Below are 53,210 nucleotides of genomic sequence, written 5' to 3' on the forward strand. Positions count from 1 at the left end.
GTAGTAGAGCCCACTCAACCACTGCGTCTTGCTCGACAATCCAAAAATAATTGAGAGGCTAGGATTTTTGTCCCAGCCTCTTTTCTTGTTAATGTATAAATCTTTATTCTTCGTTTTTTCGCATGAAATAAAGGAGTGTTTGCAATTCACTAGTGAGATCGACATATTGGACAACAACGTCTTTAGGAACTGTCAGATGGACCGGAGAAAAGCTTAGAATTCCTTTGACACCGGCATCTACTAAAAGACTAGCAACTTCCTGCGCTTTAATACTTGGGACAGTTAAAATTGCTGTTTGAATGTCTTCTTGTTTGAGCTTTTCTTTGATCGTAGAAATCCCATAAATGGGGATCCCATCCTTACTTTTGGTATTAATCAGTTCATGATCATCTACATCAAAAGCCATGACAATTTTCATCTTATTGCGTTCATGGAAGCGATAATTGAGGAGCGCACTTCCCATATTTCCGATCCCCACAATAGCGACATTGGTAATGGCATTATCATTTAAAAGATCGGCAAAGAAGTTCATCAGTTTTTTTACGTCATAACCAAATCCCCGTCTTCCTAATTCACCAAAATAAGAAAAATCTCGGCGAACGGTAGCAGAGTCAATCCCAATTGCATCCGCAATTTGCTTGGAATTGGCGCGCTCTATTTTTTCAGAGTTAAAGCGTTTAAAAATGCGGTAGTAGAGCGATAAGCGTTTTGCTGTTGCGCGTGGAATTGGAGTATTTTTATCATGTTTCACAATATCACAACCTTTCCCTCTTATTGTATAGGAAGATTGTGAAAAAATCAACTATCTAGAGCGGTTTTTAAAAATATTTTTGTCTAAAGAAAAAGCTGATGGCGATGGAGAGTTCCATCAGCATCAGCTTAGTTTTCAGCTTGTTCTACCTTTTTCAAAAAAGCATAAAGTCCATCGACTCGTCCTGTATAGGGGAGCTTTTCCCCCTTGTATTCAATGGATACGATTGAGTAAGAGTCAGGCAAGGTTACACAGCCTGAAAAAGCTAGGATACAGGCTGCAAGGTCAGGATAAGTAGTCGTTCGTTCTACTTGGTAAGCATCGATATAAGTTAGGGTTACCATATTAGGCCTCTGTTTTGTTGAAAATTTCTCTTTCGACAAGACTATCCATTAAGAAATAGAATTTTTGTTGGATAATGTCATTTTCTGGATTTTTAAAGATATTAACCAGGCGAAGCCCAGACTTGTCTGTAATATTGATCTTAAAACCTGTCAAATCTTTATTGAAAATGATTTTAAGTAGGAAGCCTTCGCCGCTATTTGGAACGGCTTCGAGCAAACGATTTAACTCGTAATTTCCAACTTTTGTAACAGCAAATGTATTGTCACGTAAGGTATATTTTTTAACATTTGGGTGTAGACTATAGGTATATTTGCAGTCTTTCAATGAAACGCTTGTTTCAAAAGCCATATTGTTCTCCTATGATAAAATTTCTTTAAGTTTTGAGAGGAAGTCTTGAACCTCCTCTACGCTATTGAGTTCTGAAAAACTAATTCGAAGGGATTCTTTTAGGCGTGAGCTATCTTTTCCATAGAGCGCCTCAAGGACATGGCTGGGTTGAACTGTACCAGCGGTACAAGCAGAACCTGTAGAGACAGAAATGCCAGCAAGATCGAGTCGCATCAGTAAAACGTCATTTTGGACACCCGGAAAGCCAAGGTTCCAAACAAATGGAAGATGATCCTCATTCGCATTTACGTAGTAGTCGAAGGCTGCTAAACCATTGACTAGTTCTTGGCCGAGTTTTTGAACCTGGTTGAAATTTTCTTCTTGATATAGTGTAGCTTGCTGAAGCGCGGTTGCCATCCCGACAATAGAAATAAGATTTTCCGTGCTGGCTCTCATCTTATTTTCCTGATCCCCACCATGTAAGAGATTATCAAAATCTGGGGTGGCCGCATAAAGGAAGCCGACGCCCTTTGGTCCGTGGAATTTGTGGGCAGAAGCACTGAGAAAATCAATTCCCAACTCTTCGGGATAGACAGGGACCTTTCCAATTGCTTGTACAGCATCAACATGAAAGGCAGCTGGAAGATCTTTTAAGAGTTCTCCGATTTCTTTAATCGGTAGAAGATCGCCTGTCTCGTTATTGGCAAACATGGTAGAGACAAGAATGGTATCCGGTCTAAGTGCCGCCTTGATATCACGAGCCTGAATGCGTCCATCTCTTGGTTGGACGATCGTCACTTCAAATCCGAAACGTTCTACAAGATATTCGATGGGTTCTAGAACCGCATGGTGTTCCAAAGCGGTCGTAATGATGTGTTTGCCATCTGCTTGGTGTTTCAAGCAGTAGCCTTTTATAACGGTATTATTACTTTCTGATCCACCTGAAGTGAAGAAAATACGATTTGGAAGAGTATGGAGAGACTGAGCAATCTGCTCGCGAGATTCTCGGAGGAGTTTACTAGCCATCCGTCCATGAGCATGAAGGCTCGATGGATTTCCAAAAGTGGTCTTCATAGTTGCAGACATTTTATCAATGACTTCAGGTAGAAGGGGAGTTGTTGCGGCATTATCAAAATATATCACATTAAGACCTTATTTCTTGTGGTAGGCAAATAGAGGACTAACAGGTTTTCTTTCTTGAATGCGAACAATAGCTTCAGCGATCAGTTCGCTAGCTGTCAGATAGTTAATATTTTTTGGTGTTGGTCCATTTGGAGCAACAGAATCGGTTACCAAGATTTCTTTGATCGGAGCTTGGTCTAATAATTCAACAGCGCCTTTTACAAATAAACCATGGCTTGAAACAGCATAAATTTCAGTAGCACCTTCGCGTTCGACGATTTTCGCAGCTTCTGAGAATGTCTTACCGGTATTGAGGATATCGTCAATCAAGATTGCTTTCTTATCTTTGACATCCCCGATAATATAGCCATAATCACGGTTTGCATCATCTTGTTCGTAATCAATGATGGCAATCGGTGCATCAAGATATTCCGCTAAACTACGAGCCCGTTTGACACCTGAGTTTTTAGGACTGACGACTACAACATCAGGACCAGTTAGACCTTTATTAATGTAGTGTTCTGCAAAGAGTGGAATGGTAAAGAGGTTATCCACGGCAATATCGAAGAAACCTTGGACCTGAACAGCGTGGAGATCCAGTGTGACGACGCGATCCACCCCAGCTTTGACCAACATGTTTGCGACAAGCTTAGCAGTAATTGGTTCGCGAGGAGCAGCAGTCCGGTCTTGGCGAGCATAACCGAAGTAAGGCATGACCACATTGACAGTATTTGCGCTGGCCCGTTGGCAAGCATCCACCATAATTAAGAGTTCCATCAAGTGATTGTTGACAGGGAAACTGGTTGATTGAATGATATAAATATCATATCCACGAACACTTTCCTCAATATTGACTTGGATTTCACCATCTGAGAATTGACGGGATGAAATTTTCCCAAGTGGAACCCCAGCATGATCCGCGATTTTTTGCGCAATCTCTGGATTTGAATTGAGAGAGAAGAGCTTCATATTTTTTTTATCTGACATGTGATTCCAACCTCATTTAGATTTTTGATCTTAGCACTATTTTAGCAAAAATTTGCGATAATTTCAGCTATTTTACAATCTTTCAGCCAATCTGGCGATTTTATTTTTTGCTGCTTTGTAGACGATTCCATGGTCTGTTATGAACTGATGGAAATTTTCTTCCTGTTCAGCAGTTTCGACCTCGATTTCTAATTCATAATCTTCAGTGTCTAGATAGAGACTGTGGTCTAGTGCCACCAATCCTGCATCAGTTTCTTTTTCGAATCGTTCTGTTGTAAGGCTTCCCCAGACCGCGAGGTGTTCAACGGGGATTTCTTTAGAGATCAAGAGGTTTTTGATTTCTCCGTCAGGAAACTGTTGGTGTTGAAGAATCTCCTTGGTTTCTTCTGGGTTGAGGTCTTGATTGTACTCGAAATGGCCAACATCTTCAGGGACTTTGAGAGTCAATTCAGCCTGATCTGTGAAAGTACGCACCCGCAAGGCCATTTTTTCCTTACGGATGAGCTGGTCGGGTGTATCGATATAGTGATTGGTTTGGACAACCAATTCTGTATCAGCAAAAAGTGGAAGGATGGATTGGTATTCCTCCTTGTCTAGCATGGTTTTGTATTCAATTTCTAAATGGTTCATTTTGTGGTCCTTTGCTTTTTTTCAAAAGCGATTCATGATATAATAAGAGATGTGTTTATTGTATAAAAAAATGGTTCAGATTACAAGGTGGTAGGATGGCAATTGATTGGGAAAACTTCTTAGATCCGTATATCCAAGCAGTTGGGGAATTAAAAATCAAACTGCGTGGGATTCGTAAGCAATATCGTAAGCAACAAAAGCATTCTCCAATTGAGTTTGTTACAGGACGGGTCAAGCCGATTGAGAGCATTCGCGAAAAGATGATCCGAAGAAATATTTCTGAAGAAAATCTGGCTCAGGATATGCAAGATATTGCTGGTCTTCGCATCATGGTCCAGTTTGTGGATGACGTCGAAGAGATCCTAGAGGTTCTGAGACAACGGCAGGATATGCGCGTGGTCCAAGAGCGAGATTACATCCGCCACAAGAAATCAAGTGGCTACCGGAGTTACCACGTCGTGGTCGAGTATCCGGTCGATACCATTGATGGAAATGAAACGATCTTAGCAGAGATTCAAATTCGGACCTTGTCCATGAATTTTTGGGCAACCATTGAACACTCGCTTAATTATAAATATAAAGGAGACTTTCCAGACGAGATCAAAAAACGCTTAGAGACGACAGCAAACCTGGCCTATCTCTTGGATGAAGAGATGGGGGCAATTCGGGATGCGATTCAGGAGGCTCAAGCCCTGTTTGATCCACTTCATCGTAAGTTAAATGATGGCGTTGGAAATAGTGATGACACAGATGAAGACTACAGGTAAAAAAGTATCCATTATTCGCAATCGCAAGCGTCAAAGTGAAGAGGTTTTTCAGCAGTTGTGCTACAAGCTTCGGAAAAATAATTTTATTTTGACGGAGAAGCACCCGGATATTGTGATTTCAATTGGTGGCGATGGGATGTTGCTATCGGCCTTTCACAAGTATGAACACCAGTTGGATCGGGTGCGATTTGTTGGCGTCCATACCGGACACTTAGGATTTTATACAGATTACTTAGACAGTGAAATCGATAAGCTGGTTGAGAACTTAAAATATGATACTGGAGCTAAGGTTTCTTACCCTATTTTGAATGTCAAGATTACTTTCGAAAATGGGGAAACCCGTACCATGAGAGCTTTGAACGAAGCGACGATTAAGAGAAGCGACCGGACCATGGTTGCCGATCTTACGATTAATGGAGTGGATTTTGAGCGCTTCAGAGGAGACGGGATTACCGTTTCGACTCCAACAGGAAGTACGGCTTACAACAAATCCTTAGGAGGAGCAGTCCTTCACCCGACTATTGAGGCGCTACAGATCGCTGAGATCGCCAGTCTCAACAATCGTGTCTATCGTACCTTGGGTTCTTCTGTTATTGTCCCTAAAAAGGATAAGATCGAGATTACACCGACAAGACCTGGCTTCCACATTATCTCTGTCGACAATTCAACCTATTCTTACCGTAATATTGCAAAGGTAGAATATCAGATTGACAACCATAAGATTAATTTTGTGGCAAGTTCCAGTCACACCAGCTTCTGGAATCGGGTCAAGGATGCCTTTATCGGAGATGATAGAGAATGAGATTTGAATTCATTGTCGATGAGCATGTCAAGGTCAAGACCTTCCTGAAAAAGCATGAGGTTTCTAAGGGGCTCTTAGCAAAGATTAAGTTTCGTGGTGGCCAGATCCTTGTCAATGGACGTCCGGAGAATGCAATTTATTTGTTGGATATTGGGGATCGCTTGGTCATTGATATTCCAGCAGAAGAAGGATTCGAAACCCTAAAACCCATGGATCGGCCTTTGGATATTTTGTTTGAAGATGATCATTTTTTGGTCTTAAACAAACCCTTTGGCATTGCATCGATTCCAAGTGCGATTCATTCCAATACCTTAGCAAATTTTGTAAAGGGCTACTATGTGAAGCAGGGCTACGAGAACCAGCAGGTTCACATTGTTACTCGTTTGGACAAGGATACAAGTGGCGTTATGCTCTTTGCCAAACATGGCTATGCCCATGCTCGCTTGGATAAGCAATTGCAGTCTAAAACGATTCAGAAACGCTATTATGCCTTGGTCAAGGGATCTGGGAAGCTTGATCCTGTCGGAGAGATTATTGCTCCGATTGCGCGTGATGAAGATTCAATTATCACCCGAAAGGTAGCTAAAGGTGGCAAGTATGCTCATACAAGCTACCAGGTTGTTCAATCTTTTGGTGATATTCACCTAGTGGATATTCAGTTACACACAGGTCGAACCCACCAGATCCGCGTTCATTTTTCCCATATTGGTTTTCCGCTCTTGGGAGATGATCTCTATGGCGGAAGTTTAGAAGACGGCATTGAGCGCCAAGCCCTTCATTGTCATCGTCTATCCTATTATCATCCATTTCTAGAGGAAGAATTGGTCATAGAAAGTCCACTGCCTCCAGATTTCCAAGCTGTATTAACACAGCTTCAAACTAGTTATTAATTATTAAAAGGAGTAAAACTCATGGAAGTTTTCGAAAATCTCAAAGCCAACCTCGTTGGTAAGAATGCACGTATTGTATTACCAGAAGGTGAAGAACCTCGTATCCTCCAAGCGACAAAACGCATTGTGAACGAGACAGAAGTAACCCCTGTCTTGCTTGGTAATCCAGATAAAATTCGGATTTATCTTGAAATCGAAGGGGTTTTGGATGGATATGAAGTCATCGATCCTCATTCTTATCCAGGTTTTGAAGAAATGGTAGCTTCCTTAGTAGAACGTCGTAAGGGCAAAATGACAGAAGAAGAAGCGCGTCAAGTTTTGAAAGACGACGTTAACTATTTTGGTGTCATGTTGGTGCACATGGGAATTGTTGATGGGATGGTATCTGGTGCGATTCACTCAACAGCCGCAACTGTTCGTCCGGCTCTTCAAATTATCAAAACTCGTCCAAATGTAAAACGGACTTCAGGGGCTTTCCTTATGGTTCGTGGATCTGAACGCTACTTGTTTGGGGACTGTGCCATCAACATCAATCCAGATGCTGAAGGATTAGCAGAAATTGCCATCAATTCAGCTATCACTGCCAAGATGTTTGGTATTGATCCAAAAATTGCTATGTTGAGCTATTCAACAAAAGGATCTGGTTTCGGTGAAAGTGTTGATAAGGTTGTTGAAGCGACTAAGCTTGCTCATGAACTTCGTCCAGACCTTGAAATTGACGGGGAATTGCAATTTGACGCAGCTTTTGTCCCTGCAACTGCAGCCTTGAAGGCTCCAGGAAGCAAGGTGGCAGGTCAAGCTAATGTCTTTATCTTCCCTGGTATTGAAGCAGGTAACATTGGATACAAGATGGCTGAACGTCTTGGTGGCTTTGCAGCAGTAGGTCCTGTCTTGCAAGGATTGAATAAACCAGTCAACGACCTCTCTCGTGGATGTAATGCAGATGACGTTTACAAATTAACCTTGATTACAGCAGCTCAAGCTGTGGAACAATAAGAAATGCATTTAGAGAGTGGGACAGAAATTGGTAATTCGTTAAAATTCGATTTCGTCGTCCCACCTCCGCACAGTTGAGTAGGGCTGTAAAAGCTGATGAAATCAGCGTACTAGAGCCCACTCAACCACTGCGTCTTGCTCGACAATCCAAAAATAATTGAGATGCTAGGACTTTTGTCCCAGCCTCTTTTTCTTTATAAAATCAGAATTTCTAAACTCTAACTCATTCTATGGTATACTAGGAATATGTTAGATTTAAAAGATTACGGGATTACCATGTGGGAGGAGGAAAAAATCGCCTCCTTCCGAGAAAAGTTATTAGCCTGGTATGATGCCCATAAACGGGATCTCCCCTGGAGAAGGACCCAGGATCCTTATAAAATTTGGATCTCAGAGATTATGCTCCAGCAGACACGTGTCGATACGGTGATTCCTTATTATGAGCGTTTTTTAGACTGGTTTCCGACGGTCGCTGAATTGGCTCAAGCCCCTGAAGAAAAACTCTTAAAAGCTTGGGAAGGCTTGGGCTATTACTCACGTGTCCGTAACATGCAGAAAGCTGCCCAGCAGATAATGGAAAATCACGGAGGAGTGTTTCCATCAAGTTATGAGGAAATATCTAAATTGAAGGGGATTGGACCTTATACAGCTGGTGCCATTGCCAGTATTGCTTTTAGCTTGCCAGAGCCAGCAGTGGATGGCAATGTCATGCGTGTTTTAGCTCGTTTATTTGAGGTCGACTACGATATCGGAATCCCAACCAATCGTAAGATTTTTCAAGCTATGATGGAAGTCTTGATTGATCCAGACCGTCCTGGTGATTTTAATCAGGCTTTGATGGATTTGGGCTCAGATATTGAGTCCCCAGTCAATCCACGGCCAGAAGAAAGTCCTGTCAAGGAGTTTAGCGCGGCCTACCAACATGGAACCATGGATCGTTATCCCATCAAGGCTCCTAAGAAGAAACCGGTACCTGTCTATCTAACAGCCTTTATTATCAAGGATAGTCAAGGGCGCTACTTGCTGGAGAAAAATGAGCGAGAAGGGCTTTTGTCTGGTTTTTGGCATTTCCCTTTGATCGAAGTGGATAGCCTTTCTGATACCTTTGGGCAATTGTCTTTATTAGATGGTAATGGAGAAGCAGGGGATAACTCAGAAATTCTTTCCTTTGAACAGGACTATGACTTGGCCATTGATTGGCAGGACAAGTCTTACCCTATTGTTCAGCATGTCTTTTCGCATCGTAAGTGGCAGGTTCAGATTCGATTTGGTCTGGTGAAAGAAGGAGTGCAGCAATCAAGTGAATCAACTGTTTGGTTAAAACCTGACGAATTTTCTGATTATCCTTTTGCAAAACCCCAGCAAAAGATCTGGGAAGCATTTAATAAATGAACGTTCATTTCAGTACAGAGCTTAACTTTATGAAGAAAAAGAATAGGATTATGTAACTTATATGGAGTATAGACCAGATTATTCAGATAAAAATTTTATAGGAACTCGTAGTATATTTGCTAGTATTCTCTATTTTATATTAGCTTGTTTCAATTATTTTTTGGCTCTTGCATATTTTGCTTATATTCGCGTATTATATTCAAATCATACAAAAATCAGTTCTATCTTAATTTGTTGCTTTATTTGTTATAATTTATTTTTCTTGATTCGTGAGTTAAATTTTAAAATCCTTCACTGGTGTGGTTACCACGCCTTACCAAAATACTATAGATTTCGCAGAGGGAGACTTCCTTTATTCAATAAAATAACAAAATCATATAAAATGCATTACAGGAGAAGATCGAAGAAGTACCAATTTCTGTTCCTACTCAGTTATTTGTTTTATTTAAATTTATTACCCATCTGTACCTTTATATATTTTTATTTTATAATACATTTTGATATAACAGACTTCAATAATGAAAATAAAATCTATTCTTTTATTATTTTCATCTTGTTATTTGTGCTAATCTATATATTAGAATTACTTTTTAAAAGATATAGAAAATGGTTTACAAAACACTTTAATCTTGATGATAGGCTAGAGGAACATGAATTTCCAATATTTTTCTTAAAAGAAAAATGATCACTAGAATAGTTTGCGAAAAAATAACAATAGAAGTGGACAACTTTTACGGAAAATGAAAATTAGCTAGAGTATGGTCTCTAGCTAATTTTTTTTATAGATGAGCAAATGCTTTGATTTCTTCTTCTGACATGGATGAGTCGCAGCGAACAGTAACGTCACCGGCTTCGACATGTAAAAATCCTGGGACCGTTGGGATACCGTAAGTTGAGCGGAAGACTTGTAACGCGTCTAGCTGACTTGGTTCTTCACTATTAATAAAATAGATATGAGCTTTTGTTTCAACTACGACAGTTGCTAATTTAGCAGCGAATTTCCGACAGTAAGGACAAGTTTTGCGTCCAATAAAGAAGGTTGCTGATTCTTTTTGGTCGATGGCTTCTTGCGCACGCGCAACAGTGGTTACTTCAAGATCTTTAATATCTTCAAAAAATTGTTCCATGAGATTACCTCGCTTTCTTATAAATCTAGTATGCCATAAAGGGCGAAAAAATGCTGTATTTTGATACGAAAAAAAGATGAGATTGGTTGATCTCATCTTTTGTGGGTGCTTATTTTACAAAAGCATTGATTTCTGCTTCGATATTTGCAATTTTTTCTTTGGCATCTGCTTCAGATTCACCAACTGTAGCAATGTAGAATTTGATTTTTGGTTCGGTACCTGAAGGACGAACAGCAAACCATGAATCGTCAGCCAAGATGTATTTCAATACGTTACTTGGAGGAGTTGTTAATTTTTCAACGCCGTCAGCAGTAGTAGCAGTTTGTTCCAAGAAGTCTTCTGTCTTAGCAATGTCTGTGTTATTGAATTGTTTAGGAGCATTGCCACGGAATTTATCCATGATTTTCTTAATTTCAGCAGCTCCATCCACACCTGAAAGGGTAACAGAGATAGTCTTTTCTGCGAAGTAACCATATTGTTTATAGATTTCTTCGATACCATCTGCCAAAGTCATATCACGTGAGCGGTAGTATGCTGCGATTTCAGCAACGATAAGAACGGCTTGGATAGCGTCTTTGTCACGTACGAATGGTTTGATGAGGTAACCGAAGCTTTCTTCAAAACCAAGCATGTAAGTGTGGTTGTGTTGTGTTTCAAATTCATGGATTTTTTCACCGATAAATTTGAAACCAGTCAAGACGTTAAACATGGTTGCGCCGTAGCTTTTTGCAATCTTGGTCACCAACTCAGTTGATACGATTGATTTACAAAGAGCAGCATTGGCAGGAAGAGTACCAGCTGTTTTGTGAGCTTCAAGAATATATTTAGCAATGATCGCTCCGATTTGGTTACCAGAAAGGTTGAGGTAAGAACCGTCTGGTTGGCGGATTTCAACACCAAGGCGGTCTGCATCTGGATCAGTTGCAACCAATACATCAGCGTCTACTTTGCGGCCAAGTTCTTCAGCAAGAGCAAAAGCAGCTTGATTTTCAGGGTTTGGAGATTTAACAGTTGAGAAGTCAGCGTCTGGAACAGCTTGAGCTTCAACAACCTGAACTGCTTCAAATCCAGCTTGTGCAAGAGCACGACGAGCCAACATTTCACCTGTACCATGAAGAGGAGTGTAGACAATCTTCATGTCGCGACCGTATTCATTGATCAAGTTTTGGTTGATGTTAACGCCTTTCACTTCTTTCAAATATTCAGCGTCGACGTTTTCACCGATAACTTCAATCAAGCCGTTAGCTTTGCTTTCTTCAAGATCAGCCAATTGAACAGTGAATGGATTTTCGATCGCACGGATGTAATCTGTCAATGCATCCGCATCTGCAGGTGGCATTTGTCCACCGTCTTCACCGTATACCTTGTATCCATTAAATGGAGCAGGGTTGTGGCTAGCTGTTACCATGATCCCAGCAAATGTGTGGAGGTGACGAACAGCAAATGACAATTCAGGTGTTGGACGAAGGCTTTCAAATACATAAGATTTGATACCATGGGCAGCCAAAACTTGAGCAGATTCAAAAGCGAACTCAGGAGAGAAGTGACGGCTGTCATAAGCAATGGCAACTCCGCGTTTTTTAGCTTCTTCCCCTTTTGATTCGATCAATTGGGCCAATCCTTCAGTTGCTTGGCGAACAACATAGATATTAATACGGTTGGTACCAGCACCGATTAATCCACGCATACCAGCTGTTCCGAATTCAAGGTTAGTGTAGAAGGCATCTTCTTTTGTTTTTTCATCCATTGCGACCAACTCATCACGAAGGTAAGCTGGTAATTCAGCAAAGTCGAGCCATTTTTGGTAGTTTTCTTGATAGGTCATGCAAGCGTCTCCTTTTTGCGTTATATTTAATCGCTTTCATTATAGCAGATTTTTTCAGAAAATTCTAGCGATAATTGTAAATCTTTTCAAAAATAATAAGCATTTAACTATTAAAAAAGCCAAGACGAATCTGTCTTGACTTGGAAGATTATTTTAATTTTTCAAGAGATGGAACAACTGCGCTGGTAATGAGGACTGTCGCAACGACTTCGATAAGAGAGTTAGTAGATACGATCAAGCCAAGGAAATTTTGAATTCCGCCTCCAAAACTGTTCCCAAAGAAGAAGTAAATCCCGCTTAAAACGAATACAGTATTGGTCATAGAACCGATCATCCCAGCTACCATAAGTCCTGTACGATTGTGGATCCAGCGATAGACGAAGTAAGGGGTTACCCCGATGAGAATACGTGGTACTAATGCGATGAGAAGGGAGTAGAGATTTCCGTGAGGGACAAAGGGACTAAAGAGATAGCTTGCTGGGGTTAAAACCAGTGTATTCATGGTGAGGCTAAAGAGTCCCATCAGCAGTCCTAGAATAGCACCTGTACGAGGTCCATAAATGATAGATGCGATCACGACAGGAATATGAACCAAGGTTGGTTGAATGCCTGATGGAACAAATTGCAGAATGAAGGACGTCACAAAGTGAATAGTGATCATAACCGCAAAAAAGATGGCAATTCGTGAAATAGAAGATGATTTTCTCATAAACAATTCTCCTTAACAGTTTCTAAAATAGTTTCTACAGACGCTAGAGCTCCAGAACCTTTGTCCCCACAAGCCAGTAGAGCTTCACGAGGTTGGATAATCTGGTAACCATAGTCTTGTAAGAGTTTTAGATTTCGTTGGGTAGCTGGGTGTTCCAGCATTTTTGTATTCATAGCAGGGGCTAGTAATTTTTTAGTGGTTTGAGGCAAAGCTAGAGCTGTGCTTGTGACCATATTATCTGCAAGACCCATAGCAAGTTTAGCAATTGTATTGGCACTAGCCGGTGCTACAAGAAAGAGGTCTGTTTCTTTTCCAATGTCGATGTGCTCGATCCGCTGTGGATCGTCTTCGATCATTACATCAAGGCCTACTTGATTCTTTGAAAGAACTTGCAAGGTTAAAGGGGTGATAAATTTTCTGGCTGCAGGAGTCATGAGGACCTTCACTTCAAACCCCAATTTGGTTAGTTGGCTGGTAATATCAGCCGCTTTATAGGCGGAAATACTACCGGTAACAGCTAAAGTAATTTGTGTCATATGTTCCTTTTTATTGTAAATGATTTAGGATAGCCTCTGCAATTTCTGTTTTCGTAGAAGCTTCTAGGACCTGATTGTCTGTCACTAGATAGGCTTGATGCTGACCATTCTGAATTTTGGTCAGATCGTTAGCAACGATCATGCTGGCGTGATTTTTAACGAGGCTTTCATGCGCTACCTGGATCAACTCTTCAGAAGAAACGTCGACTAACAGTTTAAAGCCGATCAGTTGAATGGCAGGATTCCATTCTTTGACGAAGGAGATAATCTTCGGATTTTTCTTTAGAAAGAGCACTTGGTATTCTTCTCTCGAAGAGATTTTCGCTTCCTGATTTTCGCAATGGATAAAGCTATGGAGGTCCTGAGCTTTCTCAACCTCCTCAAGGCCTGTCATGTAAACAGGTGTATAGTCTGAAACAGCCATAGCGTGAATCAAGGCCTGATGATGAGGGACTTCCTTCTGCATTTCTGTAAGTAGTTCCTCTACATTCTCGATCAATAGAAGTAGAAGGTGTGGATGAGGATCGGGTTTAAGCGCGGTAGGCGTTGTGATCAAGGTCACCTGATGTCCCTTTGCAAGAGCTGCTTCTGTAAGGATTTTCCCTAGGCTCCCAGTGGAATGGTTGGTGATTGAACGAACGCTATCAATGGCTTCACTCGTCCCGCCTGATGTAATTAAAATATGCATATGCTTATTTTACACAAAAAAGATACGTAAGTAAAGTTCTGAAGCTATTCAAATAGGCTATGACAAGCCATAAAATATACATAAAAAGCGAACGTTGAATTCAAAACATGTTCAAACAATGTTATTTTCGCGAATTTTAGGTATAATAGTTCTATCAAATATAAAGGAGTCCCTTATGAAAACAGATATCGAAATTGCTCAAAGCATTGAACTCCAACCGATTGTGGACGTTGTTAAGAAAATTGGTTTGGATGACGATGATCTTGAATTGTATGGAAAATACAAGGCGAAATTGAGCTTTGATAAGATTCGTGATGTTGAGAAAAATCCAGTAGGAAAACTCATTTTAGTCACTGCGATCAACCCAACTCCTGCTGGAGAAGGGAAATCAACCATTACAATTGGACTGGCAGATGCTTTGAATAAAATCGGTAAAAAAACCATGATTGCCATTCGCGAACCTTCTTTAGGACCGGTTATGGGGATTAAAGGTGGTGCTGCTGGAGGTGGTTATGCCCAAGTGTTACCGATGGAAGACATCAACCTTCATTTCACAGGGGATATGCATGCCATCACAACGGCAAATAATGCTCTTTCCGCTTTGATTGACAATCATTTGCATCAAGGAAATGAGCTCGGTATTGACCAACGTCGCATTATCTGGAAACGTGTAGTGGATTTGAACGACCGTGCTTTGCGCCATGTCAGTGTAGGTCTTGGCGGTCCTTTGAATGGGATTCCGCGTGAAGACGGTTTTGATATTACGGTTGCTTCTGAGATTATGGCTATCCTTTGCTTGGCGACAGATATTGAAGATTTGAAAGGCCGTTTGGCTAATATTGTGATTGGTTACCGCTATGATCGCAGTCCAGTTTATGTCCGTGATTTAGAAGTGGAAGGGGCTCTTGCCTTGATCCTTATAGATGCGATTAAGCCAAACTTGGTTCAAACCATCTATGGAACTCCTGCCTTTGTTCACGGTGGTCCATTTGCCAATATTGCCCATGGATGTAACTCTGTATTAGCAACGACGACAGCTCTTCATTTAGCGGACTATACGATTACAGAAGCAGGATTTGGTGCTGACCTTGGTGCTGAAAAATTCCTCGATATTAAAACTCCAAACTTGCCTACTTCTCCAGATGCAGTAGTGATCGTAGCGACACTTCGTGCCCTTAAGATGAATGGTGGAGTTACCAAGGATGCTCTGACTGAAGAAAATGTAGAGGCTGTTCGTGCTGGTTTTGCCAACTTAAAACGTCACGTTGAAAATATTCGTAAGTTTGGCATTCCTGCGGTAGTTGCCATCAATGAATTTATCACCGATACAGCAGCAGAAATTGCTGCTTTGAAAGAATTGTGTGCTGAAATTGAGGTACCAGTAGAGCTTGCGAGCGTATGGGCGAATGGTGCTGACGGTGGAGTTGACCTTGCTGAAACGCTGGTTAAGACCATTGAAACAAGTCCAGCTAACTACACACGTTTGTATGATAACAACCTTTCTGTAGAAGAAAAAATTGAAAAAATTGTGACGGAGATTTACCGTGGTAGCAAGGTAAACTTTGAGAAGAAAGCTAAGACACAAATTGCCCAAATCGTGAAAAATGGTTGGGATAAGTTGCCAATCTGTATGGCCAAAACACAATATAGCTTCTCCGATAATCCAAATGCCTTGGGAGCTCCGGAAAACTTTGAAATTACTATTCGTGAAGTGGTTCCAAAATTGGGAGCAGGCTTTATTGTCGCTTTGACTGGGGATGTGATGACCATGCCTGGTCTACCAAAACGTCCAGCTGCTTTAAATATGGATGTGGCTGCTGATGGAACAGCGATCGGCTTGTTCTAATAGACGCCTGATGACAAAAAATAACTTCTGTTCAAATGAGCAGAAGTTATTTTGTTATGGACTTGTCGAATGTTATGATGCAAGAAGCTGATGACTGGCTTTGTGGTAGGTAAACCAAAGTTGAAGGGTCATTGGAACCCAAATGAGAGGCTCACAAAGAATGACTCCTATATAGCCTGTATGAGGGATAATGAAAAGTACAGAGAGAATTTTTCCTGTTAACTCGATAAAGCTAGAAATCAAAGGGGTCAATTTTCGGCCGATACCTTGGAGGGAATTCCCTAAAATCAAGAGACATCCTAAGACCGGATAGAAGCAGGAGCTGATTTTCAGATAGAGGCTGGCATTTGCGATCAATTTAGGATCGCTAGATCCAGATATGAGGCTTGTCAAGAAGGGGCTTGTAAAGAATAGGAGGATGGCAACAATGATCGACCAAACGAAGGAGAGAAGACAAGCTTGTTTGACCCCTTTTTGAATCCGTCGAAAGCGTTTAGCACCAAAGTTTTGCGAGGTAAAGGTCGTCATACTAGTGGAAATAGCAGCCATTGGTAGGAGGGCAAAGGACATGATCCGACGCGCTGAGATATGAGCACTAATGATGGTCATTCCAAGCTTATTGATAGCTGATTGTAAGATGACTGTTCCGATAGAGACAATAGAAGACATGAGCCCCATGGTAAATCCCTGACTGATTAAGTCCTGATAGAGCCTTTGATCCCAAACAAAATCGTTGCGATTTGGCAGGAGGAAAGGCACTTTTTTGCGAATATAAAAGAAACATAGAAGTGCAGAGAAACTTTGCGCAATAATGGTCGCAATCCCAGCGGATTGGACTCCGAGATGGAGTTGGGTAATAAAATAAAGATCAAGAAGAATATTGAGAACGGCAGCGATAATCAAGAAGTAGAGTGCCGCTAAGCTATCGCCAACCGCTCGAAGAAGTCCGGCACAAAGATTATAGGCAAAGGTCACAGCTACACCATTGACAATAGTGGAGATATAGAGATAGGACTGAGCTATAATAGCTGACGGGGTCCCTAAAAACTGGAGAAGGGGATAAAGACCCACAACACCAATAGATATCACGAAGAGACTGAGGATGCCGCCAATAACAGCAGTTGCTGCGACAGATTTTCGTAATTGGTCATCGTTTTTAGCTCCATAATTTCTCGCGATAATGATGCCCATCCCATTTCCAACACCGACAGCAAATCCAACAATCAAATCAAAAATAGCAGAGGTCGCCCCAACGGCTGCCAATGATTTTTGACCTAAAAATCGTCCTACAATCATGACATCCGAAGTATTGTAGAGTTGTTGGAAGATATTGGATAAAAGAATAGGAAAGGCAAAACTTAAAAGAGTAGGTAAAATAGGACCATCTATGAGGTCCACACGTTGAATTCTTTTCATAGTGCCATTATACCAACTTCAGTAACTAGCGACAAGCATCAGTAGTTGAATCCCCTTACATTTTTTGATATAATCGTGTCAGAAAAGGAGGCCATATGAGCTTAACGAGCCAATTAATCACTGAAACGTTCCCAGATCTGGATAAGGTCGAAAGGCTGAATATCGAAGCATTTCCAGAAGAAGAGCGTGTTCCTTTATCAGAATTTTTACGCTATACGGACAATGACGATGCCAATTTCTTTGCTTTTTATAACGAGGAAGAATTTGTCGGATTTGCTTTTTCAATCTATAATCAGAAAGCTTTTTATGTCAGTTTCTTTGCCATTATGCCACATTTAAGAAGCCACGGATATGGTCAAGAAATCATTGAAAAATTGGTGGAATTTTACCAAAGGACCATGATTCTTGAAGTGGAACGTTTAGATGAAGAATGCGACAATATAGAGCAGCGTCAGTCTCGGATGGATTTCTATAAGCGAAATGGATTTAAAACTGCTAATGCCTTTTTAGAATACGACGGACTTAGCTTTGAAATTCTCTATCGAGGCGATCAATTTGATGAAGAGGCTTATCGGGATATCTTCCATAAACTGCAGGCAGAGAATTACTTTGATTTCCGTATTGAATACCGACGCTTTAGTGATCATTAGACATGATATAAAAAAGTTCTCAGCTAATTTGCGGAGAACTTTTTTTGGTTAGTAAATAAATAAATAGTTCACGATACTCATGATTTGTGAAAAGAACCAAGGCAGAAATAGAAAAGCTAAGAAAGCAGCATGCCATTTCCAATAGAGAGAAACTAGCCCAACCGTCTCTCGGATCCAAGCCGATGGGAGATAATAAAAAGCTGTTTTTGAACCGACACTGCGTCCAGGGATTTTTAATCGTCTCATAAAGACACCAGCCCGAAGAGCGTGAAAGGAATTGGTCACCACAAGGACACTCTTTCCTAGTTCCTGATCTTTAAGAATAGCCTTGCTAAAGGTCAGATTCTCAAAAGTCGTTCGAGAACGATCCTCAATCAAAATGTCTTCCTGTGGTACACCCTGTTCCATCAGGTAGTTTGCCATAGCTTCCGCCTCTGAGATTAATTCATCAGCACCTTGTCCACCAGAAACAATCAGTTTTGGTCTTCCCTCGAACTGCTCATAGATAGCCTTTCCTTTAGTGAGACGCTGGACCAAAAGTGGTGGTACTTTATCCCCAATTAGACCGGAGCCAAGGACAATGATAGCATCCGGCTCTTTACGAACGGGGAAGTAATTGCAAAAAGTCCCATATAAAACATAAGAAAGATAAAGAAAAGTCGAGTAAAAGAGAGCAAAGTCTGTTGGATAAATCAAGAGATCTTTTCCTGGGAAATCAGGAAGAAAATGAAGCGCCAAGGTGCCGATAATAAAGATCCCATATAGGAGTGAGAGGAGGTTAGCAAACCTTTTACCTTCAAAAGACATCATTTGACGGCCGTTAAAAAGAAGAAAAATAGTTGAGAAAATAATGCTGAGTAAAACAAGGATAGCAAGTACTGAAAAGATAATGATGGCAACCTTTTGGTTAAACCAGAGCTCCGTACGAACAACTAGTAGGAGGGCAGAAATCAGGAGAAAAATGCCGAAACTTATTGAAAAGAGATAAGCATTGATCAGTCGTCTGCGGTCGTTCATAAAGAAAATTAAAAAAATGGTAGCTGGAACCAACCAGAATAGATAGAGAAACATGATGACTCCTAAACATAGTAGTAGTTCAATTGTAACACAATTGGCTAAAATGTGCTTATGAACTCCACAATCGTTCAATGTTGTTAAAAGCCTTAACTGCTAATTGAGAAAATCAATAGATTCAGAAAAAAGGAATTGCCGTGGTGGATAAAAGCTGTTATACTGGATAAGATTGAAAAATGTAAAGGAGAACACATGTTACGTAAAGGTTCCTTAACAGGTTTGCTGTTATTTGGTATTTTCTTCGGTGCAGGGAATTTGATCTTTCCACCTGCGCTAGGTGCCCAGTCGGGTAGCCATTTTTGGCCAGCTATTGCTGGATTTGTCTTATCAGGAGTAGGAATTGCGATTATCACCTTGATTATTGGGACACTCAATCCTAAAGGGTATATCTACGAGATTTCACGAAAAATTGCTCCTTGGTTTGCCATCGTTTATCTGGTAGCCTTGTATCTGTCTATTGGTCCATTCTTTGCTATTCCAAGAACGGCTACTGTTTCTTACGAAGTTGGAATCGCCCCCTTGTTAGGAAATGCCAATGGAGGACTTGGTCTCTTCATTTTTACCTTGATTTATTTCTGTTTGGCCTATTTGATTGCCTTGTATCCTTCTAAAATCTTAGATAGTATTGGTCGGATTTTAACACCTGTCTTTGCTATCTTGATCGTTGTACTCGTTGTCCTTGGTGCGCTCAAGTACAGCGGACACGCACCTCAAGTGGCAACAGATGCCTACAAAGCATCTGCCTTTGGGCAAGGTTTCCTTGAAGGGTATAACACTTTGGATGCTCTTGCTTCAGTAGCCTTTAGCGTCATCGCAGTGACTACTCTTAATCAACTTGGTTTCACCAGCAAAAAAGAATACATTAAAACGATCTGGATCGTTGGGATCGTTGTAGCCATTGGCTTTAGTATTTTGTATATTGGATTGGGTTATCTTGGAAATCACTTCCCAATTCCAGCAGAAGTGATGGCTTCCGATGCCAATAAGGGTGTTTATGTCCTCTCAGAAGCAACCAAGGCTATCTTTGGCCCAGTTGCTCAGATTTTCCTAGCAGGAATGGTAACGGTGACTTGCTTTACCACAACAGCAGGTTTGATCGTATCGACAGGGGAATTCTTCCATAACACTTTCCCTAAAATTTCTTACAAAATCTATGCAACTCTCTTTACCTTGATTGGATTTTCCATTGCCAATCTTGGTTTGAGTGCCATTATTGCCTATTCATTGCCTGTTTTGATGATCCTCTACCCAATCACCATTACCATTGTGTTGATTGTCATTGTGAATAAATTTGTGGCCCTTTCAAAAACAGGGATGCAACTGACTATTTTCTTAGTTAGCTTGGTGGCGATTGGAGATGTTCTGGCAAGTACCTTTAAACTTGCAGGACTAGCAAATATCATTAAGCACTTGCCGTTTGCTGCCCAATCCCTCCCATGGTTACTACCAGCAGTCGTTGGTATGGTCCTTGCTCTGTTCTTGCCCAATAAACAAAGTGCAGAAGAAGAATAAGATTTACTAGAAACTCTAAAGTTCCCCGCTTTAGAGTTTTTTTATTTTGAAACTAGTACCTAAAGAGTTTCTTTAAATACAAACCGTAGCAAAAATTTTTAATTTAAGGAATGGCATGTTATACTATTTCTAACATATCAATATACGGAGCGTTTTATGAATCAAATCGTTTTCTCTTTCACTGTCTTTCTGGCAGGGATTCTCTCCTTTTTCTCTCCCTGTGTCTTTCCTTTGCTCCCGGTCTACATCGGCGTTTTGCTAGGAAGTGATCAGGAAAAATCCGTTCAGATTTTTGGGAAAAAGATACGCTGGCATGGCATCGTTAAGACCTTGTGTTTTATCGCAGGTATTTCTGTTATTTTCCTTATCATAGGTTTCGGAGCTGGCTTATTGGGGCAGGTTATGTATACCAACTGGTTCCGCTACGTGATGGGAGCGCTGATCATTATCCTTGGTCTTCATCAGATGGAAGTCTTTCATTTTCACTTCCTTGAGAAGCAAAAATCAGTAGATTTTGGAGCCAACAAACAGAAGAATGAGTTGTTTTCAGCCTTTCTTCTTGGTCTTGGCTTTAGTTTTGGTTGGACGCCTTGCATTGGCCCTGTATTAGGATCGGTTCTAGCATTAGCAGCATCCAATGGACAAGATGCCCTCGTGGGTGCTCTCTATCTCTTTATCTATACATTAGGGATGGCCATCCCATTCTTGCTCTTAGCACTGGCATCAGGCCTTGTATTGCCTTATTTCAATCGTCTCAAACCCCATCTCTTGTTGCTGAAGAAAATCGGTGGAGCCATCATCATTATTATGGGGATTCTATTACTCTTGGGACAATTAAATAGCTTGTCTTCAATCTTTTCATAAATCAAATGGAGGTATTATACCTATGAAATTTATCAAATATACGTGTTTTTCAATCCTCTCAATCGCTTTACTGTCTGCTTGTTCGATGGAGCAATCAAGTGAGAGTGGTATGAACAATATGAGCAATCAAACCATGACCAACACAACCTCAAGTAAACATCCCTTAGTAGGAAAAGAAGCGAGTGACTTTGAGCTAAAGGATATGAAGGGGAACACGGTTAAACTTTCAGACTACAGAGGTAAAAAGGTTTACTTGAAATTCTGGGCGACTTGGTGTGGTCCTTGTCGCCAAAGCATGCCTGAACTCAATAAATTAGTTGAAGAAAAGGACCGGGACTTTGAAATTCTGACCATTATGGCACCAGGACTCCAAGGTGAAAAAACAGAGGAAGAATTCGTCAAATGGTTTGATCAACAAGATTACAAGTCAGTACCGGTCTTGTACAATCCAGACGGTTCTTCATTTGCAGATTATCAAGTTCGCTCTATTCCTACAGAAGTCTTTATAGATAGCCACGGAAAAATTGGACATGTACAATTAGGGGCTATTTCAAACGAAGATGCTAAGAAGATTATCAAAGACTTACAATAAAAAAATGAAGCACGAAGCTTCATTTTTTTATTAGTTGCTTGCACCAGAAGTGGCATCGGCATCTCCGTGCCCTCCGTCACCATGTCCTCCAGCATCTGAAGCACCAGAAGTTGCATCTGCACTACCGTGTCCACCAGCAGGAGCAAATGGACCGCTTCCGCCAACTAGACGTTGGCCAGTTGTTTGAAGATACCAGTCCAACCATGGTTTGAAGTTGAAGACAATCTCGTTGATACCCGCGTATGAACCATCTTCATAATACATAGCTTGGTAGTTGTGGGTGTTGATCACCCCTTCAGGTGACCCCGGAACAATAGTACGGACATAGTCTTGGTTTCCGTTGCGAAGAGTGCCGATTACCCATTCAACGTTTTTCATACGTGCGGGTGGAAGAGATCCATGAACCGTCGACATCCGGCTTCCTGATTGAGGTGGCACGCGTTTGGCAAACATGGTATCAGGATCTTGATGGGCATTGTTGTAGTAGAGGAATTGGTTGTTATCATCTGCGTAGGTTAACTCAAAAGGCATAGCTTTCAAGAACATATCAATTTGATTAACAGTTAGGATACCATGGTCTAGTTTCACATAGGTATCACCAGAAACAGCACCTGTAAGTTCAGCTACTTTTTCAACCCAATCTGGATCATCCGGATCTACCTCAGTAACAGTTGTAGCAATTGGATGATTACAATCTAAATCTTCTGGTTCAATTGGTTTTGGTTTTTTCAATTTGGACACAACCTCAACGTATTTCATAAAATTATCCAAGCAAGTTTCAAGGAATTTGACGGTTCCTTCGTTGATGATATTGCCATCTTCGTCAAAAGCTTCTTTTGCTTTTCCAAGAAGGAATTCATTACCTGGAAGAGTATAAGCATTGACACCTGGAGCATCAAGGATCTTGCGGAGGTGAACCTGAGCACGTGATGTCCCTTGATCATAGTAGGAAGCACCAACGATCATGACTGGTTTGTTTTCAAATGGATGCACCTCAAAAGATAGCCATTCAAGAACAGATTTAAGAGCTGCAGAGATCGTATGGTTATGCTCAGGAGTTGCAATAATAACCCCGTCTGCACGATTAATTTTATTGTATAAGAGACGCAATTGGAAACTTTCGTCCCATTTTTCATCTTGGTTAAACATTGGAACTTCGTCGATTTCTAGAACTTCCAATTCAAATTTGAGCTTAAATTTGCGTTGAATGAATTCCAAGAGTTTACGGTTATAAGATTGATCATAGTTTGATCCTACAAGTCCAACAAATTTCATTCTTTTCAGTCTCCTATCTTACAAGTTTTCCCAGTCAAATTCTTCAGCATCTTTGCGAAGTAATTCTTGGGCGTTGCGCAATTTGTCTGTGATTTTTACAAACACACGGAAATCATTGAAGACGGCATCTAATTTTTGAATGACATCTAAATCCACCAAGTCTCCATTTTGATCAAAGGCTTGCAATGAATGGGAGAGCAAGAATTCATCTGGCAAGACATTTGCTTTGATTTCTGGAGCATTTAAGATTTGGCGAAGTTGGAGTTGGGCGCGTGAAGATCCCAAGGTACCGTATGATGCCCCAGTAATCATGACTGGTTTGTTCAACAATGGGAAGACTCCGTATGAGAGCCAAGCTAGAGCACTCATCAAGACTGCTGGAATAGAGTGGTCGTATTCTGGAGTCCCAATAATCACCCCATCAGCTTCTTCAATTTTGGCAACAATCTCTAAGACAGCTTCAGGCACTTGTTTGTCGGCTGGTTTGTTAAAGACAGGGATATCTTTAATTTCGACCAATTCGATCTCAGCCTTATCAGCAAAATGTTTTTGCATGTATTGAAGCAGTTGACGGTTTGTAGAACGTTTGGAGTTAGTCCCCACAATCGCAATAAGTTTTATCATGGAAAATTCCTTTCTGATAGGAGAATTATAAATAAGATTGAAGCCCACTTGTATAGGCGATCTTGCCTGATTGAGAAACCAATAAGGTATCTATACCAGGAAGTGATTCAACAGTGTTGAGGATAGAAGCAGGAGATTCCCCGAACAAGCGGGTAGTCCATATCTCCCCGTCTACGGATCGATCAGATATGATGGTGATACTGGCTAAGTCTGTCTCGACCGGATAGCCCGTCGCGCTATCAAAGATGTGGTGAAACGACTGGCCGTCCACTTCTAAATGACGCTCGTAGATGCCAGAGGTGACAATAGATTTATCCTTGACAGAGAGGACCAGTAGGTGCTGACCTCTTTTTTCGACTGGATTTTGAATGCCAATCCGCCAAGGTTGCTGTTTGACGGGATGTTGACCGACAGTGAGGATATTTCCTCCAAGATCGATCAAGGCATCTGTTACTCCCTGGCTCTTTAAAAAGGTCGCAATGCAGTCTGCACTATAGCCCTTAGCCAAGGCACCTAAATCGATCTTCATTCCAGGACGCATAAGAAAGACCGTATGGTTTTCTGGGTCGAGCTGAATTCGGTGAGGATCGATCATGGTCAGAGCTTGATTAATTTCCCCTTGCTGGGGACGTCTAGCATCTGAAAATCCAATTCGCCAGGTCTGTACAAGAGGACCAATGGCGATGTTTAAATGGCTGTTTTGAGCTTGACTATGCAAGGTTCCTAATGCAATCAGTTCAAAAAGATCTGGATGAACTTGGACAGGAGCAATACCAGCTTGGTAATTGACCTCCATGAGTTCAGAACTTGCATCATTGGCACTGAAGCGATGTTCGTAGGAGCGAAGAAGTTCAAAGCAGCGGGCTAAGAGTTCATTCGCTTGTGGGTGACAGATCGAAACAGTGATGGTCGTTCCCATCAAACGTTCGGATCGACTACTTAGGTCCACTAAAAATCTATCCTTTCCTATTTTCACTTACTTACAGTATATCAAAAAGATATCGTTTTCACAATCATTTCAAGCATATTGTTTGACATTTTTTGAAACATGTGAAGTGGGATTTTCTGGAAAATTGAAAAAAAGATCACAAATTCTGAGCAAAATAATTGTAACCGATATCATTTTTATGATATACTCAAGAAGTAAATTAAATTAAAGGTAGGATTTATTCTATGAGTAAAATCGTTGTTGTAGGGGCTAACCATGCCGGAACAGCTTGTATCAACACTATGTTAGATAATTTCGGAAATGAAAATGAAATTGTAGTTTTTGACCAAAACTCAAACATTTCATTCCTTGGATGTGGGATGGCGCTTTGGATCGGTGAACAAATCGATGGTCCTGAAGGTCTTTTCTACTCTGACAAAGAAAAATTGGAAGCAAAAGGTGCAAAAGTCTACATGAATTCACCTGTTCTTTCAATTGACTATGACAACAAAGTGGTTACAGCGGAAGTTGATGGAAAAGAACATAAAGAATCTTACGAAAAATTGATCTTTGCGACTGGATCAACACCAATCATTCCTCCAATTAAAGGAGTTGAAATCGTACCTGGTAACCGCGAATTCAAAGCAACTCTTGAAAATCTTCAATTCGTTAAATTGTACCAAAACGCTGAAGAAGTGATCGAAAAATTGAAAGACAACAGCAAACACTTGAATCGTATCGCCGTAGTTGGTGGTGGTTACATCGGTGTTGAACTTGCTGAAGCTTTCGAACGTCTTGGTAAAAATGTTGTCTTGGTGGATATCGTGGACACTGTTTTGAATGGTTACTACGACAAAGACTTCACTGACATCATGGCGAAAAACTTGGAAGACCACAACATCCGTTTGGCACTTGGACAAACTGTTCAAGCGGTTGAAGGAGATGGTAAGGTAGAACGCCTTGTAACCGATAAAGAAACCTTCGATGTAGATATGGTTATCTTGGCTGTTGGTTTCCGTCCTAATACAGCTCTTGCTGATGGTAAGATCGAACTCTTCCGCAACGGTGCCTTCCTTGTTGATAAGAAACAAGAAACGTCACTTCCAGGTGTATACGCAGTTGGTGACTGTGCGACGATTTTCGATAACGCTCGTAACGAAATGAGCTACATCGCTCTTGCATCTAATGCGGTTCGTTCAGGTATTGTTGGTGCCTACAATGCGACTGGTCATGAATTAGAGGGAATCGGTGTTCAAGGTTCTAACGGTATTTCTATCTACGGCCTTCACATGGTTTCAACTGGTTTGACTCTTGAAAAAGCGAAAGCTGCAGGCTTCAATGCCACTGAAACTGGCTTCAACGACCTTCAAAAACCTGAATTTATCAAACACGATAACTATGAAGTTGGTATCAAGATCGTCTATGATAAAGACACTCGTCAAATCCTTGGAGCTCAAATGGTATCACGTGATAGTGCCATCTCAATGGCTATCCACATGTTCTCACTTGCGATTCAAGAACACGTTACGATTGATAAATTGGCCTTGACTGACTTATTCTTCTTGCCACACTTCAACAAACCATACAACTACATTACAATGGCAGCTTTAACTGCTGAATAATGAATAATTGAAAAACAAAGCTAGCGGTGCTAGTTTTGTTTTTTTCTGATTTTCCATGTATTCAGAGGCAGTGAAATAAGGTATAATGAATAGGATAAGAGTTTGAAGGAGTTAGGGAATGTCTGCTAAAGAAGAAGCCTTAAAAAAGGAATTTCATTTTGCCTCTAGTTCAATTGTGGCCCATATTGTCAGAGGTGTTCTGGTTGGGATCGTTGTGGGCTGCATCGTCTCAAGTTTTCGTTTTTTGATCGAACATATTTTTCATTTTGTTCAAGGCGTTTACAAGGAGATGTCTGGTCAACCACTTTATTTACTGGCGATGCTGTTGGGGTATGGGGTGATCGTACTGATTGCTGGCCGACTTATTCGCACCAATCGGGATATCAAAGGATCAGGAATTCCGCAAGTCGAAGCAGAGCTTAAGGGCCTATTGGCGGTAAGCTGGTGGGATACCTTGTGGAAGAAGTATATTCTAGGTGTCTTGGCCATCGGAAGTGGCTTGATGCTTGGTCGTGAAGGTCCTAGTATTCAATTAGGGGCAATGGGTGGAAAAGGAGTGGCCCATCATTTGAAGGTCAGTCCGGTTGAGGAGCGGTCTTTGATTGCAAGTGGGGCTGCTGCTGGCCTTGCCGCTGCCTTTAATGCACCTATAGCGGGGCTCTTATTTGTGGTTGAAGAGGTCTACCATCATTTTTCACGCTTCTTTTGGATTTCAACCTTGGCTGCTAGTTTGACGGCTAATTTTATTTCACTCAATGTCTTTGGTCAAACACCAGTGCTTCATATGCCACAAAATATTCCGCCACTCCATCTGTCTCAGTACTGGATTTATCTTTTTCTTGGAGTCTTTTTAGGGGCAGCGGGTTATGTCTACGAAATAGTGGTTCTCAATATCGGTCGCCTGTATCGTTTGCTAGAGAAGATTTTCCGTGTTACTTCACATTATTCCTCTTTATTTGCCTTTGTCTTGATTCTTCCAATCGGCTATTTTCTTCCCCAAATTCTTGGTGGTGGGAACCAATTGGTCTTGGATTTAGCTCGAGTACCGTATCCAGTGCTGACCATCCTTCTTTATTTTGCGATCCGTTTCATCTGGAGTATGTTGAGCTATGGTAGTGGCTTACCAGGTGGCATCTTCCTGCCTATACTAGCATTAGGATCACTTTTAGGGGCCATCGTTGGAACCTTCCTCCAAAACATTGGCTTTATCTCTCAAAATCAGTTACCTCTTTTCATTATTTTAGGTATGAGTGGGTATTTTGGGGCTATTTCAAAAGCGCCTCTGACAGCTATGATCTTAGTAACAGAGATGGTCGGTGATATTCGCAGTTTAATGCCCCTAGGCATGGTGACCTTGCTGGCTTATATGATCATGGATCTCTTCCATGGAGCGCCAGTCTATGAAGCCATGCTCGAGCAATTGTTGCCGGATAAGGCGCAAGAAGAAGGAGAGTTGACTTTAATTGAGATCCCTGTATCAGAAAAGATTGCAGGTAAGCAAGTTCATGAACTGCACCTCCCTCAAGATATCTTGATCACCACGCAAATGCGAAGCGGTAAGAGCTATACGGTCAATGGCGCGACTCGCTTGTATCTAGGGGATAGCATCTTTGTGGTGGTTAAAGAATCCGAAATCGGACGGGTCAAAGATATTCTTTTGTAAAAGACAGATTTTTAGAAAAGTTTTTCTATTATTAAATTTTCAGACAATTATTGAAAAATGAGAAAATATCTGGTAAAATAAGTCCAAGAACAAAAGAGGAGAAGTCTTTCATGAAAAAATATAGTCTACTCTTATTGAGTGTTGCTCTTTTAGCAGGGTGTGCAAATTCTACTAGCAAACAGTCGAGTCAAAAGACGCAAACCAGCTCAACGGTGCACTTGTCAAAGGCTGACCAGAAGACCTTGGACAATGCGACAGCTGAATACAAAGACTTTGTTGAAATGCAAATTGACCAATTGCTCAAGGATACAGAAGGATTCCGAGCTACCCTAAAAGACGGGAATTTGGAAGAAGCCAAAAAGCAATACCCCTTGATCCGTATGGCCTATGAACGTTCCGAACCGATCGCTGAAACTTTCGGAGAATCGGATGTCAAGATCGACTACCGCTTGGTGGATTATGTGGATGAAAATAAATCAGAAGATGGCTGGTCAGGTTTCCACCGGATTGAGCGTATCCTTTGGGAAAACAATACTACAGATGGAACAGACAAATATGCTGACCAACTGGTGAACGATATCAAGGAGTTGAAAGCTAAAATTGCTACAGTAGAAGTTACACCGGATATCATGTTGACTGGGGCTGTCGATCTGCTCAATGAAGTGGCAACGCAAAAGATTACAGGTGAAGAAGAAGTCTTCTCTCATACAGATCTTTACGACTTCCGTGCAAACATTGAAGGGGCTGAAAAGATCTTCTCTCTCTTTAAACCTTTGATTGAGAAAAAAGATGCCAAATTGGTTAAAACCTTGGAAGCAGAATTCAAGAATGTTAATGCTTTATTGGACAAACACATGACAGATGATTCAAACTATAAGTCTTACACAGATTTATCCAAGGAAGATACCAAGGGATTGGCAGAAGCTGTGACCAAACTTGGTGAACCTTTGTCTCAAATGGGTGTGATTTTAGATGGGAAATAAGAAACATGGCTGACGAAAAATTTTTAGATAAAAAAATGGACCGTCGTGAATTTCTTAAAAAAGCAGGTATTGGAGGGGCTGGTCTAGCGCTGGGCCTCTCTGGTGCATCTGCTTTTTTCGCTAATCAAGACAGTTCCAGCAAAAAAGCTTATGATGGGGATGAAGACGTCTCCTTTTATGGCAAGCACCAAGCAGGGATTACGACACCAATGCAGAAGGCTTGCTACTTGGTTGTATTAGATCTTCATACGACGGACAAAAAAGAAGTCATCCAGCTCTTTAAAGACTGGACTGATTATAGTAGTAAATTGGTCGAAGGAGAGTTGGTCAAAAAAGATGGGGCCAATGCCTTCTTGCCACCAACAGATACAGGTGAAACAGTGGGACTCAACCCCTATCGCTTGAGCCTGACTTTTGGGGTTTCTGCTTCCTTTCTAAAGAAACTGGGCTTGGAGTCCAAACGTCCGAAACTTTTTCGTGATTTGCCTCCATTTCCAAAGGAGCAGTTGCAGGACAAATACACTGGTGGCGATATCGTCATTCAGGCCTGTGCAGATGATGAGCAGGTAGCCTTTCATGCGGTACGAAATCTGATTCGTAAGGGTCGCAATACCATTACCATGAAGTGGAGCAAATCAGGATTTGCAGCTATTGGTGACCGAAAAGAAACGCCCCGCAACCTCTTTGGTTTCAAGGATGGAACAGCAAATGTCACGACTGAGAAGGACTTTGATAAGGTCGTCTGGACTGACAGCAAGGACTGGATGAAGGGTGGTTCCTATATGGCTCTTCGCCTAGTGCAAATGCACTTGGAAACTTGGGATCGAACCAATTTGCAGGAACAGGAAAATACCTTTGGTCGCTACAAGGAGTCCGGTGCTCCCTTTGGTAAAACCAACGAATTTGATGAAGTAGATTTATCTAAACTACCAGTTGATTCACATGTCCGTTTGGCCAAAGAAGTCGATCGACCGATTTTACGCCGGTCATATTCCTATTCGGATGGCATCAATGAACAAACCGGGCAATTTGATGCAGGCTTGATCTTTATCGCCTTTCAAAAGGATCCGAACAGCTTTGTCAAAATCCAAACCAACTTGGGCGCAGTAGACAAAATGAACGAGTATATCACTCATATCGGAAGTGGACTCTTTGCTTGCTTTGCAGGCGTTGAGAAAGGAGGGTATCTTGGTCAAGCACTCTTTGAATAAACTCTTGATCCTTTTAGGCCTTCTTGCCTTGTTCTGGACTCATCCAGTGGCTGCGGAGTCTTATAGCGATCTCTTTATCAAGATCACGGATGCAACAACCGCTGTACAAAATAAGGACCAGAAAAAGGCCAAGGCATTAATCGCTGAGATTCAGGCTGATTTTGAATCCAAAGATCACCATGATTCCAAGGCAGGGAAAAAAGTTAACCAAGCCCTGGCTATAAAAGGGGAGGTAACCAAAGACGATCTTACCAAGATCTCATCAGCCTTGCTGGCTTTTGAAAAAGAGCAAAATCCGGTCGATTTAGAGGCGGAAAAAGACAAACTCGTGAGTCGGCTCGCACCTTATTTTAAGAACCTACAAGAGGCCATTACAGCTAAGGATCTGGATAAAACCCGTCAAACCTATGCTGATCTCAATAACACCTGGACGCGAAACGAAGCGGTGGTAAGAGATCACAGCACAGCCTACTATGGCAAAATCGAGACGGCCATTTCGCTCTTGCGCAGTAGTATTGAAACAGAGCCTACTGATTTCACTAACATCCAGTCCTCTTATAATGACCTCAAAATTGGGATTGATGCCTTTGTAAAAGGAGAAGCCATTAGCAGTGCCAGTACGGATTTGACGTTGAAAGATGGGATCAAGCTTTTGGAGAAGGCGCAAAGCCAATTTCAATCCGGCGACGATAAATCTGCTGCAGCGACTATGAAGCAGTTCATCACGATCTGGCCAACCATCGAGGGAGATGTTAGCACGACCAATCCCAGTCTCTACACGCGCGTAGAGAGCGAATCCCCGGTCATTATGGTCAAGGGGAAAGAAAAGGCCTATCAAGAGAAATTACAAGCCTTGATCAAGGACCTGTCTGCGATCGATACGACAGCTTCTTACAACGTCTTTGACGCCATGTTAATTCTTCTGCGTGAAGGAGTAGAAGCTCTTCTGATCGTCATGGCGCTTGTAACGACCCTTAAAGCCACTAAGATGAGGAAAGGCCTCAAATGGGTTTACGGTGGAGCTATTGCTGGTGTTCTTGCCAGTGCAGCGATCGCTCTTGTTTTGCAAGTAGCATTTCCAGCCGTTACTTCGGGGTCTAACCGGGAAATCATAGAAGGTGGTGTTGGGATTTTTGCTGTGGTCATGATGATCCTCATCGGAATTTGGCTCCACAGCAAGTCCTCTGTCAAACAGTGGAATGCCTTTATGGACCGTCAAATGAAGACCGTAACGGCTACAGGAAGCTTTGTCTCTATGTTTGCTCTCAGTTTCTTAGCAGTCTTTCGTGAAGGGGCTGAGACCATTCTCTTTTATGTTGGGATCATTCCTCGGATTACAACTGCGAATTTCTTACTGGGAATCGGGCTTGCTATAGCCGTTCTCATCATCATTGCAGTGGCTATGACCAAGGCTAGTCAAGCTATCCAACCTCACAGAATCTTTTTCATTCTGACTTGGTTGATTTACGCCTTGGCCTTCAAGATGCTCGGTGTCAGCATCCACGCCCTGCAGTTGACTAATATCCTATCGAGTCATTTGGTCAATGGACTTCCTACCATTGATTGGGCAGGGATCTATCCAAGCTGGGAAGTTCTTCTTCCCCAACTACTCTTTGTGGCCCTGATCGCCCTTATCACGGTGAAACAACATGGCAAAGAATAGAGCAGATAAAATGACCATTGTTGAACATTTGGTCGAATTTCGAAAACGATTGATCGCAGTGGTCTTGTGTTATATTATCGTCTTTCTGGTGGCTTTTGTATTTGGTGGAGAACTCTACCAAGCCTTGACTGCTAGCTTCCATCAAAAACTGCTGGTACTGGGACCGAATGATATCCTCTGGATCTATGTATCGCTGGCCAATCTCACAGCCTTTAGCCTGACCTTGCCCTTTATTGTCTACCAGATTTGGCAATTTGTAAGGCCGGCTTTGAAGGAGAAGGAGGCGCGTGCAGTCTTTGCCTACATCCCAGCTAGCTTTATTTGCTTTGTGCTGGGGCTTGCATTTGGTTATTTCTTTGTCAGTCCAGCTATTTTAGAGGTCTTGATGCGCTTGGGAGAAGGACTGTTTGATACCCAATTGACGGCACAAAATTATTTAACCTTCTTATGGCACACCACCTTGCCTTTAGGGGTCTTGTTCGAGTTACCAGTTTTGGTTGCTTTTCTGACCTCGATTGGGCTCTTGACACCACAGTTTTTAATAACTTACCGACGTTACGCATACTTTGTCCTGCTGGTCTTAGCCGTCGTGTTGACGCCAGCGGACTTTATTAGTGACTTGGCCATGACACTCCCTTTGATCCTCTTATTTGAAGTCAGTGTCGCCATCAGTAAAGTCATCTATTCAAGAAAAAGGAGAAACTAATGGGAATTTTACGTGATATTGGAGCACCAGGTTTGATCATCATCATCCTGGGCGCCCTCTTGATTTTTGGACCAAAACGCCTGCCAGAGTTGGGCCAGTCCATCGGCAAAATGTTTGCTGAATTTAAGACAGCTGTCAACAAAGGCAGTGAAGAAGCCGATCAAGACACCAAAGAAGCTAAAGAAGAAAAAGAATAATCAGACAATTTTCAAAATTCTATTGAGTTCGATTGCATAAAAAGGTATAATAAGAAAAGTACTTGCAATCGACGAAGGAGGAAACCATGATTATTACGATTTTGTCACTCATTTTCTATTTTACCTATATCGGATTCTTATGCTGGTTGGTCGTAAAAATTGTCGAAAAATTGTTCAATTTCTTGTTGAACCGTTAATTAAGAAACAATCCATTTCACCCTGTGTGAGTGGATTTTTTGTATCCAATTCAGTTAGAAAGATTAAAACAAAGAGGTTTTAACGGTCTCAGATTGAAGATAAAGTCATATAAAAACTTTCCTTAAGTGAGTACGGACGTCAGCGAACTTCTTAGAAGTTCCATGACTAAATCAAGATACAAAGGACGTCAGCGGACAAAGTCAAAATAGGAATTTAGAAAGCAAGTGAAACAACACAACAAAACCATCGTTTTACTGACTGTTTTGTTTATTGCTATGCTTTCCATTTCAATGTTTTTATATCTTTCAACTCCTAGTATTTTTTGTTACTAGTGATGGACTATATCGTTTGTTTTTCTTATCTATTTTATAAGAAAGTTAAGCTTAATAGAAATACAGTAATTACAAGATTCTAATATTTTCTGTTATAGCTTTATGTGGCATGGGTATAAATTGATATAACTTTTATTATCTATGGTATAATGAGATAAATTTGGAGTTGTAGAGGTGAGCATTTGGAAGGACATAGACCTGATTTTAGAGATATTAAATCATTTGAAGAATTTAACAGATACTACTGGTATCGAGAAGAGCTTTCACAAATTTGTAAGTACCTTGGATTAGAATACAGATGTACAAAAAAAGAATTAAATCATATTATAGAACAATATTTTAAGGGAAATAGAGTAGAAAAATTTTTGAGGAAAAGAAACAAAAATCAAACCGAAATAATAACCCTAAATACATCATTACTTGAATGTGGGTTTTCCTTTAATCAGAAATTTCGTGATTATTTTTCAGCTGTAACAGGTGTTAATCCGTTTAAGTTTAATGCTGATATGGCAACTGCTTGGAGAAAAGTAAAATGGGACAACAACATAAATTTTACAATCAAAGATATGATTAAAATATACTATGGAGAGTCAGACTACGCCAAGTATGATAATTCAGCTTGCCAATGGAATCAATTTCTAAAAGACTTTTGTGCAGATGAATTTAGCAATCATTACTCCAACAAGTTAAAAGTTGCGGCTATCCTTTGGAATGAAGTTAGAGATTCAAAAAATAAAAAAATTTATTCACGGGGACTTCTAAAAGAATATAGCTACAAAATAGAGGAGTACTGTAAGTAAACAATTTCAAGTTTGTCGAACGGAATATAAAGTAATAAAGACGTTAGAAATAAAAAATCTATCGTCTTTTTCATGCCTATTTTCAATTTATATTGCTATCAATAAATAGGGAAAACTCGCAAGAGTTGCTAACTAGTATTTCAAACGCCTCTCACTAATATATACACGACAAAATGCTAATCTTCCTATATCCTATTTTTCGCAACTCTAGTATATCAGATGAACATGTCTTTTGTGTTGCACTTCATTTTTCAACAGGGCAAATAAAAAGATAGTTGAAAACTATAGAATATTGAAATTACGCTATTTTTAGTCCAACTGAAACTCATACTTTCCAAACCAGACTTAAAAAAGCTCGTAAAGCATCACAATTTAGTAAAGGTTAATTCGTTACTGGAATTACTTACAAGATCTTAGCACTCTGTTTCTGCAGAGTGCTTTTTTGTTTTATAGAATATAAGAAAATAGAATACGGATATGGTATAATGGAGTAACAAGTATTTCATTAGAGGAAGTGGCCAGATGAAAATTATAGTTGATCGAGATTCAGTTTGTGCCGGAGATGATATTTACAACCATGAGATGACATTCGAGGTGCCAGAAAGCCTCACTGTTGCTGAATTCTTTAACTTCGTGCAGAACCATGGCTTCTTAGCTGCCATTCAAGGAAATGATGTAGCGTGGGGGCTTCAAAATAGCACGGGTAAAATCGGAGAGTATTTTACAAAAACAGGAGAAGTCACGCATTCAGAAATTAACATTAAAGATAAAATTGATGAAGCTGGTGGCAAACCTAATTTCTATGTACGCTATTATAGTAACCCGGAATGGGCAAGAGAAAACAGTAGTAGAGGATAAGCTTGAAGAAGAAAGAGTTTTTAGTCCGAATGAATTTGAAAAACAAATTGCTTAGTTAATAGCACTCCTTCTACGAGATTATAAAATTCATTTTACAATCTCGTAGAAGGGGTCCAGCAACCTGAGGGCGCTATCCTTCAAATTTTTCTCCCAAAATGTGTCCAAAATATTGACAGAATTCCAAGAAGACCTTCAACCTCTGTTAGAGGATTATTTGAGAGCTAATTCAGAATACTGGAAAGAATACCAAGATCAGTTCAGAGAGCTATTTGACAAGGATTTTTATCAAAAACAACGAGAAGAAATAATGTCTACAGGCTATGTGGTTGATAGTCTGAAAGCTAGTCTCTGGTGTCTAGGGACAACAGAGACTTTTGAAGGAGCTGCTTTAAAAGCGGTCAATCTCGGAAATGACACCGATACGATTGGTGGCATCACAGGAAGCTTTGCTGGAGCTCTCTATAAACTGGAAGGTATTCCAGATAAATGGGGACAACAATTGGTGAATAGAGAATTGATCGATGAAAAATGTCAAAAATTGATAGAGTGCCTAGGTCAGTTAGATCTATTTATGAATGTGGAATACTTGCTTTCTCTGCTAGATGATCTAGCAGAGAAAAATTTTTATTAGATATGACATCAGTCAGCTAAACCCTTTTAGCTGTCTTTTTTTGCTAGCGACTCGGTCACTAACTTGCTTGTCAAAGTATAATTCGGTATCATAGATATATAATGCTTGGTAAGTAGCCCTATTGTCAGTTCGGAACAAGTAGATAGGAGAAGAGGAGAAAAACTAGTGGATAAAGACCAATTGATAGAGAAACCAGAAATAAATATTGTTGGGGTTATTGCAAATCATCAGTTTAACTGGTATATTTGTTCAAACGATATGTGGACAATGGATATCGATAAATATATTCAGGCATACCAGGAAGCAGGTCTGAATGTTGATTTCTCCTATTTACCTGAGATTCAACAGAATCTTCATGTGATTACAAAAAGCAATCTTGAGAGCTACTTAGAAATGTATAAAGATGATTGGCTGAAGGTGACGGTTGAAGAATTGATCGAAATGATCAAACGCTCAATAGATTGTGAGGACTTACATTCAGAGATTATTTTTGAAGGAAAAGGTTTACTCCCGGATCTTTTAATCGATTTTGATAAAGAGGAGTTTTATTCAAACCATCTGGGGATGAAAAACTACGAAAGATATGTTCCGAACGGATGAAAAGTTTTTTCAGGATGTTTTGATCAGTTGATCCCTAAAGAGCAACAATATTGGATTGAAAAGACTGGCGCTAACCAATGAAGTAACTAATAATAAAATTAAAAAAGGTAAGAAACAATGAAGCATTATTTTATCGGTGGCCTAGGTGGCAATTGCTACCATCTGGCGCCACTTATCGATGAGCTCGGCTTTCCGGTAACCTTTCTAGATCCCTACAGGGAAATGATTCAGACAGAAAAAGATCTTCGTGCTTGGTTTCAAGGTCAGATTGACCAGGCGGAAGAGATCTGTTTATTGGGGCATTCCTTGGGTGGAGATTTGGCTCGTTATCTTGCTTCAGAGTTTCCTCAGATAAAGGCTCTGATTCTCTTGGATGGGGGTTATCTGGATATGGAAAAGATCCTGCCTTTGAAGGAAGAGCTAGAAGGTACATCATCCTTCATGAAACAGCAAGTCTTTTCGACATTGGAAGAAGCCGTATTAGCAGAATTCGGTGATGGAACAGATCCTACGCCTATAGCGCGAAAAGCAGTAGAGGCTAGCTATCGCTGGAATCCAGCGAGTGAACAATATGAATTAAATCTAGATCTAGAAAAAGTCTTGGCCTTATTGCGCTTGAGACGTAGCATCAAGGCTGACCAGATTCCACTTTCGGACCAGTCTGTCCTCTTTATTGGCCCTCGATACCAAGAAGAACCTGAATGGAGGAAAGTAGCTCTGAATCGACTAGATCCCAAGATCCAGCAAGTCTTACTAGAAGGCTTGGGGCACGAACTGTATACAGAGGCACCAGAAATTGTAGCTAGAGAAGTCAACAATTGGCTCCAAAATGTTCATAAATAAAACCTGGTTCTCTTTTTGAAACAGGTTTTATCTTTTAATTTCCGAACGTTATTTCCTATAAAATCATTCCCGTTGCATTAAGTCCGTATCTTTGATATAATCTATCAAGGAAACGTCAAGAGACGTAGCGATGCGCTTGCGCATAGGTAGGTCAGTTTTTAGAAAAGAGATTTTACAATCGATGTTAAATGAATTTCCTATTTTCGACTATGAAGATATCCAGTTGATTCCCAACAAATGTATCATCAATAGCCGGTCTGAAGCAGACACAACCGTTCAATTCGGAAAGCATACCTTCAAGCTTCCAGTAGTTCCTGCGAATATGCAGACGATCTTGGATGAGAATGTAGCAGAGCAGTTGGCGCGTGGTGGATACTTCTACATCATGCACCGCTTTGATGAAGCAGGTCGGATTCCTTTTGTCAAACGTATGCATGAGCAGGGTTTGATCGCTTCGATTTCGGTTGGTGTTAAGGAATACGAATACGACTTTGTGAGTCAATTAAAGGCAGATGCGCCTGAGTACATTACCATTGATATCGCACACGGTCATGCGGATAGTGTCATTCGGATGATCCAACACATCAAGAAAGAATTACCAGATACCTTTGTCATTGCTGGAAATGTAGGGACACCTGAGGCTGTTCGTGAATTAGAAAATGCGGGAGCTGATGCGACTAAGGTCGGAATCGGCCCTGGTAAGGTTTGTATCACCAAAGTTAAGACTGGATTTGGTACAGGTGGTTGGCAATTGGCTGCTCTTCGCTGGTGCTCAAAAGCAGCGCGAAAACCAATTATTGCGGATGGTGGGATTCGGACCCATGGTGACATTGCCAAATCGATTCGTTTCGGGGCGTCTATGGTCATGATTGGTTCTCTCTTTGCAGGTCATATCGAAAGTCCTGGAAAAACGATAGAGATCGATGGAGAGTCTTTTAAAGAGTACTATGGATCTGCTTCAGAGTACCAAAAAGGTGCTTATAAAAACGTCGAAGGCAAGAAGATTTTATTGCCTGCCAAGGGTCATTTGCAAGACACCTTGACAGAAATGGAACAAGATTTGCAAAGTTCGATCTCGTATGCTGGAGGCCGAAAATTAGCAGATTTGAAACACGTTGACTATGTGATCGTTAAGAATTCCATCTGGAATGGCGATGCACACTAATTGAATTACTTATTTATTTCACGAATGGGCGTGATGTTTCTACAAGGTGCCGGAACACCTAACAATAAGTAAGTCGAGATAAATCCTTTTGTTAGAGGATATTCAAGGCTTGCTTTGCAGGCCTTTTTGTGTTTTGTGGATAAGTAACGGATTTTATAGAAAGTAGGAGGAAGTATGAAATTACTTGAAGAACGCATCTTAAAAGATGGTAACGTTTTAGGTGAGAATATCCTCAAGGTGGACTCCTTTTTGACCCACCAAGTGGATTTCAAACTCATGAAAGAAATTGGCCAGACCTTTGCGGACCGGTTCAAAGATGCGGGTATTACCAAAGTCGTCACCATTGAAGCGTCTGGGATCGCGCCAGCCCTTTATGTAGCGGAAGCACTAGATGTCCCTATGATTTTTGCGAAGAAAGCGAAAAACATTACCATGAATGAGGGCATCTTGACGGCTGAGGTTTATTCCTTTACCAAGCAAGTCACTAGTACGGTTTCAATTGCTGGTAAATTCTTAGATCCAGCGGATAAGGTTTTGATTATTGATGATTTCCTAGCAAATGGTCAAGCGGCTAAGGGCTTGATTCAGATCATCGAACAAGCTGGTGCTCAAGTGGAAGCCGTTGGAATCGTCATTGAAAAATCCTTCCAAGATGGACGGGGATTACTAGAAGAGTTGGGATATCCAGTTGTATCCCTCGCGCGTTTGGACCGTTTTGAAAATGGTCAGGTTGTATTTAAGGAGGCAGACATCTAATGCAAAAACAAGAAAGCCATTCACAGGCATCCGTTCTAGGCTTGCAACACCTTTTGGCTATGTATTCGGGATCTATTTTGGTGCCGATCATGATCGCAAGAGCTTTGGGCTATAACGATCATCAACTAACCTACCTCATCTCTACAGATATCTTCATGTGTGGGGTAGCAACTTTCCTTCAAGTGCAACTCAATAAATACTTTGGGATCGGACTTCCAGTAGTCCTTGGGGTTGCCTTCCAGTCTGTGGCACCTCTCAGCATGATCGGGGCTAGCCATGGTAGTGGTGCCATGTTTGGTGCCTTGATTGTCTCAGGGATTTACGTGGTTCTGGTCTCAGGATTCTTCTCGAAAATCGCCAACCTCTTCCCATCCATTGTGACGGGATCTGTCATTACGACCATTGGTTTGACCTTGATTCCGGTAGCGATTGGGAACATGGGGAATAACGCAGCCAAACCAACGGTGCAAAGTCTGATTTTAGCCGTGATCACCATTCTCATCATTCTTGTGGTCAACATTTATACGACTGGCTTTATCAAATCTATCTCTATTTTGATTGGCTTGATCGCAGGTACTGCTATTGCGGCCTCAATGGGCTTGGTGGATTTCACACCTGTATCGCAAGCACCAGTCGTTCACGTTCCAACACCATTCTTCTTTGGAGCTCCTAAGTTTGAAATCACTTCAATCTTAATGATGTGTATTATCGCGACGGTTTCCATGGTCGAATCAACTGGTGTTTATCTTGCACTTTCAGATATTACCAAAGATCCGATTGATAGCACGCGCCTCCGTAATGGATATCGTGCTGAAGGGTTGGCCGTTCTTCTCGGTGGTATCTTCAATACCTTCCCTTACACTGGATTCTCACAAAACGTTGGTTTAGTGAAATTGTCTGGTATCAAGACTCGTCTTCCAATCTATTATGCGGCTGGTTTCCTTGTTCTACTCGGTCTCCTTCCAAAGTTTGGAGCTTTAGCACAAATCATCCCAAGCCCAGTTCTTGGTGGAGCTATGCTGGTCATGTTTGGTTTTGTATCTATTCAAGGGATGCAGATTCTTGCGCGTGTTGATTTTGAACACAATGAGCACAATTTCCTCATCGCAGCTGTATCGATTGCAGCAGGGGTTGGCTTGAATAACAGTACCCTCTTTAATGGCCTTCCAACAGGATTCCAAATGTTCTTTGCAAACGGGATTGTCGTTGCCAGTGTCTTAGCGATCGTTCTCAATGCGATTTTAAACCGCAATAAATAATTATCTCAAATTTACCGGAGGTCCTTGGATCTTCGGTTTTTTTGACTTTTAAGAAAACATATAGTAGAGTGGAAGAGGAGAAAATCTTATTTGATGAGAAGAGAGTTAGAATCATGTATTTAACCTATCACTTTAAAGAACGCTTGCGCTTATTTTTGAGTCTGTTTTTGCCGATTTTGATCTACCAATTGGCCAATTATTCAGCCAGCTTTGTCGATACAGCCATGACCGGTCAGTACCGAACCCTTGATTTGGCTGGGGTTTCTACAGCTACCAGTCTGTGGAATCCTTTTTTTACATTCCTTACCGGGATTGTCTCTGCTCTGACACCGATTGTCGGGCATCACTTAGGCAAGGGAAATAAAGAACGGATTGCTGGCGATTTTTACCAATTCCTCTATATGTCATTTGCTATGGTCATTCTCTTAATAGGCTTTGTCTGGGGGATTGCGCCAATGATTCTCAAGCAGATCGGCTTAGAAGATGTTGTTGCTCAAATAGCCATTCGCTACTTATATTTCCTTTCTGTAGGAATCTTACCCTTGTTGCTCTTTAGTATCGTGCGGACCTTCCTTGATACGTTGGGAATGACGCGTCTATCCATGTACTTGATGCTCTTGCTCTTGCCTTTGAATGCTTGTTTTAACTACATCTTGATCTATGGTGCATTTGGTTTTCCTGAGATGGGAGGAGCGGGAGCAGGTCTTGGAACCTCTCTGGCCTACTGGGTCTTGCTGGCTATTGCATTTTTGATCTTGTACAAGCACCCTAAGGTAGCATCTTTCCAATTGTGGAAGCCACAACCTTATGATTTTAAAGGGATGAAAGAAGTACTGCGCCTTGGGCTTCCAATCGGTGGAATTGTTTTTGCAGAAGTCATCATCTTCTCGCTGGTTGGCCTGTTAATGGCAAAATTCCCATCACTCACCATCGCTAGTCACCAATCGGCCATGAATTTTTCTACCCTGATGTATGCTTTCCCGGTTAGTATCTCGAGTACCATGGCTATTATCGTATCTTACGAACTAGGAGCAGGAAGACCAGAAGTGGTCAAACAATATTGCCGTTTGGGACGGTTGACAGCCTTTGGTTTTGCGATTGTCACCCTCGTCTTTCTTTATACATTCCGCTTCCAACTGGCGGGACTATACGGCAAGGATCCAGTCTTTGTGCAGCAAACTGCTATTTTTATGACCTATAGTCTCTTTTTCCAAGTAGCTGATACCTTTGCAGCACCCCTTCAAGGGATTTTGCGGGGTTATAAGGATACAACCGTTCCATTCTTATTAGGTGTTTTTAGCTATTGGTGTATTTCTATTCCTTTAGGGATTTTCCTTGATCATGTGACCAATCTTGGTCCCTATGCCTATTGGATCGGTCTTATTTCTAGCCTTGTCGTGAGTGGTATTTGCTACCAACTTCGGCTCTGGCAGATCGAAAAAAAGCAAACAAACTAAAGTCTGGGAAACCAGGCTTTTTATGTATCGTAAATAGTATAAATTTTCTGAAAGTTCTTGACAATTGATATCAAAGTGGTAAGATTAGGAGGTAGAAATGAAGAACTAGAAGGAGAACAAGATGAGAAGTGATATGATCAAAATGGGGATCGACCGAGCACCAGCGCGTGGTCTCCTCTATGCAACAGGGCAAGTAAAATCAGCAAAGGATATGCAAAAGCCCTTTATTGCAATTTGTAACTCCTATATTGATATCGTTCCAGGGCATGTTCACCTGCGTGAATTAGCAGATATTGCTAAGGAAGCTATTCGCGAGGCTGGCGGTATTCCTTTTGAGTTTAATACCATTGGTGTGGATGATGGGATTGCCATGGGGCATATTGGGATGCGTTACAGTCTTCCATCTCGTGAATTGATTGCCGATTCTGCAGAAACAGTTATTAATGCCCACTGGTTTGACGGGGTTTTCTACATTCCTAACTGTGATAAGATTACACCAGGGATGATTTTGGCGGCCATGCGTACTAATGTGCCAGCTGTATTTTGTTCTGGTGGACCTATGAAGGGTGGCGTTGACATGACGGGGCATCAAGCGACTCTCTCCAGTTTGTTTGAAGCAGTAGGGACTTATCAGGCTGGTGATATGAGCATGGATGAGCTGGATTTCCTGGAAAAAAATGCTTGTCCAACTTGTGGCTCTTGCTCTGGTATGTTTACTGCCAATTCCATGAACTGTTTGATGGAAGTATTAGGGCTTGCTCTTCCTGGAAATGGTACTATCCTAGCCGTTTCAGATGAACGTCGTGAATTGGTTCGCCAAGCGGCCGAACAATTGGTAGAGAATATTAAAAAGGATATTCGTCCACGGGATATTGTGACCAAAGAAGCCATCGATGATGCCTTTGCGCTCGATATGGCCATGGGTGGTTCTACCAATACGGTACTTCATACGCTCGCTATTGCGCGTGAAGCAGGCATTGACTATGATCTCAAAGATATCAACGAGATTGCCAAAAAGACACCTTATCTTTCTAAAATTGCCCCTTCAAGTGTCTACACTATGCATGATGTGCATGAAGCTGGTGGTGTTCCAGCCATTATCAATCAGTTGATCAAAAAAGGTGCCATTAAGGGTGATCGTATCACAGTTACTGGTAAAACCTTGAAAGAAAACGTAGCTGGCGCTGAAATCAAAAATGAAGAAATTATCCATCCAATTGAGCATCCGATTTCACCTGTAGGTGGTTTGTCTATCCTTTACGGAAATATTGCTCAAGATGGGGCGGTCATCAAGGTCGGTGGTGTAGATCCATCTGTGACCACTTTCCGCGGTAAGGCTATTTGTTGCGATTCACAAGATCAAGCCCTTGAGTTGATTGACAATGGAACAGTTAAGAAGGGCCATGTCGTTGTCATTCGTTACGAAGGTCCTCAGGGTGGACCTGGTATGCCAGAGATGCTAGCGCCAACCTCTAAGATTGTCGGACGCGGTCTTGGTAAGGATGTGGCACTGATTACGGATGGTCGTTTCTCAGGAGCTACTCGTGGGATTGCTATTGGTCACGTTTCTCCAGAAGCAGCAGAAGGTGGGAATATCGCCTTAATTGAAGATGGGGATGAAATCGTGATTGACCTACCAAATCGTACCCTTGATCTACTTGTCGATGATGCAACTCTTGCAGAACGTCGCAAACATTTGAAACCTTTCAAATCAAAAATTTCCAGCGGTTGGTTGCGTCGCTATACAGCCTTTGCTAAATCAGCTAATGTCGGCGGAACCTTGATGAGTGACGAAGAATTCGAAGAACGGAAAGCAGAACGTCAAGCCCAAGAAAAATGAGAAAAACCTTTCCTGCTATGTGATATCACAAGCAAGAAAGGCTTTTTTAGTGGAACCATTATTTGGTGCGCATTTCACCTTGAGGGAAGTAGGTTCCTTCAGGCATATCATTAATAATAACGTGAACAGCTGACTGAGGAGCGCCAGTATTGCGGACAACAGCTTCGGTTACTTCCTTGGCCAAGGCTTTCTTTTGTTCCAAGGTGCGTCCTTCAAATAGGTCAATTCGTACAAATGGCATATGGCCACCTCCTAAATTTTTTATAGGACTATTTTATCACATTTTGGGATACAAAGCTTAGCAAAATTATGGTAAAATGATAATGAAACACATTTTAGAGAGAACAAAAGGAAAATGGCACAATTATATTATAAATATGGGACCATGAACTCGGGGAAAACCATTGAGATCTTGAAGGTGGCCCATAATTATGAAGAGCAAGGCAAGAGCGTCGTCATCATGACCTCGGCAATCGATACACGAGATGGAGTTGGAGTAGTTTCTAGCCGGATCGGTATGAAAAGAGAAGCTGTTGCAATTGAAGACGATACGGATATCTTTGGCTTTATTAAAAACCAAGTAATCAAACCTTACTGTGTCTTAATCGATGAAGCTCAATTTTTGAAACGACACCATGTCTATGACTTGGCAAGAGTCGTGGATGAACTGGATGTGCCGGTCATGGCTTTTGGCCTCAAAAATGATTTCCGAAATGAACTCTTTGAAGGTTCCAAACACCTCCTCTTATTAGCCGACAAGATCGAGGAGATCAAAACTATTTGCCAATACTGTTCCCGCAAGGCGACCATGGTCTTGCGTACCCAAGCGGGTAAACCTGTCTATGATGGAGAGCAGATCCAGATCGGTGGACACGAGACCTATATCTCGGTTTGCCGCAAGCATTATTTTAATCCAGACATACCAACCGAAAGCGTCTAGAACGTTTTAGAGAGGATAATAATGTCTATTTGTTTAAAAGATATTACGATAGAGAATTATTTTGACGTTTTAAATCTAGAAGTTCATCCAAATCAAAGGAATTTTATTGCATCCAATTCCATTAGCTTAGCTGAAGCCTATGTATATGATAAAAATGGTGATTTTATAGCTCCCTTAGCAGTTTATGATAAGGAAGTATTAGTTGGTTTTGTTATGATTGCCTATGACCAGAAAATTGGGATCAGCAAGGGAAATTACTTGTTATTTCGCTTTATGATCGATAAACGATTTCAAGGTTTAGGCTATTTTAAACCGACTATGGATGCAGTCATTGACTTTGTTCGAACAGAGCCAGCTGGAAAAGCAACAAGTCTTTGGCTATCTTATGAACCGGAAAATAATCAAGCGAGATCTTGCTATCTCCATTATGGATTTAAAGAAACTGGCGAAGTCATAGAAGACGAAATTGTAGCAATCTATGATCTAACAACCAAGAATTAAGGAGCAAACATGAATATCTATGATCAACTACAAGCTGTAGAAGACCGTTATGAAGAGTTAGGAGAATTACTGAGTGACCCAGATGTGGTCTCTGATACCAAACGCTTTATGGAGCTTTCAAAAGAAGAGGCTTCCACTCGTGATACGGTGACAGCATACCGAGAGTACAAGCAAGTCCTTCAAAACATTGTTGACGCTGAGGAAATGATTAAGGAAGCAGGCGGCGATGCGGACTTGGAAGAAATGGCCAAGCAAGAACTTAAGGATGCTAAGGCTGAAAAAGAAGAGTACGAAGAAAAACTGAAGATCTTACTTCTTCCAAAAGATCCAAACGATGACAAGAACATTATCTTGGAAATCCGTGGAGCAGCTGGAGGAGACGAAGCCCAGTTATTTGCTGGCGACCTCTTACAAATGTACCAAAAATACGCGGAAGGCCAAGGCTGGCGCTTTGAGGTCATGGAAGCTTCCTACAATGGCGTTGGTGGGATCAAAGAAGTGGTAGCCATGGTTTCTGGTCAATCGGTTTATTCAAAACTCAAGTATGAATCTGGTGCCCACCGGGTGCAACGAGTTCCTGTGACAGAAAGCCAAGGTCGTGTCCATACTTCGACTGCCACAGTTCTGGTCATGCCAGAAATCGAAGAAGTCGAGTACGACATCGATCCAAAAGACCTTCGGATTGACATCTATCACGCATCTGGTGCGGGTGGACAGAACGTCAACAAGGTCGCAACAGCCGTTCGTATCGTCCACTTGCCAACCAATATCAAGGTTGAGATGCAGGAAGAACGGACCCAACAGAAGAACCGCGAAAAAGCCATGAAGATCATCCGTGCGCGTGTGGCTGACCACTTTGCTCAGATTGCCCAAGACGAGCAAGACGCTGAGCGGAAGTCTACGATCGGGACTGGTGACCGTTCAGAGCGGATCCGGACTTACAACTTCCCTCAAAACCGTGTGACTGATCACCGGATTGGCTTGACCCTTCAAAAACTGGACACCATCTTATCTGGTAAATTAGATGAAGTGGTCGATGCTTTGGTCTTGTATGATCAAACACAAAAATTAGAAGAGTTGAACAAATAATGTTGTTGGGACCATTATTAGCCCAGTATGAAGAAGAATTAATAGCCGTTGGAGAGGAAGCAGAAAGCCTCTCCTTCGCGTATCGTGCTTTAAAAAACTGGACCCTTACAGACTTTGTCCTTGCCTTGCAAAAAGAAGTGGAAGTAGAGGATCAGGCCTTGCTTGATTCCATCTTTGAGCAGTTGAAACATCACGTCCCTTCCCAGTATATTATTGGGAGCGCCGAATTTTGTGGCCATGTTTTTACGGTTGATAAGCGCGTGCTGATTCCACGACCTGAAACGGAAGAATTGGTCGCTCTCATTCTGGAAGAAAATGATGGGGATACCTTACAAGTTCTGGATATCGGAACAGGAAGTGGGGCCATTGCCATTAGCCTAGCCCTCGCTAGATCTACCTGGCAGGTTCAAGCTAGTGATGTCTCAGAAGAGGCTTTAGCCCTGGCTCAAGAAAATGCCAAGCAATTAGAAGCTGTCCTTGAATTCAAGTCGTCAGATGTACTGGACGAACTAGAAGGTCCTTATGACCTGATTGTGTCCAACCCTCCCTATATCTCTCATGATGATGTAGAAGAAGTCGGAGCCAATGTTTTAGCCTCTGAACCCCACTTAGCTCTTTTTGCGGACCGTGATGGATATGCCATCTACGAAAAGATTGCCCAACAAGCACCAAGTGTTTTAACAGCAGATGGTAAGATTTACCTAGAAATTGGCTATAAGCAAGGAAATAAAGTAAAAGAGCTCTTTCAAGAGGCATTTCCCGACAAACGCGTTCGCGTTCTGAAAGACCAATTTGGACAAGATAGAATGGTAGTAGTAGACAATGGATCACATTGAGAAAGAATTAGAAGCAGGACGTGCGGTTATTCTGCCAACTGAAACAGTCTATGGTATTTTTGCCAAAGCTTTGAATCAAGAGGCAGTTGATTATATTTACGAAATAAAACGTAGACCGAGAGAAAAGGCTCTCAATTTAAATGTAGCCAATGAAAAAACAATTCGAATTTATTCGAAAAATCAACCTAGTTATTTATCAAAACTGATTGATTCATTTTTACCAGGGCCTCTGACTATTATTCTTCAAGCAAATGACAAGGTGCCAGACTGGATTCATTCAGGATTGGATACAGTTGGTTTCCGTATTCCGGCTCACCCAAAAACGTTGGAATTAATTCGTAAATACGGTCCTTTAGTTGGTCCCTCGGCCAATCTTTCAGGTCATGCAAGTGGAACAAAGTATCAGGCTATTATAAGCGAGTTTGATCAAGTGGTTCCTGGTATAGAGGATGATGAATTTCTGACTGGTCAAGATTCAACTATCCTAGATATCTCTGGTTCCAAGGCCAGGATTTTGCGCCAAGGTTCGATTACCAAAGCTGATTTGCTTGCACAAGTGCCCGAACTTTCCTTTGAGGAAGATGAACTTCCTCAGTGATAATGTACATAAATAATTTTTTATAAAGGAGTAGACCCATGATTTTTGATAAAGAAGATTACAAAGCCTATGATGCAGACCTATGGAATGCGATCGCTAAAGAAGAAGAGCGTCAACAAAACAATATTGAGTTGATTGCTTCTGAAAATGTCGTCTCTAAAGCAGTGATGGCCGCTCAAGGGTCTATTCTGACCAATAAATATGCCGAAGGCTACCCTGGTCATCGTTACTATGGCGGGACAGATGTGGTCGATGTGGTCGAAAGTCTCGCGATCGAACGGGCCAAAGAAATCTTTGGTGCTAAATTTGCCAACGTTCAACCGCATTCAGGAAGTCAGGCAAACTGTGCTGCCTATATGGCCTTGATTGAGCCTGGTGATACTGTCATGGGGATGGATCTAGCTGCCGGTGGGCATTTGACGCACGGAGCTTCTGTGAGCTTCTCTGGTCAAACCTATAACTTTGTGTCTTATAGTGTAGATCCTGAAACAGAGCTCTTGGATTTTGACGCCATCTTAAAACAAGCCCAAGAAGTGAAGCCAAAACTCATCGTTGCTGGTGCCTCAGCCTACTCTCATATTATTGATTTCTCAAAATTCCGTGAGATTGCAGATGCAGTAGGAGCTAAGCTCATGGTTGATATGGCCCATATTGCTGGTCTCGTGGCAGCAGGTCTCCATCCAAGTCCAGTTCCTTATGCACATATCACGACAACGACCACTCACAAGACCCTTCGTGGCCCTCGTGGAGGCCTAATCTTGACCAATGACGAGGAATTAGCTAAGAAAATTAACTCTGCTATTTTCCCTGGTATTCAAGGAGGACCGTTGGAGCATGTCATTGCAGCCAAAGCTGTCGCATTCAAAGAAGCCTTGGATCCTGCCTTTAAAGAGTATGCAGCTAACGTAATTAAGAACAGTCAGGCCATGGCTGATGTCTTCTTGCAAGATCCTGATTTCCGTGTCATTTCAGGCGGAACAGAGAACCACCTTTTCCTTGTTGACGTCACTAAAGTCGTTGAAAACGGAAAAGTGGCGCAAAACTTGTTGGATGAAGTCAATATTACCCTCAACAAGAACTCTATTCCTTATGAAACCTTGTCTCCATTTAAGACAAGTGGGATTCGGATTGGTGCAGCAGCTATCACCGCTCGTGGTTTTGGTGAAAAAGAAAGTCGCACCGTTGCTGAACTCATGATCAAAGCGCTGAAAAATGCGGACAAGCAAGAAGTATTAGACGAAGTGCGTAGCCAAGTCAAAGCCTTGACAGACGCCTTTCCACTTTACGAGGACTAAACCATCTTATGGATATTTACGTAAAAAAAGCCATCATTCATCAATTTAGCCCAGACGATACCGATCTCTATCTGGCAGATAAATTTCTCAATATCACGCCTAAAATCGAGGAATACTTGCGTAAGAAGATTGAAAGGGTTTATTCTGATGAAGCCAGGACTGGTATTTTCGAAGAGGACAATCCTTTTCTTGAGTTGATTTCAAATGACCTATTAGAAACTTCAGTCGCAGTAGCGAATCGTTGGAAGGAAGAATTTGTCGTCTCTGAGAATCAAAAGACCAACGATTTGGTGTTCATTAAATTCTCAAAAGAAGGGGTGGACCATTTTGCCTTTCTTCGGATCGCTTTACGAGAAACCTTGACGCATCTTGGCGGTGAATTTGACAATCCGATTAAGCTGACGCAAAATAATCTGCCTGGTTTTGGGACTGGTGCAGATGAAGCTTTGGTCATCAATCTTCAAAGCCGCAAATACCACTTGATTGAAAAACGGATCAAGTACAACGGGACTTTCTTGAACTATTTTTCTGAGAATTTGTTGCAGGCGCAACCCAAGATCTCTCCTAAAAAATCGATCAAGGCACTGGAAAAAACAGCCCAGAAGATTGCGGAAAGCTTTAACACAGATGATTTTCAATTTCAATCAAAGGTTAAATCAGCTATTTTTAACCATATTGAGGAAGAAAATAAACTCTCTCCAGAGAAATTAGCGGATGATCTCTTCGCCGACAATCTGACAGCTCGCCTCAGTTTTATTGACCAAGTCAAAGAAGCTGTACCAGAGCCTGTCACCTTTGAAGAAATTGATGCAAGTCGCCAGTTGAAGAAGTTCGAAAATCAGAAATTGTCATTGTCAAATGGAATTGAACTGATCGTTCCGAATAATGTCTATGAAGATGCCGAATCTGTTGAATTTATTCTAAACGAGAACGGAACCTATTCTATTTTGATCAAAAATATTGAGGATATACAGAGTAAATAATGATTAAACGTATAGTGAAGATCTTCTTATTCATCTTACTAATATTTGGAATCTACAAGGGAATTCAGATCCATCATGACGTCAAACAAGTCATGCAGTACCGCTCCCTAGTTAGAGAAGTCCTTGCTGAAGAGGACACCACGGCCAATGAAAATCTCATTCTTGCTATGATCTATACGGAGACCAAAGGTCGAGAAGACGATGTCATGCAGGCGAGTGAGAGTGCAAGTGGTGAGACCAATACTATTAGTGATAATAAGGCCAGCATTCGCCAAGGAATTCAAACTCTTTCAGATGAGTTAAAAGAAGCCAAGAAAAAAGGCGTTGATGGCTGGACCGCGGTTCAAGCCTATAATTTCGGGAAAGACTACATCGATTACGTCGCCAAACACGGTGGAACAAATTCCCTAGAGTTGGCCCGCGCTTATTCACGGGATGTAGTAGCACCAAGTCTTGGCAATGTAACCGGTGAAACTTATCTTTACCTCCACCCTATCTCTCTTTTGAACGGGATGGAACTCTACATTAATGGGGGGAACATTTATTATTCTCGTTTAGTAGAAACCAATATGACGATTATGAAGTTATTTTCATGGTTTTAATCATTTTCCAGAGAGCCAATTGGCTCTTTTTTAAGCTGATCAGTTCTGCCTCCGGTTTTTAGGGAAAATAAAAATGTCATGCATTCTTAAAAAAACTGTAAGCTAGTTTTAAGAAATCAACTGTATAATGAAAATCGAAGTGGGTAAACTCTTTATTTACTTCTTTTTTCATCTCTAGTGAGGTGAGAAAGGTTATAAGAGATGCCCAGAGTTGATTTGAGTTAGAAAGAAGAAAAAGATGAAATTAAAGAAGATTGCATTGTTTGTAACGACGACTTTGGCCTTGTTTACCGCTATCCCGCGAGTTTCCGCAGATAGCAATGTGCAGAAAGTCATTGATGAAACCTATGTCAAGCCAGACTATGTTTTGGGCTATTCGCTGGACCAAAGTCAAATCGAACAAACCTTAAGTCTCTTGAACTACGATAGTTCGAAAGATAAAGAGGAGTGGAAGACCATGACACCAGAGGTTTATTCTTCGATTATGAACGTTGCCAACGATGATAGTTTAGAACTGTATTCCTCTGTTAAAATTCAAAAATTAGGTAAAAATAAGCCACTAGAAGTGAATATCGTGACGCCTCAAAACATCACCAAGGTCACTGCAGATATGTATCGTAATGCAGCCGTTACACTTGGATTGGAGCATGCTCAAATTACAGTAGCTTCCCCTATCCAAGTGACCGGAGAAAGTGCCTTAGCTGGGATCTATTACTCGCTTGAGAAAAATGGTGCCAAGGTTTCTCAAGAAAGCAAGGATCTAGCCCAAGAAGAGTTAAAGACTCTATCAGGGATCAATGAAGAGAACGCGGGAAAGAAAAACTTCGATGCGGATAAGTTAAACGTAGCATTGACCGACATTAAAACAGCAGTAGCCAATGCCAAACAGAACAATCAGGATTTAAGCAAGGATGATATTCGAAAGATCGTCGAAGAAACACTGAAAAATTATAAGCTGGATACAACTGTGACAGGTAACCAGATCAATTTGATCGTGAATTTCGCAGTGAATCTTTCAAAGAGTAGCGTCATCAGTAGCAAAAGCTTTACGAAGACCTTGTCGGATCTGAAAGATAGTATCGTAGACAAGGCAGGCGATACCTTTAATAATATCAATCTCAAATTTGATACAAATGCTATTCTAAAAGACAGTGGAAACTTCTTCACAAATGCGTGGAATGCCATTGCTGGCTTCTTCGGAGCCATCTGGAATGCAATTGTTAAATTCTTTAGTGGTTTAGTTGGCTAAAAATAGCACGAAAGCACTGCAGACAATAAGTCAGAGTGCTTTTTGTGTGTCGTTTCCTATTTTTATACTCAATTAGAAATTTTATGTTAAGCTCATAAAAAAAGGTCCACTGGACCTTAAAACTCGCTTTGCTAATTATTGGCTTGTGAATCAAGGTCCCCCCAGACTTTTAAACTCGCTTGACTAATTTTAAGCTCGTGAAAAAAAGGTCCCCCGGACCTGTATTGACCCCAAAAAGTTAGACAATTAATTTATCAAAGGATTTAGTTCTGTATTGCACAGGACTGAGTCCTTTTAGTTTTACCTTAATTCGTTTGTTGTTGTAATAATCAATATAGTCTACAATAGCTTGCTCCAATTGCTCAAGTGAGTGAAATGTCTTCTCATAACCGTAAAACATCTCAGACTTAAGAATGCCAAAGAAGGACTCCATCATGCCATTATCTGGGCTGTTTCCTTTACGTGACATGGACGGTTGGATTCCTTTATCCTCTAAAAAATGATGATAATACTGATGTTGATACTGCCATCCTTGGTCACTATGGAGAATAGTATTTGTGTAATGATCCTCACTGAAGGCCTGGTCTAACATAGATTTCACTTGTTCTAAATTTGGTGAAGTCGAAAGATTATAGGCGATAATTTCGCTATTAAAGCCATCTAAAACCGGCGATAAATAGAGTTTTTGACTGCTTGCTGGAATGGTAAATTCTGTCACATCTGTGTAGCACTTTTCCATTGGTTTGGATGCTTCAAATTGGCGTTGAATAAGGTTGGCTGCTTTCTTTCCAATCTCTCCTTGGTATGAAGAATACTTCCGTTTACGACGAATTCGAGCACTTAAACCAAGGACCTTCATCAGGCGTTGAACTCTTTTGTGATTGACCACATAACCACGATTTCTCAATTCAAGAGTCATTCGGCGAAAGCCATAATTTCCTTTGTGCTCAGTAAAAATAGATTGAATTTCAGCTTTAAGATCTTTATCTTTGTCAAACCTATCCAGTTGCTTCAACTGATAGTAGTAAGTTGAGCGAGGTAAACGAGCCGCTTCAAGAAGTAAATCTAGTCGAAATCCTCCTGAAGCCATTTCTCTAATTGTCTCTGCCTTTCTAGTTGTAAGGCTTCGTCCCTGACTTCTAGCTCTTTTAACTTTTTTAAGTAAGCCACCTCGGTACGTAAGCGTTCATTCTCTTCTTGGAGCCGCTCTAGTTCTGTCATTTCTTCCCAAGTTTTCTTACGTTTACGTCCCATTTTAGGTACTCTCCCTCTTGTTTTCTCAACAATAGTATACCCGTTTTTCTTGTATTGTGCCATCCAATTTGGAAGCATACCACGATTTGGGAGAGCATATTCGAGAGAAACTCTATCTTGAGACCAGTTTTCATGTAGAACTTTATCAATCATTTCTTGTTTTAATTCAGGAGAGTAGTAACGATTTTTTCCTTTTTTGACGAACTCTATTCCATAACAATCAATCAATTTAATCATGTACCTAAGATTAGAATTGTTTATCCCAAATTTATTTGAAAGTTGCTCTAAGCTATATCCTTGTTTTCTAAGTTCATAGATCTGAACTTTATCTTTATAAGTCAATTTCATAATAAAAACACCCCAAAAGTTAGATTTTTTCTGTCTAACTTTTGGGGTGCAGTTCA

Annotated in this window: 54 protein-coding genes and 1 riboswitch; of the genes, 36 read left to right on the forward strand and 18 right to left on the reverse strand. The window is 41.2% G+C overall.

All coding sequences use genetic code 11. From position 1 onward, the window contains the following. Window positions 1–103 precede the first annotated feature (103 nt). The 6 genes from ADH92_RS06865 to ADH92_RS06890 all read right to left on the reverse strand — a co-directional run bounded on the left by ADH92_RS06865 (window position 104) and on the right by ADH92_RS06890 (window position 4,162). Window positions 104–751 (reverse strand): redox-sensing transcriptional repressor Rex, encoded by a 648-nt coding sequence (locus tag ADH92_RS06865; RefSeq protein WP_003007178.1) that lies wholly within the window; start codon window positions 749–751, stop codon window positions 104–106. Window positions 752–879: 128 nt separating this feature from the next. Further along, on the reverse strand, window positions 880–1,095 hold the full coding sequence (locus ADH92_RS06870) for a DUF4649 family protein (protein ID WP_049490891.1): 216 nt from the start codon (window positions 1,093–1,095) through the stop codon (window positions 880–882). A 1-nt stretch (window position 1,096) separates the two neighbouring features. Further along, window positions 1,097–1,444 carry a DUF1831 domain-containing protein gene (locus ADH92_RS06875; RefSeq protein ID WP_009730974.1) on the reverse strand — a complete coding sequence of 116 codons (348 nt, stop codon included), beginning with the start codon at window positions 1,442–1,444 and terminating at the stop codon, window positions 1,097–1,099. A 9-nt stretch (window positions 1,445–1,453) separates the two neighbouring features. Further along, window positions 1,454–2,566: a cysteine desulfurase family protein gene (locus tag ADH92_RS06880; RefSeq protein ID WP_049497905.1), complete on the reverse strand. Its 1,113-nt coding sequence runs from the start codon at window positions 2,564–2,566 to the stop codon at window positions 1,454–1,456. 9 nt (window positions 2,567–2,575) lie between these two features. Next, a complete protein-coding gene (locus ADH92_RS06885; RefSeq protein ID WP_003007186.1) occupies window positions 2,576–3,532 on the reverse strand; it encodes a ribose-phosphate diphosphokinase in 957 nt (318 codons plus the stop codon). 72 nt (window positions 3,533–3,604) lie between these two features. After that, window positions 3,605–4,162: a CYTH domain-containing protein gene (locus ADH92_RS06890; protein ID WP_049497906.1), complete on the reverse strand. Its 558-nt coding sequence runs from the start codon at window positions 4,160–4,162 to the stop codon at window positions 3,605–3,607. 95 nt (window positions 4,163–4,257) lie between these two features. Between ADH92_RS06890 and yjbM the strand changes: the two genes are divergently transcribed. The 5 genes from yjbM to mutY all read left to right on the forward strand — a co-directional run bounded on the left by yjbM (window position 4,258) and on the right by mutY (window position 9,009). Then, window positions 4,258–4,929, forward strand: coding sequence for a GTP diphosphokinase (gene yjbM, locus ADH92_RS06895; protein ID WP_023918039.1), 672 nt, complete (start codon window positions 4,258–4,260; stop codon window positions 4,927–4,929). Next, window positions 4,904–5,731: an NAD kinase gene (locus tag ADH92_RS06900; RefSeq protein ID WP_049497907.1), complete on the forward strand. Its 828-nt coding sequence runs from the start codon at window positions 4,904–4,906 to the stop codon at window positions 5,729–5,731. The genes yjbM and ADH92_RS06900 overlap by 26 nt, the downstream gene beginning before the upstream one ends. Continuing rightward, window positions 5,728–6,621 carry an RluA family pseudouridine synthase gene (locus ADH92_RS06905; RefSeq protein ID WP_003007192.1) on the forward strand — a complete coding sequence of 298 codons (894 nt, stop codon included), beginning with the start codon at window positions 5,728–5,730 and terminating at the stop codon, window positions 6,619–6,621. Before ADH92_RS06900 ends, ADH92_RS06905 begins: the two co-directional genes overlap by 4 nt. Window positions 6,622–6,642: 21 nt before the next feature. Beyond that, window positions 6,643–7,617: a phosphate acetyltransferase gene (pta, locus tag ADH92_RS06910; RefSeq protein ID WP_021153149.1), complete on the forward strand. Its 975-nt coding sequence runs from the start codon at window positions 6,643–6,645 to the stop codon at window positions 7,615–7,617. 246 nt (window positions 7,618–7,863) lie between these two features. Next, window positions 7,864–9,009, forward strand: a complete 1,146-nt coding sequence (mutY, locus tag ADH92_RS06915; protein ID WP_049497908.1) for an A/G-specific adenine glycosylase — start codon at window positions 7,864–7,866, stop codon at window positions 9,007–9,009. Window positions 9,010–9,788: 779 nt separating this feature from the next. Here the strand turns inward: mutY and ADH92_RS06925 are convergent. From ADH92_RS06925 to ADH92_RS06945, 5 genes are all read right to left on the reverse strand, one after another. Then, window positions 9,789–10,136: a DUF6568 family protein gene (locus tag ADH92_RS06925; RefSeq protein WP_049497910.1), complete on the reverse strand. Its 348-nt coding sequence runs from the start codon at window positions 10,134–10,136 to the stop codon at window positions 9,789–9,791. Between the two features lie 109 nt (window positions 10,137–10,245). Further along, on the reverse strand, window positions 10,246–11,961 hold the full coding sequence (locus tag ADH92_RS06930) for a phospho-sugar mutase (protein WP_049497911.1): 1,716 nt from the start codon (window positions 11,959–11,961) through the stop codon (window positions 10,246–10,248). 148 nt (window positions 11,962–12,109) lie between these two features. Then, a complete protein-coding gene (locus ADH92_RS06935) occupies window positions 12,110–12,670 on the reverse strand; it encodes an ECF transporter S component (protein WP_049497912.1) in 561 nt (186 codons plus the stop codon). Further along, a complete protein-coding gene (gene coaC, locus ADH92_RS06940) occupies window positions 12,667–13,206 on the reverse strand; it encodes a phosphopantothenoylcysteine decarboxylase (RefSeq protein WP_049497913.1) in 540 nt (179 codons plus the stop codon). The genes ADH92_RS06935 and coaC overlap by 4 nt, the downstream gene beginning before the upstream one ends. A 10-nt stretch (window positions 13,207–13,216) precedes the next feature. Next, window positions 13,217–13,894 (reverse strand): phosphopantothenate--cysteine ligase, encoded by a 678-nt coding sequence (locus tag ADH92_RS06945; protein ID WP_049497914.1) that lies wholly within the window; start codon window positions 13,892–13,894, stop codon window positions 13,217–13,219. A gap of 175 nt (window positions 13,895–14,069) precedes the next feature. Here ADH92_RS06945 and ADH92_RS06950 point away from each other — a divergent pair, with 175 nt between their 5' ends. Then, complete coding sequence (locus tag ADH92_RS06950; RefSeq protein WP_049497915.1) at window positions 14,070–15,740, forward strand: formate--tetrahydrofolate ligase; 1,671 nt, start codon at window positions 14,070–14,072, stop codon at window positions 15,738–15,740. Between the two features lie 72 nt (window positions 15,741–15,812). On the opposite strand, the gene ADH92_RS06955 is transcribed toward ADH92_RS06950, so the two are convergent. Next, window positions 15,813–17,156, reverse strand: a complete 1,344-nt coding sequence (locus tag ADH92_RS06955; protein ID WP_049497916.1) for an MATE family efflux transporter — start codon at window positions 17,154–17,156, stop codon at window positions 15,813–15,815. 95 nt (window positions 17,157–17,251) lie between these two features. Between ADH92_RS06955 and ADH92_RS06960 the strand changes: the two genes are divergently transcribed. Continuing rightward, the gene (locus ADH92_RS06960) at window positions 17,252–17,806 is read left to right on the forward strand and encodes a GNAT family N-acetyltransferase (protein WP_049497917.1); all 555 of its coding nucleotides are present in this window, start codon (window positions 17,252–17,254) and stop codon (window positions 17,804–17,806) included. Between the two features lie 48 nt (window positions 17,807–17,854). On the opposite strand, the gene ADH92_RS06965 is transcribed toward ADH92_RS06960, so the two are convergent. After that, the gene (locus tag ADH92_RS06965) at window positions 17,855–18,877 is read right to left on the reverse strand and encodes a YdcF family protein (protein ID WP_049497918.1); all 1,023 of its coding nucleotides are present in this window, start codon (window positions 18,875–18,877) and stop codon (window positions 17,855–17,857) included. A 195-nt stretch (window positions 18,878–19,072) separates the two neighbouring features. Between ADH92_RS06965 and brnQ the strand changes: the two genes are divergently transcribed. The 3 genes from brnQ (at window position 19,073) to ADH92_RS06980 (ending at window position 21,848) form a co-directional block, all read left to right on the forward strand. Beyond that, a complete protein-coding gene (gene brnQ / locus ADH92_RS06970; protein WP_049497919.1) occupies window positions 19,073–20,392 on the forward strand; it encodes a branched-chain amino acid transport system II carrier protein in 1,320 nt (439 codons plus the stop codon). A 156-nt stretch (window positions 20,393–20,548) separates the two neighbouring features. Then, the gene (ccdA2, locus tag ADH92_RS06975) at window positions 20,549–21,256 is read left to right on the forward strand and encodes a thiol-disulfide oxidoreductase-associated membrane protein CcdA2 (RefSeq protein ID WP_049497920.1); all 708 of its coding nucleotides are present in this window, start codon (window positions 20,549–20,551) and stop codon (window positions 21,254–21,256) included. A 22-nt stretch (window positions 21,257–21,278) separates the two neighbouring features. Next, on the forward strand, window positions 21,279–21,848 hold the full coding sequence (locus tag ADH92_RS06980; RefSeq protein WP_049497921.1) for a TlpA family protein disulfide reductase: 570 nt from the start codon (window positions 21,279–21,281) through the stop codon (window positions 21,846–21,848). A gap of 30 nt (window positions 21,849–21,878) precedes the next feature. Here the strand turns inward: ADH92_RS06980 and ADH92_RS06985 are convergent, their stop codons facing one another. From ADH92_RS06985 to ADH92_RS06995, 3 genes are read right to left on the reverse strand one after another with little or no spacing between them, the layout of a single operon-like run. Next, window positions 21,879–23,123 carry an NAD(P)H-dependent oxidoreductase gene (locus ADH92_RS06985; protein ID WP_049497922.1) on the reverse strand — a complete coding sequence of 415 codons (1,245 nt, stop codon included), beginning with the start codon at window positions 23,121–23,123 and terminating at the stop codon, window positions 21,879–21,881. A gap of 18 nt (window positions 23,124–23,141) precedes the next feature. Next, window positions 23,142–23,747 (reverse strand): NADPH-dependent FMN reductase, encoded by a 606-nt coding sequence (locus ADH92_RS06990; protein ID WP_037607883.1) that lies wholly within the window; start codon window positions 23,745–23,747, stop codon window positions 23,142–23,144. Between the two features lie 25 nt (window positions 23,748–23,772). Next, a complete protein-coding gene (locus ADH92_RS06995; protein ID WP_023918075.1) occupies window positions 23,773–24,696 on the reverse strand; it encodes an FAD:protein FMN transferase in 924 nt (307 codons plus the stop codon). 224 nt (window positions 24,697–24,920) lie between these two features. Between ADH92_RS06995 and nox the strand changes: the two genes are divergently transcribed. The 17 genes from nox (at window position 24,921) to ilvD (ending at window position 43,459) form a co-directional block, all read left to right on the forward strand. After that, window positions 24,921–26,297 carry a H2O-forming NADH oxidase gene (gene nox, locus ADH92_RS07000; protein ID WP_049497924.1) on the forward strand — a complete coding sequence of 459 codons (1,377 nt, stop codon included), beginning with the start codon at window positions 24,921–24,923 and terminating at the stop codon, window positions 26,295–26,297. A gap of 118 nt (window positions 26,298–26,415) precedes the next feature. Then, window positions 26,416–27,960, forward strand: coding sequence for a ClC family H(+)/Cl(-) exchange transporter (locus tag ADH92_RS07005; protein WP_049497925.1), 1,545 nt, complete (start codon window positions 26,416–26,418; stop codon window positions 27,958–27,960). Between the two features lie 110 nt (window positions 27,961–28,070). Beyond that, window positions 28,071–28,943 carry an iron uptake system protein EfeO gene (gene efeO, locus ADH92_RS07010; RefSeq protein WP_049497926.1) on the forward strand — a complete coding sequence of 291 codons (873 nt, stop codon included), beginning with the start codon at window positions 28,071–28,073 and terminating at the stop codon, window positions 28,941–28,943. Between the two features lie 5 nt (window positions 28,944–28,948). Beyond that, window positions 28,949–30,154 (forward strand): iron uptake transporter deferrochelatase/peroxidase subunit, encoded by a 1,206-nt coding sequence (efeB, locus tag ADH92_RS07015; RefSeq protein ID WP_049497927.1) that lies wholly within the window; start codon window positions 28,949–28,951, stop codon window positions 30,152–30,154. After that, window positions 30,132–31,817, forward strand: coding sequence for an FTR1 family iron permease (locus ADH92_RS07020; RefSeq protein ID WP_049497928.1), 1,686 nt, complete (start codon window positions 30,132–30,134; stop codon window positions 31,815–31,817). The genes efeB and ADH92_RS07020 overlap by 23 nt, the downstream gene beginning before the upstream one ends. After that, window positions 31,804–32,523: a twin-arginine translocase subunit TatC gene (tatC, locus tag ADH92_RS07025; protein WP_045759424.1), complete on the forward strand. Its 720-nt coding sequence runs from the start codon at window positions 31,804–31,806 to the stop codon at window positions 32,521–32,523. Before ADH92_RS07020 ends, tatC begins: the two co-directional genes overlap by 14 nt. Then, window positions 32,523–32,720 carry a Sec-independent protein translocase subunit TatA/TatB gene (locus ADH92_RS07030; protein WP_003007243.1) on the forward strand — a complete coding sequence of 66 codons (198 nt, stop codon included), beginning with the start codon at window positions 32,523–32,525 and terminating at the stop codon, window positions 32,718–32,720. Before tatC ends, ADH92_RS07030 begins: the two co-directional genes overlap by 1 nt. Window positions 32,721–33,432: 712 nt before the next feature. Then, window positions 33,433–34,050, forward strand: a complete 618-nt coding sequence (locus tag ADH92_RS07035) for an SAP domain-containing protein (RefSeq protein WP_049497929.1) — start codon at window positions 33,433–33,435, stop codon at window positions 34,048–34,050. A gap of 522 nt (window positions 34,051–34,572) precedes the next feature. Beyond that, window positions 34,573–34,908 (forward strand): hypothetical protein, encoded by a 336-nt coding sequence (locus ADH92_RS07040; protein WP_024055827.1) that lies wholly within the window; start codon window positions 34,573–34,575, stop codon window positions 34,906–34,908. 157 nt (window positions 34,909–35,065) lie between these two features. After that, window positions 35,066–35,539 carry an ADP-ribosylglycohydrolase family protein gene (locus ADH92_RS07045; RefSeq protein ID WP_239681858.1) on the forward strand — a complete coding sequence of 158 codons (474 nt, stop codon included), beginning with the start codon at window positions 35,066–35,068 and terminating at the stop codon, window positions 35,537–35,539. A gap of 165 nt (window positions 35,540–35,704) precedes the next feature. Beyond that, the gene (locus ADH92_RS07050) at window positions 35,705–36,139 is read left to right on the forward strand and encodes a hypothetical protein (protein WP_049497930.1); all 435 of its coding nucleotides are present in this window, start codon (window positions 35,705–35,707) and stop codon (window positions 36,137–36,139) included. Window positions 36,140–36,256: 117 nt separating this feature from the next. After that, complete coding sequence (locus tag ADH92_RS07055; protein ID WP_049497931.1) at window positions 36,257–36,982, forward strand: alpha/beta fold hydrolase; 726 nt, start codon at window positions 36,257–36,259, stop codon at window positions 36,980–36,982. Window positions 36,983–37,163: 181 nt separating this feature from the next. Next, the gene (gene guaC, locus ADH92_RS07060; RefSeq protein ID WP_049473228.1) at window positions 37,164–38,147 is read left to right on the forward strand and encodes a GMP reductase; all 984 of its coding nucleotides are present in this window, start codon (window positions 37,164–37,166) and stop codon (window positions 38,145–38,147) included. Continuing rightward, a riboswitch (purine riboswitch) is annotated at window positions 38,137–38,232 on the forward strand. Its footprint overlaps the gene before it by 11 nt. Before the next feature lie 89 nt (window positions 38,233–38,321). Beyond that, on the forward strand, window positions 38,322–38,903 hold the full coding sequence (locus tag ADH92_RS07065) for a xanthine phosphoribosyltransferase (RefSeq protein WP_049497932.1): 582 nt from the start codon (window positions 38,322–38,324) through the stop codon (window positions 38,901–38,903). Next, window positions 38,903–40,162, forward strand: a complete 1,260-nt coding sequence (locus tag ADH92_RS07070; RefSeq protein WP_049497933.1) for a nucleobase:cation symporter-2 family protein — start codon at window positions 38,903–38,905, stop codon at window positions 40,160–40,162. The genes ADH92_RS07065 and ADH92_RS07070 overlap by 1 nt, the downstream gene beginning before the upstream one ends. Window positions 40,163–40,275: 113 nt before the next feature. After that, window positions 40,276–41,619: an MATE family efflux transporter gene (locus ADH92_RS07075; protein ID WP_049497934.1), complete on the forward strand. Its 1,344-nt coding sequence runs from the start codon at window positions 40,276–40,278 to the stop codon at window positions 41,617–41,619. 121 nt (window positions 41,620–41,740) lie between these two features. Beyond that, a complete protein-coding gene (ilvD, locus tag ADH92_RS07080; protein ID WP_049497935.1) occupies window positions 41,741–43,459 on the forward strand; it encodes a dihydroxy-acid dehydratase in 1,719 nt (572 codons plus the stop codon). Between the two features lie 58 nt (window positions 43,460–43,517). Here the strand turns inward: ilvD and ADH92_RS07085 are convergent, their stop codons facing one another. Next, complete coding sequence (locus ADH92_RS07085; protein ID WP_001117401.1) at window positions 43,518–43,700, reverse strand: 4-oxalocrotonate tautomerase; 183 nt, start codon at window positions 43,698–43,700, stop codon at window positions 43,518–43,520. Window positions 43,701–43,814: 114 nt separating this feature from the next. Between ADH92_RS07085 and ADH92_RS07090 the strand changes: the two genes are divergently transcribed. The 9 genes from ADH92_RS07090 to ADH92_RS07130 all read left to right on the forward strand — a co-directional run bounded on the left by ADH92_RS07090 (window position 43,815) and on the right by ADH92_RS07130 (window position 51,552). After that, complete coding sequence (locus ADH92_RS07090; protein ID WP_049497936.1) at window positions 43,815–44,399, forward strand: thymidine kinase; 585 nt, start codon at window positions 43,815–43,817, stop codon at window positions 44,397–44,399. Window positions 44,400–44,420: 21 nt separating this feature from the next. Next, on the forward strand, window positions 44,421–44,900 hold the full coding sequence (locus tag ADH92_RS07095; protein WP_003012071.1) for a GNAT family N-acetyltransferase: 480 nt from the start codon (window positions 44,421–44,423) through the stop codon (window positions 44,898–44,900). A 9-nt stretch (window positions 44,901–44,909) separates the two neighbouring features. Continuing rightward, on the forward strand, window positions 44,910–45,989 hold the full coding sequence (gene prfA / locus ADH92_RS07100; protein ID WP_037615289.1) for a peptide chain release factor 1: 1,080 nt from the start codon (window positions 44,910–44,912) through the stop codon (window positions 45,987–45,989). Then, on the forward strand, window positions 45,989–46,825 hold the full coding sequence (gene prmC, locus ADH92_RS07105) for a peptide chain release factor N(5)-glutamine methyltransferase (RefSeq protein WP_049497937.1): 837 nt from the start codon (window positions 45,989–45,991) through the stop codon (window positions 46,823–46,825). The genes prfA and prmC overlap by 1 nt, the downstream gene beginning before the upstream one ends. Continuing rightward, window positions 46,812–47,423: an L-threonylcarbamoyladenylate synthase gene (locus tag ADH92_RS07110; RefSeq protein WP_049497938.1), complete on the forward strand. Its 612-nt coding sequence runs from the start codon at window positions 46,812–46,814 to the stop codon at window positions 47,421–47,423. Before prmC ends, ADH92_RS07110 begins: the two co-directional genes overlap by 14 nt. Before the next feature lie 38 nt (window positions 47,424–47,461). Further along, window positions 47,462–48,718, forward strand: a complete 1,257-nt coding sequence (gene glyA, locus ADH92_RS07115; RefSeq protein ID WP_049497939.1) for a serine hydroxymethyltransferase — start codon at window positions 47,462–47,464, stop codon at window positions 48,716–48,718. An 8-nt stretch (window positions 48,719–48,726) separates the two neighbouring features. Next, a complete protein-coding gene (locus ADH92_RS07120; protein ID WP_049497940.1) occupies window positions 48,727–49,701 on the forward strand; it encodes a nucleoid-associated protein in 975 nt (324 codons plus the stop codon). Continuing rightward, on the forward strand, window positions 49,701–50,303 hold the full coding sequence (locus ADH92_RS07125) for a lysozyme family protein (RefSeq protein WP_003001568.1): 603 nt from the start codon (window positions 49,701–49,703) through the stop codon (window positions 50,301–50,303). Before ADH92_RS07120 ends, ADH92_RS07125 begins: the two co-directional genes overlap by 1 nt. 238 nt (window positions 50,304–50,541) lie before the next feature. Beyond that, entirely contained in the window at window positions 50,542–51,552 is a 1,011-nt protein-coding gene (locus ADH92_RS07130) for a DUF1002 domain-containing protein (protein ID WP_049497941.1), read from the forward strand. A gap of 238 nt (window positions 51,553–51,790) precedes the next feature. On the opposite strand, the gene ADH92_RS10640 is transcribed toward ADH92_RS07130, so the two are convergent. Further along, a protein-coding gene (locus ADH92_RS10640) for an IS3 family transposase (protein WP_148131347.1) occupies window positions 51,791–53,154 on the reverse strand; the annotation gives its coding sequence in 2 pieces (ribosomal slippage) (window positions 51,791–52,713 and window positions 52,713–53,154; 1,365 coding nt in all). Window positions 53,155–53,210: the final 56 nt, after the last annotated feature.

It is taken from the genome of Streptococcus parasanguinis (assembly GCF_001073155.1).
GTDB lineage: Bacteria > Bacillota > Bacilli > Lactobacillales > Streptococcaceae > Streptococcus > Streptococcus parasanguinis_D.

What these genes read in the sequence shown, in the direction of transcription:
- ADH92_RS06870 (WP_049490891.1), bottom strand. Translation starts at nt 1,095, where the DNA reads ATGGTAACCCTAACTTATATCGATGCTTACCAAGTAGAACGAACGACT.
- ADH92_RS06875 (WP_009730974.1), bottom strand. Translation starts at nt 1,444, where the DNA reads ATGGCTTTTGAAACAAGCGTTTCATTGAAAGACTGCAAATATACCTAT.
- ADH92_RS06885 (WP_003007186.1), bottom strand. Translation starts at nt 3,532, where the DNA reads ATGTCAGATAAAAAAAATATGAAGCTCTTCTCTCTCAATTCAAATCCA.
- ADH92_RS06890 (WP_049497906.1), bottom strand. Translation starts at nt 4,162, where the DNA reads ATGAACCATTTAGAAATTGAATACAAAACCATGCTAGACAAGGAGGAA.
- yjbM (WP_023918039.1), top strand. Translation starts at nt 4,258, where the DNA reads ATGGCAATTGATTGGGAAAACTTCTTAGATCCGTATATCCAAGCAGTT.
- ADH92_RS06900 (WP_049497907.1), top strand. Translation starts at nt 4,904, where the DNA reads ATGACACAGATGAAGACTACAGGTAAAAAAGTATCCATTATTCGCAAT.
- ADH92_RS06905 (WP_003007192.1), top strand. Translation starts at nt 5,728, where the DNA reads ATGAGATTTGAATTCATTGTCGATGAGCATGTCAAGGTCAAGACCTTC.
- pta (WP_021153149.1), top strand. Translation starts at nt 6,643, where the DNA reads ATGGAAGTTTTCGAAAATCTCAAAGCCAACCTCGTTGGTAAGAATGCA.
- mutY (WP_049497908.1), top strand. Translation starts at nt 7,864, where the DNA reads ATGTTAGATTTAAAAGATTACGGGATTACCATGTGGGAGGAGGAAAAA.
- ADH92_RS06925 (WP_049497910.1), bottom strand. Translation starts at nt 10,136, where the DNA reads ATGGAACAATTTTTTGAAGATATTAAAGATCTTGAAGTAACCACTGTT.
- ADH92_RS06930 (WP_049497911.1), bottom strand. Translation starts at nt 11,961, where the DNA reads ATGACCTATCAAGAAAACTACCAAAAATGGCTCGACTTTGCTGAATTA.
- ADH92_RS06935 (WP_049497912.1), bottom strand. Translation starts at nt 12,670, where the DNA reads ATGAGAAAATCATCTTCTATTTCACGAATTGCCATCTTTTTTGCGGTT.
- coaC (WP_049497913.1), bottom strand. Translation starts at nt 13,206, where the DNA reads ATGACACAAATTACTTTAGCTGTTACCGGTAGTATTTCCGCCTATAAA.
- ADH92_RS06945 (WP_049497914.1), bottom strand. Translation starts at nt 13,894, where the DNA reads ATGCATATTTTAATTACATCAGGCGGGACGAGTGAAGCCATTGATAGC.
- ADH92_RS06950 (WP_049497915.1), top strand. Translation starts at nt 14,070, where the DNA reads ATGAAAACAGATATCGAAATTGCTCAAAGCATTGAACTCCAACCGATT.
- ADH92_RS06955 (WP_049497916.1), bottom strand. Translation starts at nt 17,156, where the DNA reads ATGAAAAGAATTCAACGTGTGGACCTCATAGATGGTCCTATTTTACCT.
- ADH92_RS06960 (WP_049497917.1), top strand. Translation starts at nt 17,252, where the DNA reads ATGAGCTTAACGAGCCAATTAATCACTGAAACGTTCCCAGATCTGGAT.
- ADH92_RS06965 (WP_049497918.1), bottom strand. Translation starts at nt 18,877, where the DNA reads ATGTTTCTCTATCTATTCTGGTTGGTTCCAGCTACCATTTTTTTAATT.
- brnQ (WP_049497919.1), top strand. Translation starts at nt 19,073, where the DNA reads ATGTTACGTAAAGGTTCCTTAACAGGTTTGCTGTTATTTGGTATTTTC.
- ccdA2 (WP_049497920.1), top strand. Translation starts at nt 20,549, where the DNA reads ATGAATCAAATCGTTTTCTCTTTCACTGTCTTTCTGGCAGGGATTCTC.
- ADH92_RS06980 (WP_049497921.1), top strand. Translation starts at nt 21,279, where the DNA reads ATGAAATTTATCAAATATACGTGTTTTTCAATCCTCTCAATCGCTTTA.
- ADH92_RS06985 (WP_049497922.1), bottom strand. Translation starts at nt 23,123, where the DNA reads ATGAAATTTGTTGGACTTGTAGGATCAAACTATGATCAATCTTATAAC.
- ADH92_RS06990 (WP_037607883.1), bottom strand. Translation starts at nt 23,747, where the DNA reads ATGATAAAACTTATTGCGATTGTGGGGACTAACTCCAAACGTTCTACA.
- nox (WP_049497924.1), top strand. Translation starts at nt 24,921, where the DNA reads ATGAGTAAAATCGTTGTTGTAGGGGCTAACCATGCCGGAACAGCTTGT.
- ADH92_RS07005 (WP_049497925.1), top strand. Translation starts at nt 26,416, where the DNA reads ATGTCTGCTAAAGAAGAAGCCTTAAAAAAGGAATTTCATTTTGCCTCT.
- efeO (WP_049497926.1), top strand. Translation starts at nt 28,071, where the DNA reads ATGAAAAAATATAGTCTACTCTTATTGAGTGTTGCTCTTTTAGCAGGG.
- efeB (WP_049497927.1), top strand. Translation starts at nt 28,949, where the DNA reads ATGGCTGACGAAAAATTTTTAGATAAAAAAATGGACCGTCGTGAATTT.
- tatC (WP_045759424.1), top strand. Translation starts at nt 31,804, where the DNA reads ATGGCAAAGAATAGAGCAGATAAAATGACCATTGTTGAACATTTGGTC.
- ADH92_RS07030 (WP_003007243.1), top strand. Translation starts at nt 32,523, where the DNA reads ATGGGAATTTTACGTGATATTGGAGCACCAGGTTTGATCATCATCATC.
- ADH92_RS07040 (WP_024055827.1), top strand. Translation starts at nt 34,573, where the DNA reads ATGAAAATTATAGTTGATCGAGATTCAGTTTGTGCCGGAGATGATATT.
- ADH92_RS07055 (WP_049497931.1), top strand. Translation starts at nt 36,257, where the DNA reads ATGAAGCATTATTTTATCGGTGGCCTAGGTGGCAATTGCTACCATCTG.
- guaC (WP_049473228.1), top strand. Translation starts at nt 37,164, where the DNA reads ATGTTAAATGAATTTCCTATTTTCGACTATGAAGATATCCAGTTGATT.
- ADH92_RS07065 (WP_049497932.1), top strand. Translation starts at nt 38,322, where the DNA reads ATGAAATTACTTGAAGAACGCATCTTAAAAGATGGTAACGTTTTAGGT.
- ADH92_RS07070 (WP_049497933.1), top strand. Translation starts at nt 38,903, where the DNA reads ATGCAAAAACAAGAAAGCCATTCACAGGCATCCGTTCTAGGCTTGCAA.
- ADH92_RS07075 (WP_049497934.1), top strand. Translation starts at nt 40,276, where the DNA reads ATGTATTTAACCTATCACTTTAAAGAACGCTTGCGCTTATTTTTGAGT.
- ilvD (WP_049497935.1), top strand. Translation starts at nt 41,741, where the DNA reads ATGAGAAGTGATATGATCAAAATGGGGATCGACCGAGCACCAGCGCGT.
- ADH92_RS07085 (WP_001117401.1), bottom strand. Translation starts at nt 43,700, where the DNA reads ATGCCATTTGTACGAATTGACCTATTTGAAGGACGCACCTTGGAACAA.
- ADH92_RS07090 (WP_049497936.1), top strand. Translation starts at nt 43,815, where the DNA reads ATGGCACAATTATATTATAAATATGGGACCATGAACTCGGGGAAAACC.
- ADH92_RS07095 (WP_003012071.1), top strand. Translation starts at nt 44,421, where the DNA reads ATGTCTATTTGTTTAAAAGATATTACGATAGAGAATTATTTTGACGTT.
- prfA (WP_037615289.1), top strand. Translation starts at nt 44,910, where the DNA reads ATGAATATCTATGATCAACTACAAGCTGTAGAAGACCGTTATGAAGAG.
- prmC (WP_049497937.1), top strand. Translation starts at nt 45,989, where the DNA reads ATGTTGTTGGGACCATTATTAGCCCAGTATGAAGAAGAATTAATAGCC.
- ADH92_RS07110 (WP_049497938.1), top strand. Translation starts at nt 46,812, where the DNA reads ATGGATCACATTGAGAAAGAATTAGAAGCAGGACGTGCGGTTATTCTG.
- glyA (WP_049497939.1), top strand. Translation starts at nt 47,462, where the DNA reads ATGATTTTTGATAAAGAAGATTACAAAGCCTATGATGCAGACCTATGG.
- ADH92_RS07120 (WP_049497940.1), top strand. Translation starts at nt 48,727, where the DNA reads ATGGATATTTACGTAAAAAAAGCCATCATTCATCAATTTAGCCCAGAC.
- ADH92_RS07125 (WP_003001568.1), top strand. Translation starts at nt 49,701, where the DNA reads ATGATTAAACGTATAGTGAAGATCTTCTTATTCATCTTACTAATATTT.
- ADH92_RS07130 (WP_049497941.1), top strand. Translation starts at nt 50,542, where the DNA reads ATGAAATTAAAGAAGATTGCATTGTTTGTAACGACGACTTTGGCCTTG.